The sequence below is a fragment of the Acinetobacter shaoyimingii genome (genome assembly GCF_011578045.1).
Lineage (GTDB): Bacteria > Pseudomonadota > Gammaproteobacteria > Pseudomonadales > Moraxellaceae > Acinetobacter > Acinetobacter shaoyimingii.
Map to the genome: position 1 here is coordinate 807,400 of NZ_CP049801.1, position 57,671 is coordinate 865,070.

The following is a 57,671-nucleotide window of genomic DNA, read 5'->3' on the forward strand; positions in this document are numbered from 1 at the left end:
CTGAACCATGGTAGCAATGAATGAGTACTTTTTGATTGTTGGTTTTTGCCCGTTGAATTTCTTGCATAATGGCTAATAAATCTTCACGATTGATTGCCCAAGTTTGGATGGGGATATGGACTAATTTTAAAGGCATATCTGATAAAACTTTTTGATCATGATCACGGCTTCGCAAATTGATCACGACTTGAATATTGTGTTTTTGGATTTCTGCTTTTAATTCTTCATTGGGTTGTTCACTGCGATACAGCATTGAACTCACTTGATAAAAATTATGTTGATCATTTAACTCAGTTCCCCAATGTGTCGGACGCTCGTGTTCGGCAACAGGTTTAGATTGCATGCAGCCACTGCATAACAGGGCAGTTGTTATGATTAAGAGCTTCGGGTTTATTTGAGTCATATAAATTCAATATTTATTTGATTTAGGAATAATCATATTGATAACGATTAGACCTTATTTTGTCTATGTATTTTATGTCATTGCAAGATAACGATTGAGCTCTTCAGGATCATGCGAGCATATAATTTCAATCTCAGGATGTTGATGTGAAAGTTGCTGTATTTGTTCAAGGGTTTTTATTCTGAGTTGATTGTCTTCTGCTAGAGTACTTTCGGTCAGTTTTAAAGCACGCATTTTTTTCTTTGGATTTAATTCGAGATGAGAGTAATAGGCATCTCCACAGAATAAGAGCCATCGATCTTGAAAAGCAATGGCAATACCACAATGCCCCGCAGTTGCTCCAGGTAAAGGAATCATCATAATTTCATCTTGAAATAGATTAAAACCAAGGACTTTTTGAAAATTAAACCAAGAATCTCCAAAGTGAGGCTCTAAAAAATTCCAATGACGATGCTCTTTAAACTGTTCTGGTTTATAACGATATTTATTTTTATAGGTCAGATGCTTAGTTGCTTCGTATTCTGTAGAAAGCACATGTACTGTGGCATCTGGAAAGTCAGAAATACCACCTGCATGATCAAATGCTAAATGCGTGAGTAAGATGTGTTTAACTTCAGAACCTTTAAATCCAAGTTTTTGAATTTGAGCCAGTGCACTTAGACTTAATTTTTGTTGAATTGTTCCAAGCTTGGTGAGTAATGTTCCAAGACGTTTTCTAGGATGCAAATAATCTTGTATACCAATGCCTGTATCGACCAATACCAGTCCCTGATCTGTTTCTAATAAAAGGCAATGACACACGAGTTCTGCAACCAGTCCTTTTTGTCCAAAGAATGGAGCCCAAAAAGGAGATAAACTACCGCAATGTAAATGATGGATGTTGTAGATCATGGAGGCTGATTCGAAACAGGGTTTGCGAACTTCATTTATAGCCTAAATCTACATAAATAATAGATTCCGACTGATTCAGTCGGTTATATACACAGCAAAATATGCATAAAAAAAGCCCATATGAATATGGGCTTTGAATTTTCAAGATGGCTCGTCAAAGGAATCTTGAAAATGCATTTTTATTTGAACATATTGGCCGAATAATATTTGAGTGAAATGGTGTTATATCTTTGATCACTATTTCAATCGTTTTGTTTTTACACATTGTTCTAACTTGGAACAACACCCTTCGCTTGTCTTGCGCCAAATTAAAAAGGAATCCTTTTTAATTTCTTTTTAGCCATAGCATAGCTATTACCCTTGCGCTCGGGCGAAGCAGTATTGCATTTTAAGGACTACGCGCTTCGCTTGTCTTGCGAAAAACTAAAGCAGCGCTTTAGTTTTTCTCAGGCTGTGGGGTGAGGCGTAAGTAAGGGGTAACGGCTTTATAACCTTTCGGAAAACGTTGTTTGATTTCATCTTCATCTTTTAATGCAGGAACAATCACGACATCATCACCTTGTTGCCAGTTGGCAGGCGTTGCTACTTTATGGTTATCTGTCAATTGGAGTGAATCAACTACACGTAAAATCTCATGGAAGTTACGACCTGTAGATGCAGGATAAGTAATGATGAGACGCACTTTTTTATTCGGATCAATGATTACCAATGAACGAACAGTCGTGGTTTCACTTGCATTGGGATGAATAAATCCATACAACTCAGACACCTTACGATCTTGGTCAGCAATAATCGGGAAGTTCACAGTGGTATTTTGCGTTTCGTTAATATCTTTAATCCAGCCATGATGTGATTCGACATCATCCACAGATAGCGCAATCGCTTTTACGCCACGTTTTTCGAACTCATCTTTCAATTTAGCGGTAAAACCAAGTTCAGTTGTACATACAGGCGTGTAGTCTGCTGGATGTGAAAAAAGAATGCCCCAACTGTCCCCAAGAAATTCATAAAAATTAATTGTGCCAGCACTAGATGCTTGTTCGAAATCGGGTGCTGTATCACCTAAACGTAATGTCATTTTTCAGTCCTCAAAATATAATTTTTTGTATTTTTCAAATCTAATATGAATGAATTTCTTTAGAATTAAAAATAGTGTTTTATTATTTCTTTATGAATATATTGGATATAGATTTATGCAGAAGAATAAAAAATGACTATTTTTCAGAATCATCTATCTATAGTCTGGTCAAATTTGCTACATTAAGTCGCCGTAGCTCATACGTCGGCAACCCATTGGTCAGAATTTTTTGAATGCTTTTGTTTAAAACCCTTGTACTTCAGATTTCTAGCACCATAATAACGTCTGAGAAAAATTTATTTTGATAAGCAAGTTTTAGAGAGTCTATACATGTTGGCAAGTCTGATCGGAGGAATCTTCGGTACTAAAAACGAGCGCGAATTGAAGCGTATGCGTAAAATTGTCGAGAAGATCAATGCGCTCGAGCCGACGATATCTGCACTAAGTGATGCAGACTTATCTGCAAAAACCGAAGAATTCAAACAACGCTATAAAAAAGGTGAGAGCCTAGATAAGTTGTTACCTGAAGCATTCGCAGTGTGTCGTGAAGCAGGTAAGCGAATTATGGGGATGCGTCACTACGACGTACAGTTAATCGGTGGTATTACCTTACATGAAGGTAAAATCGCTGAAATGCGCACAGGTGAAGGTAAAACCCTCATGGGTACTTTGGCGGTGTACCTCAACGCGATCAGTGAGCAGGGCGTTCACGTGATTACCGTGAATGATTATTTGGCACAGCGTGATGCTGAGTTAAACCGTCCATTATATGAATTCCTTGGTTTAAGCGTGGGCGTGATTTACTCCATGCAACATCCGCATGAAAAAGCAGAAGCTTATCGTGCAGACATTACCTACGGTACAAATAACGAATTTGGTTTTGATTATTTACGCGACAACATGGTGTTTTCTCTCCCTGAGAAAAAACAACGTGGCTTAGTGTATGCGATTATCGATGAGGTCGATTCGATCTTGATTGATGAAGCACGTACACCATTGATTATTTCTGGTCAGAGTGAAGATTCTTCACAGCTTTATGCAGCAATTAATGCCATTCCACCTAAGTTACATCCTCAAAAAGAAGAGAAAGTGGCTGATGGCGGACATTTCTGGATTGATGAAAAGCAACGTTCAGTTGAAATGACTGAAGTTGGCTATGAAAAGGTTGAAGCTGAACTCATCGAAATGGGCCTATTGGCTGAAGGGGAAAGTTTATATTCTTCTGCAAACTTGAATTTAGTTCATCATGTGACTGCAGCGATTCGTGCTCATTACTTGTATCAACGTAACGTGCATTACATCATCCATGACGGTGAAGTAGTGATTGTTGATGAAAACACAGGTCGTACGATGCCAGGTCGTCGTTGGTCAGAAGGTTTGCATCAGGCGGTTGAAGCGAAAGAAGGTTTGGAAATTCAACCTGAGAACCAAACCCTTGCAACAACAACATTCCAGAACTATTTCCGCTTATACAAAAAATTGTCGGGTATGACGGGTACAGCTGATACTGAAGCAGCTGAAATGAAAGAAATCTACGGTCTTGATGTTGTTATTATTCCGACACATCGACCAATGATTCGTATTGATCATAATGATTTAATTTATTTAAACCGTAATGGTAAATACACTGCGATTATTGAAGAAATCAAAAAAATTCACGAAGCTGGTGTTGCACCCATTTTGATTGGTACAGCAACCATTGAAGCTTCTGAAATTCTTTCTGATAAACTCCGTGATGCAGGTATTGCACACGAAGTTTTAAATGCAAAACAGCATGAACGTGAAGCGGATATTATTGCGCAAGCAGGTTCACCACGTGCTGTGACCATTGCCACCAACATGGCAGGTCGTGGGACCGATATCTTGTTGGGTGGTAACTGGAAAGCAAAATTAGCCAAAATTGAAAACCCAACCCCTGAAGATGAAGCACGATTAAAAGCAGAGTGGGAACAAAACAATCAGATGGTGCTTGATTCTGGTGGTTTGCATATCATTGGTTCTGAGCGTCATGAATCACGTCGTATTGATAACCAGCTTCGTGGTCGTTCTGGTCGTCAAGGTGACCCTGGTGTGTCTCGTTTCTTCTTATCGCTTGAAGATGATTTGATGCGTATCTTCGCAGGTGATCGTGTGGTTGCCATGATGCGTGCAATGGGACTACAAGAAGATGAAGCTATTGAGCACAAAATGGTGTCACGTTCGATTGAGAACGCGCAACGTAAAGTAGAAGCACGTAACTTCGATATTCGTAAAAACTTGCTGAAATACGATGATGTAAACAACGAACAGCGTAAAATTATCTATTCACAACGTGATGAAATTTTGGCTGCAGATACACTTCAAGAATATATTGAAACCATGTATCGTGACGTGATGAAGGGTGTTATTGGAAACTATATTCCACCAGAGTCAATTCATGATCAGTGGGATATTGAAGGTTTAGAAAATGCATTGCGTGTTGATTTAGGTGTTGATCTACCCGTTTCACAATGGTTGGAACAAGATCGTCGTTTAGATGAAGAGGCATTGGTTGAACGTATTACTGATGAAGTATTGGCACGTTATCACGCTCGTCGTGAACAAATGGGCCCCGAAAATGCAGCATCTTTAGAGCGTAACTTTATGCTCAGTTCTCTAGATCGTCATTGGAAAGACCATTTGGCTGCGATGGATTACTTGCGTCAAGGGATTCACTTACGTGGTTATGCGCAAAAAAATCCTGAACAAGAATACAAAAAAGAAGCGTTCAATTTATTTGTAAATATGTTGGCCGTGATTAAGTCAGATGTTGTAGCAGATTTATCATTGATTCGTTTACCAACTCCTGAAGAAATTGCAGAGATGGAAGCGCAACAACAAGCACAAGCTGAAGCAATGCAACTGTCTTTTGCCCATGATGATGTGGATGGTTTATCTGGTGAAGTCAGTGAAAATGCAGAGCAAGGTGATTTAAGCGGAGTGACATTTGCACCACCCGAAAGTCGTAATGCGCCATGTCCTTGTGGATCAGGTTTAAAATATAAGCAATGTCACGGTAAAATTTAAGTATTTTACAGTTGAAAAAAGCAGAACATTTTTGTTCTGCTTTTTTTATGCTTGAGCATGATGATCATTACAAGTTGTGAATAATGATTGCCTAAAAGGTCGGTAAGTGGTATTTAATTTCTGATGTTGTAATTTTTTTCGGAATGATGATGAAAAAACATGTAAAAATTTTGTTGCTAGCGGCAGTTGCCTTGCCTACTTTTGCTTTTGCAGCGCCAACGACAACCACTGTTGCAAACGTTCAAGCGGCAACAGGCGTAGCGACTGCTGGCGTTGAAGTGAAAAATGATACGACAACTGTGATTAGTCCACGTACGGGTATTCGTTATACTCTGGGGAATACTGGCGGGCGTCCAATCATCTTAAAAACATCAGCGATTGCTGCAGTAACACCGGCTACTGTTCATCGTATTGTTGCGACGAATCCTGCATTGTCTACGGCAAGTCAGGAAAAAGCAAAACAAGCACTTTTAGACAATAACTTGCTTGCGAAATCAAATTAAGATTTTTTGAGCGATTGCTGTTCGAATTATTTTGTAAAAGCCGATGTACAAGCATTGGCTTTATTTTTATTACATATAAATTAAATAATTCATCACAATTGAAGTCTTTATATACTCGATTTTTGTAGATTTTTCTACTAAGCTTATTTTTTCTAAATTTTGATTCTGGACATTTAAAAATGGCGGTGGGTGACGTAACAATGCCACAGATGCATGTGGTACAAGGTGTAAAAATTGGCTCGGCAGAAGCATATGTTCGTTATCCAAATCGACGTGATCTGGTTGTTTTTGAATTCGCTGAAGGCACGAATGTAGCAGGTGTATTTACCCAAAATGCATTCTGTGCAGCACCTGTACATATCTGTAAAGCTCATTTGGCAGAAAACAATCCGCGTTATTTAGTCATTAATACAGGGAATGCCAATGCAGGAACAGGTCCTACAGGCATGCAAAATGCCAAGACAACCTGCACAAGCTTAGCTGAATTGACACACGTCTCTGCAAGTGAAATTTTACCTTTTTCAACAGGCGTGATTGGTGAACAATTGCCAATGGATCGTCTGTTAAAAGGTTTACAGCCAGCTTTAGATACGCTCAATTCAAATGCATGGGTCGATGCTGCAAAAGGCATTATGACCACTGATACTTTGCCTAAAGGTGCATCTGAGCAGTTTGAACTTGACGGTGTGACGTACACCATGACGGGTATTTCAAAAGGTGCAGGCATGATTCGTCCAAATATGGCGACCATGCTGGGCTTTATTGCAACAGATGTGCCAATTTCACGTCCCTTGGTTCAACAGTTACTGAAAACCTCAGTAGAGCAGTCATTTAACCGCATTACCATTGATGGTGACACCTCCACCAATGACTCTTGTATATTTGCTGCGACAGGGCAAGCAGGCGGTGTTGAAATCGCATCAGAGGACGATTCGCGTTATGCAGTGGTCTTAGAGGTGCTTTCATGCGTGATGAAACGTCTTGCACAATTAATTGTTCGCGATGGTGAAGGTGCGACTAAGTTCATGACTGTGGCAGTAGAAGGTGGTGCAAATACCCAAGAATGCTGCGATATTGCTTATAGCATTGCGCATTCCCCATTGGTAAAAACGGCTTTCTTTGCATCTGATCCAAACTGGGGGCGTATTCTGGCAGCCATTGGTTATGCTGGCGTACCCAATTTAGATGTAGAAAAAATTCAAGTTTGGTTGGATAATGTACAGATCTGCAAAGATGGTGGGGCAGCTGCAGATTATACTGAAGAAGCGGGCGCTAAAGTCATGGCGCAATCTGAGATTACCATTCGTGTGGATTTGGGTCGAGGCCAAGCGAAAGATACTGTATATACCTGTGATCTTTCCTACGATTACGTCAAAATAAATGCCGATTATCGTTCTTAAGACATAAAGCCTCCTTCGTGAGGCTTTTTTTATACAAATATTTGAATGATTGGTAAAAAAGCATGAAGCCATTTTATCAATTCAGTTGTTCACTTTTTAAATCAAATGCTTATTGATTTAAACTTTAAGGATAAGAGTAACTCAGTATGAATGATGCAACCAATTTAATTGCCAACGAAGCAAAATCGATTGTGCAAGCACATTTGGATCATTTAGGTGAGCCTAAAGATGTTCGATTAACTGATGCAGAAAAGAAGCAGAAATTTGAACAAATCAAAGATGAGCTTGAAAAACGCAATGCGGTATTGGTCGCACATTATTATTGTGATCATGATGTTCAGGAGCTCGCAGAGCTCACAGGTGGCTGCGTTTCAGATTCTTTAGAAATGGCGCGATTTGGTCGGGATCATCCAGCAAAGACATTGGTGGTGGCTGGTGTAAAATTTATGGGAGAAACTGCCAAGATCTTATCGCCTGAAAAAACCATCTTAATGCCAACCTTAGAAGCAACATGTTCGCTTGACCTTGGATGTCCAGTCGACGAGTTTACAGCGTTCTGTGATGCGCATCCTGACCATACTGTGGTGGTATATGCCAATACATCTGCAGCAGTAAAAGCACGGGCAGATTGGGTAGTGACATCGAGCTGTGCAGTTGAGATTATTGAACATCTCGATAGTTTGGGTGAGAAAATTATTTGGGCACCTGATCAGCATCTAGGGCGTTATATTCAAAAGAAAACCGGTGCAGATATGTTGCTTTGGGATGGTTCGTGCATTGTGCATGAAGAATTCCGTGCACGTGGAATAGCCCAAATGAAAGCACTCTATCCAAATGCTGCTGTCTTGGTTCATCCCGAATCACCAGAATCAGTGATTGATATTGCAGATGCTGTTGGAAGTACCTCGCAACTGATTAAAGCTGCACAGACTTTAGAACAAGACACCATGATTGTTGCGACTGATCGAGGTATTTTCTACAAAATGCAACAAGCTGTGCCTAACAAGACTTTAATTGAAGCGCCAACAGCCGGAGAAGGGGCGACTTGTCGTTCTTGTGCACATTGTCCGTGGATGGCAATGAATGAATTAGACGGAATTTTGCATGTTTTACAAAATTCTGATCAAGAAGTATTCGTTGATCAAAAGCTTGCAGCACGTGCTAAATTACCACTTGATCGAATGTTGAACTTTAATGCTGCTTTAAAGCGTTAAAAAACTCTAAAACGCTTGATAAATATACACTTGAAGCGTTTTTTTGATTTTTTTTGAATATAGGTGTTGACGTTGTTCGGCGTCACGCCTAGAATGCACACCGTACCGAACGAGATGTTCGATACAAAAGCTGAGATGAATCGGAGCATAGCACAGCCTGGTAGTGCACCTGGTTTGGGACCAGGGGGTCGTAGGTTCGAATCCTACTGCTCCGACCAATTCTTCAAGGCAAAGATTTTCCAGTGGTGTAAGTATCATCGGTAATGCGCCTGTAGCTCAGTTGGATAGAGCATCCGCCTTCTAAGCGGATGGTCACAGGTTCGAATCCTGTCAGGCGCGCCATCGGTCGCTTGATATTGTAGAATCTAAAATGTTGTAATGGTGGTTGTAGCTCAGTTGGTAGAGCCCCGGATTGTGATTCCGGTTGTCGAGGGTTCGAGCCCCTTCATCCACCCCAATCTCTTTTAAGAGAAACGGAGCATAGCACAGCCTGGTAGTGCACCTGGTTTGGGACCAGGGGGTCGTAGGTTCGAATCCTACTGCTCCGACCATTTTAAGCATTAGCTTAAAAATAAAGATCCGCTTAAATGCGGTTTTTTTATGTCTAAAATTTAGTGTTTAGTATATTTTAAAAAAGATCCCGATATGGGATCTTTTTTTACATTTGATGGTCGTTAGAAGGGATTGAATCACTAGGGTGAGATGATAATAGAAACGCGACGATTTTCAGCTCGGCTTTCATCAGTGTCATGATTATCTATAGGTTGTACAGATCCCTTGCCAATCACTTGTATATCTTCTGTCTTAAATTCATTTTGAATGAAGACATCTGCAACACTTTGTGCTCTCTTTTCTGAAAGTTTAACGTTGTATTCTTCATTACCAATATTGTCGGTATGCCCAATCACTTTTAATTTGGTTAAATCATATTTTTTTAACTGATTTGATAGTTTGGTAATCAATAACTGACTTTGAGGTGGAATATCAGCATTATCGAAATCAAATAAGATTCGTTCAGGTAGGCCTAAGCTCCAACCTTCTTCAGTTAATACAAATCCTTCTTTTTTGAGTACCTTAACTTGTTTATGGCTCAATGAGCCCATACCTAAGCATCCGCTTAAGGCTACTGATATTATTGCAATAAATAATAATTTAATTTTATTGTTTAGCATCTCGTTACCTTAAATAATTAATGATGATAAATATACCAATGGTTTTTTAGATCTTTAGCTTTGTACATGGCCTGATCTGCTTGAGATATAACATCTTCAATGCTGTGAGCATTTCTGGCTAAAGCAATACCTAAACTAAAACTGAAATATATTTCTTGATCATTGTATGTAATCGGTTTATCACATGTTTTGATTAGATTTTCAGCAATGGTGATGAGGTAATCTGTTTGATGTACCGAATCTAAAATAATCGCGAACTCGTCACCACTTAAACGTGCAACAAAATCATTTTGTCGAATACTAGATTTTAAGCGATTTGCAGTTTCTTTGAGGACTTCATCACCAGCTAAATGTCCATATTTGTCATTAATGCCTTTAAAGTTATTATTATCAATAAAGATTAAGGCAATTTTTTCTCGACTAATAGGGTTATCAAATTTATTAAATAAAACTTGATTGAAATAATTGCGATTAGGTAATTTGGTTAAATCGTCATGTTGAACTTGATACGATAGGATATTGTTTTCGTTTTGTAGATGATTATGCCAAGACTGAATTTCTTCAAGAAGCTCATTAAAAACGTTATTTAAGTTGTGAAATTCTTTAATATCATTTTCAGGAAATCGAAGATTATATGCTTTTTGATTGCTGACCAATTGTGCAATGCTGATAATTGGGGATATCGATTTCATAATATGATGATAAGTTGAATTCACGGACCACCATAAAGCTAAGAGCATAAATAGCATGCCCAGAAGCAAACCAATAAAAATTTTAAAGATAAACACTAAGATTTTCTTAGAGCTACCATAAAGTACAACTTTACCGACGTTTAGACCATTATGTTCAACGGTCAGATTTACTGGATGATTTAAGAAAATTTTATCGAATAAATTTTGAAGCGTAGAGTAATATTCTAAATCTTTGACGCTCTCGGCAATCAGCTGACCACTGTTATCGTAGACTTGAATCATTTTTACTTCATGTTGCACAGTATATTCATTTAAAATTTCTGTCAGTGTAATTCTATCTTTGAAGACTAAAGCAGGCTGTACACGTTCTGCTACTGTTCGACTAATCAGTTGTAAATTTTGCTTAGCATATGACTCGACTGTAAGTACTGAAACCGAAGAAAACGTGATTGTGCAAATTAAGAAAGTAATGGCGAAAATAGTAAATTGCGATTTTCTGAAAATAGTTTGTAGTGAGTTGGAATTAAATAATGTGTTGATCATCATCTTACTCCGAATTTTTGGCCAAGAGTAAAACGCGAGGATCTACATGAATTTTGGACTTCGCTAAGCTGTCCAAATTCACCTTAAATAGTGTATTTCCTTTTTTGGAGGTATATAGACAGAAAATACTTCCAATTTCACATTCAGGATTATCCTTGCTAAAAGACAAAATTGATTTGTTATAGGATTGATTAATCAGTTTTTGTTCGCTTTCTGGTGTGGATTGAGTGAAAAATATTGCATCACAGGATCTTAAGGCCAATTGTTCTTCAGTAATACCTTTTACTTGTAATGAAATATTTTGAGTTTTTACACCTTGTAAAAAAGCATTCGTGATTTGCGTATTATTGTTATTGCCAACGATACATAAACTTGGTGAGGGGACATTCCACTTTGTATAACTCAAAATGGATAATGTCATCATATATATGTTATGTGATGAATTGGCAAAACACATACTACTAGTAATAAGCAGTAGTAATCCTATTGATATTCTTTTTATATTTATGAAGAGCGCCATATAGATGGGTATAACTCTAATTTAATTGCTAATACTTTATATTTTATTCTAATCAAAGAAAAAAAGATATATGTTGAGTATTTTGGTCAATTTTATATCAAAAAACACCTTTTTGATTAATAAATAAACGTTTGTGTAATAACTTCAAAAAAAGGGGTTGCAACGGTAGTGAAATGCTGTAGAATGCACATCCATCGGCAGCGATGTTAAATAAAACTTCTGATAAATCAATAACTTGATTGAATGATTTAAGGTTTCTGCGAGAGATTTTAAAGATTTAAAAAAGATGATTTGTTAAGGAAAATATTTAGTTGAACTGGTTGACTTTCTAGAGATAGAGAGTAATATAGCCGACCTAGCTTGCTACTGACGAAGTAACAAGAAGATCATTAAGAGATTATGAAGAACAACTTGTGTGGATTTTTACTGGTTGATTGATCGAAATTATTTTCATTGATTGATGGTAGAAATTACTCGAAGTTTATTTGAGAAATTAATGTCAGAAAATTGATGAGCCAAGATTGGCGCCCTTTAAGGCGCTACGAAGTATTAAACTGAAGAGTTTGATCATGGCTCAGATTGAACGCTGGCGGCAGGCTTAACACATGCAAGTCGAGCGGGGGAAGGTAGCTTGCTACCTAACCTAGCGGCGGACGGGTGAGTAATACTTAGGAATCTGCCTATTAGTGGGGGACAACATCTCGAAAGGGATGCTAATACCGCATACGCCCTACGGGGGAAAGCAGGGGATCTTCGGACCTTGCGCTAATAGATGAGCCTAAGTCGGATTAGCTAGTTGGTGGGGTAAAGGCCTACCAAGGCGACGATCTGTAGCGGGTCTGAGAGGATGATCCGCCACACTGGGACTGAGACACGGCCCAGACTCCTACGGGAGGCAGCAGTGGGGAATATTGGACAATGGGGGGAACCCTGATCCAGCCATGCCGCGTGTGTGAAGAAGGCCTTTTGGTTGTAAAGCACTTTAAGCGAGGAGGAGGCTACTTGGATTAATACTCTGAGATAGTGGACGTTACTCGCAGAATAAGCACCGGCTAACTCTGTGCCAGCAGCCGCGGTAATACAGAGGGTGCGAGCGTTAATCGGATTTACTGGGCGTAAAGCGTGCGTAGGTGGCCAATTAAGTCAAATGTGAAATCCCCGAGCTTAACTTGGGAATTGCATTCGATACTGGTTGGCTAGAGTATGGGAGAGGATGGTAGAATTCCAGGTGTAGCGGTGAAATGCGTAGAGATCTGGAGGAATACCGATGGCGAAGGCAGCCATCTGGCCTAATACTGACACTGAGGTACGAAAGCATGGGGAGCAAACAGGATTAGATACCCTGGTAGTCCATGCCGTAAACGATGTCTACTAGCCGTTGGGGCCTTTGAGGCTTTAGTGGCGCAGCTAACGCGATAAGTAGACCGCCTGGGGAGTACGGTCGCAAGACTAAAACTCAAATGAATTGACGGGGGCCCGCACAAGCGGTGGAGCATGTGGTTTAATTCGATGCAACGCGAAGAACCTTACCTGGTCTTGACATAGTAAGAACTTTCCAGAGATGGATTGGTGCCTTCGGGAGCTTACATACAGGTGCTGCATGGCTGTCGTCAGCTCGTGTCGTGAGATGTTGGGTTAAGTCCCGCAACGAGCGCAACCCTTTTCCTTATTTGCCAGCGGGTTAAGCCGGGAACTTTAAGGATACTGCCAGTGACAAACTGGAGGAAGGCGGGGACGACGTCAAGTCATCATGGCCCTTACGACCAGGGCTACACACGTGCTACAATGGTCGGTACAAAGGGTTGCTACCTAGCGATAGGATGCTAATCTCAAAAAGCCGATCGTAGTCCGGATTGGAGTCTGCAACTCGACTCCATGAAGTCGGAATCGCTAGTAATCGCGGATCAGAATGCCGCGGTGAATACGTTCCCGGGCCTTGTACACACCGCCCGTCACACCATGGGAGTTTGTTGCACCAGAAGTAGGTAGTCTAACCGTAAGGAGGACGCTTACCACGGTGTGGCCGATGACTGGGGTGAAGTCGTAACAAGGTAGCCGTAGGGGAACCTGCGGCTGGATCACCTCCTTAACGAAAGATTGACGATTGGTAAGAATCCACAACAAGTTGTTCTTCATGAAGATGTATCTGAGGGTCTGTAGCTCAGTTGGTTAGAGCACACGCTTGATAAGCGTGGGGTCACAAGTTCAAGTCTTGTCAGACCCACCATTCTGACTAACGCAGTATGAAAGTACTGAGGCGAACAGAGCGTAAAGATATATCGAATCTATAGATGATAAGCTGGGGACTTAGCTTAGTTGGTAGAGCGCCTGCTTTGCACGCAGGAGGTCAGGAGTTCGACTCTCCTAGTCTCCACCAGAGTTTCGAAATAACAAAGCAACGCTTTGTCGAAACGCAAGACAAGCAGCTACGCTGCGCGTAGTGTTTGATCATATAAGTACTGCTTTGCGCAGGCTTTAATCGAACGAAGTCGTAGATTATAGAATTTAATAAGAAGTTAGCGTAATATGCGCGTCTTGTTAACTTCTGTGATTTATCACAGTTGACCACGATCTGACGAAGACGTGGTGAATCATTAACAGAATATATTTGAGTTGAAATAATTTGTTCAAACTCATACAAAAGCGGAAACGAAGTAACGCAAGTTATGGAGTTGAAGTGATTGAATGAGAACTAGCGAAATTAACTGAATCAAGCGTTTTGGTATATGAATCTAATTGAAGCTGTATAGTGCTTAAGTGCACAGACGCCAACTGTATGATTGACTAAGAAATTGGTTGATCTGTTGCTTATCCTGCTTGTAGGGATGAACGACTGTTTGGGGTTGTATAGTCAAGTAATTAAGTGCATGTGGTGGATGCCTTGGCAGTCAGAGGCGATGAAAGACGTAATAGCCTGCGATAAGCTTCGGGGAGGCGGCAAATATCCTGTGATCCGAAGATTTCTGAATGGGGAAACCCACCGATCATAAGGTCGGTATCGTATGATGAATACATAGTCATACGAGGCGAACGAGGGGAAGTGAAACATCTCAGTACCCTTAGGAAAAGAAATCAATTGAGATTCCCTCAGTAGCGGCGAGCGAAAGGGGAAAAGCCCATTAAGTCATATCAGCTTTAGTGGAACGCTCTGGGAAGTGCGACCATAGTAGGTGATAGTCCTGTACACGAAAGGGCTGATATGATGATGTCGAGTAGGGCGAGGCACGTGAAACCTTGTCTGAATATGGGGGGACCATCCTCCAAGGCTAAATACTCCTGACTGACCGATAGTGAACCAGTACCGTGAGGGAAAGGCGAAAAGAACCCCTGTGAGGGGAGTGAAATAGATCCTGAAACCGCATGCATACAAGCAGTGGGAGCCGACTTGTTCGGTGACTGCGTACCTTTTGTATAATGGGTCAGCGACTTACATTCAGTAGCAAGGTTAACCGCATAGGGGAGCCGTAGAGAAATCGAGTCTTAATAGGGCGTTTAGTTGCTGGGTGTAGACCCGAAACCAGGCGATCTATCCATGAGCAGGTTGAAGGTTGGGTAACACTAACTGGAGGACCGAACCCACTGTCGTTGAAAAGCCAGGGGATGACTTGTGGATAGGGGTGAAAGGCTAATCAAGCCTGGTGATAGCTGGTTCTCCCCGAAAGCTATTTAGGTAGCGCCTCGGACGAATACCATTGGGGGTAGAGCACTGTTTCGGCTAGGGGGTCATCCCGACTTACCAAACCGATGCAAACTCCGAATACCAATGAGTACTATCCGGGAGACAGACTGCGGGTGCTAACGTCCGTAGTCAAGAGGAAAACAATCCAGACCGCCAGCTAAGGCCCCAAAATCATAGTTAAGTGGGAAACGATGTGGGAAGGCATAGACAGCTAGGAGGTTGGCTTAGAAGCAGCCACCCTTTAAAGAAAGCGTAATAGCTCACTAGTCGAGTCGGCCTGCGCGGAAGATGTAACGGGGCTAAAACTATGTGCCGAAGCTGCGGATTTGCAATTTATTGCAAGTGGTAGGGGAGCGTTCTGTAAGCCGATGAAGGTGGATTGAGAAGTCTGCTGGAGGTATCAGAAGTGCGAATGCTGACGTGAGTAACGACAAAACGAGTGAAAAACTCGTTCGCTGAAAGACCAAGGGTTCCAGTCCAACGTTAATCGGGGCTGGGTGAGTCGACCCCTAAGGCGAGGCCGAAAGGCGTAGTCGATGGGAAATTGGTTAATATTCCAATACTTCTGTGTAATGCGATGAGAGGACGGAGAAGGTTAAGTCAGCCTGGCGATGGTTGTCCAGGTGAAAGGTTGTAGGCATGTATCTTAGGCAAATCCGGGGTACTCTATGCTGAGAACTGATAGCAAGCTAATTTATTAGCGAAGTGGCTGATACCATACTTCCAGGAAAAGTCTCTAAGCTTCAGTTACACAGGAATCGTACCCGAAACCGACACAGGTGGTCAGGTCGAGTAGACCAAAGCGCTTGAGAGAACTCTGCTGAAGGAACTAGGCAAAATGGTACCGTAACTTCGGGAGAAGGTACGCTGTCGACGGTGATTCCCCTTGCGGGATGAGCTATTGACAGCCACAGAAACCAGGCCCCTGCAACTGTTTATTAAAAACATAGCACTCTGCAAACACGAAAGTGGACGTATAGGGTGTGATGCCTGCCCGGTGCTGGAAGGTTAATTGATGGGGTTAGCGTAAGCGAAGCTCTTGATCGAAGCCCCAGTAAACGGCGGCCGTAACTATAACGGTCCTAAGGTAGCGAAATTCCTTGTCGGGTAAGTTCCGACCTGCACGAATGGCATAATGATGGGGGCGCTGTCTCCAGCAGAGACTCAGTGAAATCGAATTCGCCGTGAAGATGCGGTGTACCCGCGGCTAGACGGAAAGACCCCGTGAACCTTTACTGCAGCTTGACATTGAACTTTGATCTTACTTGTGTAGGATAGGTGGGAGGCTTTGAAGTCGCGACGCTAGTTGCGATGGAGCCAATCTTGAAATACCACCCTGGTAATATTGAGGTTCTAACTCTGCTCCATAATCTGGAGCGAGGACCATGTCTGGTGGGTAGTTTGACTGGGGCGGTCTCCTCCTAAAGAGTAACGGAGGAGTACGAAGGTGCGCTCAGCGTGGTCGGAAATCACGCGTAGAGTATAAAGGCAAAAGCGCGCTTAACTGCGAGACCCACAAGTCGAGCAGGTACGAAAGTAGGTCTTAGTGATCCGGTGGTTCTGTATGGAAGGGCCATCGCTCAACGGATAAAAGGTACTCTGGGGATAACAGGCTGATACCGCCCAAGAGTTCATATCGACGGCGGTGTTTGGCACCTCGATGTCGGCTCATCTCATCCTGGGGCTGAAGCAGGTCCCAAGGGTATGGCTGTTCGCCATTTAAAGAGGTACGCGAGCTGGGTTTAGAACGTCGTGAGACAGTTCGGTCCCTATCTACCGTGGGCGTTGGAAATTTGAGAGGATCTGCTCCTAGTACGAGAGGACCAGAGTGGACGAACCTCTGGTGTACCGGTTGTGACGCCAGTCGCATCGCCGGGTAGCTATGTTCGGAAGGGATAACCGCTGAAAGCATCTAAGCGGGAAGCCTACCTCAAGATAAGATTTCCCAAGGACTATATGTCCTCTAAAGAGCCGTTGAAGACTACAACGTTGATAGGTTGGATGTGGAAGCATAGTGATATGTGAAGCTGACCAATACTAATTACTCGTGAGGCTTGACTATACAACACCCAAACAGTTGTTGTATAAAGCTCGATTGATTCGAAATCAAACTGATCAAACTTGATTTAGTTAAATAAACCGCTAAACTGAACGAATTAAACAAACTCAAGTATCTCTGTTAATCACTCATTTGGAAAAACACTTAGCATAAAGGTAAGACTAAGCGAGTATCCATAAACAGTTGTGCTGGCGACAATAGCAAGAGTGAACCACCTGATCCCTTCCCGAACTCAGAAGTGAAACCTCTTCGCGCTGATGGTAGTGTGGCGTTTGCCATGTGAGAGTAAGTCATCGCCAGCTCATTATTCGAAATCCCCCTCTACGAAAATGTAGAGGGGGATTTTTTTATGCGTGGGATTCTGTGCAGGAGTTAAACGCTCCTTAAGTAATAGTATTAAAGTCAGTTAGTACATTGGCGATATGAATATATAAATAAGATAATTCAGTATTATAAAAAGCATATAACTCGAAACTGGTTTGGGTGTAATCATTAATATTGAAGATAAATTAGAAGGTCATTTCATGGTTCAAAAAATGAACCATTCAACTTTAGTTATTTTCGATGTGATTCGAATAATATGAGCATTTCTGCAGTAGACATTCATGATCAAATCTACCATTTTAGATAAAACTGAATATTAATTCAGTTTTTTGAATATAAAAAACTCACAATTGGAGGTGAGCTAAAATGGCAGCGAATACAATGAATGTAAATGCTGTAGTGGATAAAGCCAAGTTTAAACCTTTCCACTTAACGGTAGTACTTTGGTGTTTATTTATTGTTTTATTTGACGGTTATGATTTGGCGATTAATGGAGTGACTTTACCGTTACTTATGCAAGAGTGGAATATGAGTGCAGTACAAGCGGGAATGCTTGCGAGTACAGCACTTGCCGGTATGATGTTTGGCGCAATGTTTTTTGGTATGTTGGCAGATAAAATTGGACGTAAAAATGTCATTCTAATCTGTGTATCATTATTTAGTGGTTTTACTTTTTTGGGTGGTTTTGCTTCAAACCCGACAGAATTTGGTTGTTTACGATTTATTGCAGGTCTAGGGATTGGTGGAGTATTACCTAATTTGGTGGCATTAACTTCTGAATATGCGCCTGAAAAGCTACGTAGTACTCTCGTTACAGGGATGTTTAGTGGTTATGCTATGGGCGGTATTATGGCTGCATTATTTGGTGCTTGGTTTACACCAAGTTTTGGTTGGGAAGTTATGTTTTGGATAGCAGGGATTCCACTATTATTTCTTCCTTTAATTTGGAAATTCTTGCCTGAATCACTGGCATTTCTAGTTAAGCAACAAAAAATACAAAAAGCACGCGAAATTGTTCAAAAATTATCACCTCAAGATATTGTTACCCCAGAAACGGTTTTAGTTTTTAATGAAAGTAAAGTTGCTCCAGCATCTTTATCAGCACTCTTTCAAGAGGGACGTGCAAGAGGAACACTTTTGTTCTGGCTAGCATTTTTTATGTGTTTACTGATGTTGTATGCATTAGGAAGTTGGTTACCAAAACTAATGATGGCGGCTGGGTATTCATTGGGCAGTAGTTTAATGTTTTTGTTGGCATTAAACATTGGTGCAGTTATAGGAACTGCTGGTGGTGGTATCCTTGCCGATCGTTTCCATATTAAACCTGTCATTATTTCGATGTTAAGTGTAGGTGTATTGGCACTTATTGGTCTTGGTTTTAATTCGCCACAGCCTGTAATTTATTTGTTGGTGTCTTTAGCTGGGGCGGCTTCCGTAGGTTGTAGTATTTTACTTTACAGCTATGTTGCACAATTTTATCCTTTGGCTGTACGTTCTACAGGTTTAGGTTGGGCTTCTGGTATTGGTCGGATGGGAGCGATTGTTGGACCGATCGTTATCGGATATTTACTGGGCTTAGAATTACCGCATAAAATGAATTTTATTGCAGTTGCAATTCCTGCAATTATTGGTGCTGCAGCAATATTATTGATTAAGCGTGATAATTCAATTCAGTTGCCTCAAGAAAATATCATTAAAACTAGAAAGGCTTTAATTGATTAGTCTTTGATACATATAAAAAAGCCTCTTAAAGAGGCTTTTTTATTCAAGAAAGAGAGTGTTAGATGAAAATTGTCTATAAACCCATAAAAGTTTTATATATTGATCAATGCACCGCAGAAATTTTATCTAAGAAAATTTTTGTCCGTTCATGGCGTTCTTCTGGTTTATTAAAGAAGTCTTGGGTTGGACAGTCTTCTAAAATTTTACCTTGATCCATAAAAATCACACGACTTGAGACTTTTCGTGCAAAGCCCATTTCATGGGTTACACACATCATGGTCATGCCTTCTTTAGCCAGTTGCGTCATAACATCTAGTACTTCTCCCACCATTTCAGGGTCAAGGGCAGAGGTTGGTTCATCAAATAACATACACACTGGATCCATACATAATCCACGTGCAATCGCGACACGTTGCTGTTGACCCCCCGATAATTGTCCTGGAAACTTATCTTTATGTGCAGTTAATCCAACTCGATCTAAATATTGCAGCGCTTTTTTCTTTGCTTCCTCTTTAGAACGGTTTAAAACTTTGATCTGACCTAAAGTTAAATTCTCCAAAACAGTCATATGTGGAAAAAGTTCAAAGTGTTGAAACACCATACCTACACGTGAACGGAATTGGTCTAAATTAGTTTTCGGATCTTTAAGCAGTGTACCATCGACAATAATATTGCCTTCTTGAAATGGCTCTAAAGCGTTAACCGTTTTAATCAGTGTTGATTTACCTGAACCAGAAGGTCCACACACAACAACCACTTCACCTTTTTCAATAGATGTCGTGCAATCTGTTAAAACCTGAAAATCTCCATACCATTTTGAGATATGTTGTATTTCTATCATTGGCATTTCGATTCTCCCTTAACGAATTATGGCTATTTTTTGATGTAAACGTTTCACTAAACGTGAAAGCGTAAAGGAAATAACAAAGTAAATAATGGCAACAACCAAATAGAAAACGGCTTTGGTTTCTGAACCGTAAGTATTGGCAAGGGTATTGGCATTGCCTAAGAAGTCAGGCGCACTAATCACATAAACCAAAGATACATCTTGGAAGAGCACGATAGATTGCGTCAAAATCACAGGTAACATATTCCTAAATGCTTGTGGCAGAACAACATTTGACATGGTTTGCCCATAGGTCATACCTAGTGCATATCCTGCATTGACTTGACCTCGTGATACAGATTGAATCCCTGAGCGTACAATTTCAGAGAAAAATGCTGCTTCAAATATGGCAAATGTGACGACACTTGAAAATAATGGTCCCCAATAGGTGTGATATTGGAAATCAAAAAATTTAGGCAATAAAAAGTAAAAAATAAAGATGACTTGAATCAGTGGTACACCACGGAAAAAATCGACATAAAATTTGGCAAATCCACTGGCAATTTTACTGTTGGATAAGCGCATCATCGCGATTGGGGTACCAATGAGTATTCCGCCAATGATGGATAGGATGGTCACGGTTAATGTGAATTTAAAACCTTGTAGAAGGGTGGTAATCACATCTTCATTTTGTAGAATACTAAAATCCATGATTACTTACCTCCTGAGCCGAGACCAGGAACGGCCATGCGTTTTTCAATCCAAGCCATTAAGTATTTAATGCAATAAGTAATGATTAAATACACTGGTGTAGACAGCACAAGGATGACAATATCCTGTGAAGTTTCTTCACGCATAGTTTTGGTATAAGCAAAGAAATTGAGCACACTTAAGGCAAATAAAATGGCTGAATTTTTAAAAACATTCATTGCTTCAGAGGTAATGGTCGGCCAGACAATACGATATGCGACGGGTAAAATCACATAGCGATAGCTTTGATTTTGAGAAAGCCCCAGTGCAAAAGCTGCATTTTTTTGACCTTGAGAAACCGTGGTAATACCTGCGCGTACTTGTTCAGCAATTCGCGCTGCGGTGTATAAACCTAATGCAAATACACCAATAATGGCAGGATTATCATTTAAGATATTTTGCCACCATCCGCCATGTACCATTTCGCCACTTCCAGTACTTAAACTCAATGGAAGTAATTCTGGAAATACAAAGGCCCAGAAAAATAATTGCACAATTAAAGGGATATTTCGAAAAAGTTCGACATAACATGTACCAATAAAGCTCAGAATTTTATTGGGGAGTGTTCTCATGATGCCAATTAAAGAGCCTAACAAGAAAGCAATAATAAAGGCGATAAGGGCAGTCCAGACCATTGTCCAAACACCTGAACCTAAAAGCTGTAACCAAGTTGGTGCATCAGCAACAGGTGAATAACTTTCCCCACCAATAACTTTGCAAACTGATTCTGCCCAAGCCGCTTTATCTAAACTATACTCATTGGATTCGGCACAAAAAGCTGTCCATTTAAGCAAGCCAACTGACATGTGTGCTCCTTGAAAATCATTTTATAATTAATTCGGTCAAAGCGAATCCTATGCTTTGACCGTTATTTGATTTTTATAAAGTGAATTATTTAATGCCTGCATCATTTGGACTTGCTTGAAGTTTCTTGTATGAAACACTCATTGGCATATTTAAGTTAATATTTTTTGGTGGAATAGGCGATAAGAACCATTTTTTGTATAGCGCTGCAATTTGACCATTTTTCCACATTTCATTAACGACTTTGTCCGCAATGGCTTTGTATGCAGCATCTCCTTTAGGCAACATAATGCCATATGGTTCAGAAGATAAAATAGGACCTACAATTTTAAAATCTTTTGGTTTTGAAGATTTAGCAACCAAGCCCGCTAAAATATTATCATCCATGACAAATGCAGCAGCACGACCTGACGCAACCATGGCAAATGAGTCAGAGTGATCTTTACCATAAACGTTGTTGACGTTAATTTTTTCGCCTTTTTCACCCATCTTAATGTATTTGTCAGATGTTGTTCCTTGAGTCGTCACAACGGCTTTACCATTTAGATCTGCTAAGCTTTTAATTGGGGAAGTTGCCTTAACCACCATACGCACTTCTGTGGCAAAGTAGTTGGTTGAAAAGTTCACTTGTTCTTGGCGTTGAATTGAGTTGGTTGTTGTACCGCACTCCATATCAATGTTTCCGGCTAACATTTCTGGAATACGTGTCGATGATGTCACGGCTTTATATTCGACTTTTAAGTTCGGTAACTTTAAGTCTTTCTTTAAAGTATTGGCAAAGTTATTACAAATATCAATGGCATAACCCATAGGTTTGCCACCCACAATATATGAAATCGGGTCAGAAGACTCACGATAACCGATAACTACTTTTCCAGATTTCTTAATTTTAGCAATTGTATCTGCAGCTTGAGTTTGAGTGATCGCACCTGTTGCAAACATTAAACCGATTGTTGAAATAAATAATTTTTTTGACACTGTGTTCATTGAAGAAATCTCCATTTCTAATTTTGATGTTTCATTTAATTTCTTAAATTACCAGTTGAATGGTTATTCAAAATTCATACCATGTTCCGTGAGTATGATTAATATTCATCCTACAATTATTTTTATACCTTCACTTGCAATAAGTAAAGAATAAAAAACGATATGTATTTTGCTTAAAAAAATTGAAAATGATAGAAACAGAAAATCTCTGTGATTTTGTTACTTTAAAAATCGATTTATTCAAAATGCGTATTACGCTTTATCGGAAATATCAGGTTATTTTTTGATGAATTATAAAATAAAATCTAATCTTAATTGTGTCAATTTATAGCGTAAATCTTTGATGTTAAGCCGACTTAATTAAAATAAAGTGATTGATTAAGAATAATTAAATTATATTTTTCCATCTAATTTTTATTGTTTAAAAACGCTACCTAAAAATCTGAAGTTGTGATATAAAAAATTAGGCATATTTCTTGCTACAAAATATAGAATAGAGGGATTTAATTCGTTATGAAGTTATCTGTAGGACTAAAAGTAGCAAATTCTTTGTCCTTAACCCCTCAATTACAACAAGCGATTCGATTATTGCAACTTTCAAGTCTTGAATTAGAACAAGAAGTACAGTTGCAACTTGAAACCAATCCTTTGCTTGAGAAAGTTGAAGATGACAACTTCGCTGAAAGTTTAGAGCAAATCCAAAATGAACAACTTAAAAATGAACAACAATCTTCAAAAGATTTAACCAATGAATTAAATGCCGACCATCTACCCAATGACTTACCTGTAGATACAGATTGGGACGATGTCTATACGCATCAATCTACCGCAATGGAAATGCCAGATTTTGAAGAACGTGAAGACAATCGTTTCGGCCATGTCTCTTTAAAACAACATGTCTTAGAACAGGTCAATTTGCTGAACTTTACGCCTGTAGATCGACTGATCGCACACTGTATTGTTGATGCTTTAGATGATAAGGGTTTTTTAGAGGCCGATTTAGAAGAGATTCAAACCTCAGTTCAACAGCTACTTGAACAAATGGATTATGATGAAGAAGTTGAGTTAGATGAAGTGGTGGTGGTGCTCAAACATATTCAACGTCTTGAGCCTACAGGTGTTGGAGCTAGAGGCTTAGTTGAATGTTTATTTATTCAAGTTGAACAGTTGCCAAATGACACGGAATATCGTCGAGAAGCATTAATTTTACTCAAGCATTATGAATTATTAATTGCGAATGATTTAAATCGTTTACTCAAACAAAGTGGTTTAAAACAGGACCAGCTCAAACCCACAGTCGAATTGCTCAAAACATTAAAAGCCTATCCAGGTTTGGAGTTTGAAGATAAAGAACAAGATTATCAAATACCTGATGTCGTAGTATCGAAAAAAAATGATACTTGGCATGTTCAACTCAACCCCGATATTTTGCCTAAACTTCGAGTGAATTCTTTTTATGCCAATATGATTCGTCGTGCTGATCCAAGTGATGATAATCAGTATCTGCGTAATCAAATGTTAGAGGCAAAAAACTTTATTAAGAGTGTGGATGAGCGCCATAAAACATTATTAAAAGTAGCCAGTTGTATTGTTGAGCATCAACGTGAGTTTCTTGAGGTTGGTGCAGAAGGCATGAAACCGATGGTGCTTCGTGATGTTGCTGATGAAGTCGAGCTGCATGAATCGACAGTTTCTCGAGTCACCACCAATAAATATTTGCTCACACCTCGTGGATTATTCGAATTGAAATATTTCTTTTCAAGTCATGTGGGCACAACCACAGGTGGCGAGGCATCATCCACTGCCATACGCGCGAAAATTAAAAAACTGATTTCAGAAGAAAATCCACGTAAGCCTTTATCCGACAATTCTTTAGCAAATATACTCAAAGAAGATGGTATTGATGTGGCACGAAGGACGGTCGCAAAATATCGAGAATCGTTACATATTCCTTCATCATCTGATCGAAAAGTCTTGATCTAAAAATTGAAGTGAGATTATTCTAGAGATTCATTATGACAACGTAATGAATCTCTTTTTTATTCTGCGAGGCAAAGCTTTAATGATCACATCAATGATATGACACAGGCTATTTTCGTGGAAAGCATTGTGGATGCAATCGTTTTGGCGCTGTCTTGCTCACTACTTCATGCAGGAGAGGGATAGAATCATGCAAATAACAATTCGCGGACATCATTTAAGTATTACCCCAGCAATTGAAGAAAATATTCGTTTTAAGTTTTCACAGATGACGAAGCACCTCGATCAGGTGAACAGTATGCAAGTGAAACTAAGCAAAGATCATCAAATCGATAAACGATCCAAAAAAGGAAGTGCCAATCATATTGCTGAAGCCATTGTGAGATTGCCAGGAATCGAATTTTTTGCACAAGCTACAGGGGACGATATGTATGCATCAATAAAAAAATTGACAGAAAAAATAAAAAAACAGCTTACACGCTACCGTAAAATGCAGATGAACTTTCAGCCACTTCCCATTTCGTAAACTTTATTAGGGAATTGCTGTAAAAAGAGGTTGAAAGACCTCTTTTTTTTATAGATAAATCGTATCAGTTAATGAATTAATTTACAGAGTTATAGTAAAATACACGGTTTTTACAATTTGATCGTCCAATAAGGGGTCTTTGCAATGAATAGTGAACAGCTCACTGAAATTTTAAAAGCTGCTTTCCCTACTGCTGATGTTGCGGTGAGTGGACAAGGTGGTAAGTTTGACCTCCGTATTGTAGATGATCAATTTGAGGGTAAACGTACGGTTGCCCGTCAACAATCTGTTTATGCTCCTCTCAATGACTATATTAAAAGTGGCGAAGTACACGCAGTGACGATTCGTGCGATGACAAAAGAAGAATGGCGCAAAGCTAGTCTTTTCGGAGCTTAAAGATCTATGGATAAATTTTTAATCACTGGCGGTGTAACGCTACAAGGTGAAGTACGCATTTCTGGTGCAAAAAATGCGGCTTTGCCATTACTCGCAGCCATGATTCTTGCAGATTCTCCTATTACATTGACCAATGTACCTAATCTCAAGGATGTAAATACACTGGTTAAACTGATTAGTGGTTTAGGTGTCACCATGACCTATGAGGGTGACAAAGTGACCGCTGATGTTTCAACTTTAGACAATCAATTCGCGCCTTACGAATTGGTGAAAACCATGCGTGCATCTATTTTGGTATTAGGTCCATTGGTTGCTCGTTATGGCAGTGCAAAAGTGTCTTTACCGGGTGGTTGTGCCATTGGTTCTCGTCCAGTCGATCAGCATTTAAAAGCGCTTGAGGCTTTAGGTGCACACATTGAAGTTGAAAATGGTTATGTACATGCCAAAGTTGACGGCCGCTTAAAAGGTGGTGAAGTTGTCTTTGATATGGTCACTGTTGGTGGTACCGAAAATATTTTGACTGCTGCTGTTTTAGCGGAAGGTGTGACCACTATTCGTAACGCAGCACGTGAACCAGAAATCACAGATCTTGCTAATATGCTTGTGAAAATGGGCGCAAAAATTGAAGGTATCGATACAGACACTCTGGTTGTGACTGGTGTTGAGAGCTTACATGGTTGTGAACATGCAGTTGTAGCAGATCGTATTGAAACAGGTTCATATTTGGCTGCTGCGGCGATTACTGGCGGTAAAATTAAGACTACACATACTGATCCAGCATTGATGGAATCTGTGCTTGAAAAGTTTGAAGAAATGGGCGCGGAAGTGACCCGTGGAGATGACTGGATCGAGCTGGATATGATGGGTAAACGTCCGAAAGCCGTAAGTTTCCGTACATTACCACACCCAGATTTCCCAACAGATATGCAAGCGCAATTGATGGCAGTCAATGCCATTGGTCGTGGTTTTGCAACCATTTCTGAAACGATTTTTGAAAACCGTTTTATGCATGTACCTGAATTGTCACGTATGGGGGCAAACATTCAGGTTGAAGGTAATGATGCAGTTGTTACTGGTGTAGAAAAACTTTCTGCTGCTCCAGTAATGGCTACAGATTTACGTGCTTCTTTTTCTTTAGTTTTAGCAGCATTGGCGGCTGAAGGCGAAACCTTGATTGATCGTATTTATCATATCGACCGTGGTTACGAAGATATTGAAGCAAAATTACAAGGTTTAGGTGCCCAAATTAAGCGAGTAAGTTCATGAGCGATATGAGAAACGATGATCCTAATTTTGATGTAATGGGAAATTTTGATCATGGTTTAACATTGGCATTAAGTAAAGGTCGTATCTTGAAAGAAACGTTGCCTTTACTTGAAACAGCTGGAATTAACTTACTGGAAGATCCAGATAAATCACGTAAGTTAATTTTCCCAACCACACATAAACATGTGCGTATTTTGATTTTACGTGCATCTGACGTACCGACTTATGTTGAAAATGGTGCGGCAGATATTGGTGTTGCGGGTAAAGATGTGCTGATGGAGCATGGTGCTCAAAATGTCTATGAACCATTGGACTTAAAAATTGCCAACTGTAAGTTAATGACAGCGGGTAAAGTAGGGATGGAACGTCCGAAAGGTCGTTTAAAAATTGCCACTAAATATGTGAACTTAACCCGTCAATACTATGCAAGCTTAGGTGAGCAAGTCGATGTTATTAAGCTTTACGGTTCTATGGAACTTGCACCACTTGTGGGTTTAGGTGATTACATTGTGGACGTTGTCGACACTGGTAATACACTCCGTGCCAATGGTCTTGAACCACTTGAAGAGATTTGCAAAGTGTCTTCACGTTTAATTGTGAACAAAGCCAGCTTTAAACGTAAGCAAACCTTGCTTAATCCAATTCTTGCGCAGCTTGAAAAAGCAGTGGAAGAAAGAGAAGCGAAGAAAGCCTAATTTGATTTAAGTTAGAAAAACCGTCCGAAAGGGCGGTTTTTTAATATGTGAAGATAAAAGCAATAATATGCAAATGTGAGCATTAAAACATGTATTAATTGATAATATGCAAATAAAATAATATAAATAAAAATTTGTGGTATTTATAACAATAAAAATTAGGATAAAGAGCGCTAACGCATATTAAGTGTATGATATTTAATTAATAATAACCATACTTTTGTTGGATAAATATTTTGTTGTGTAATATAGAATTGATTAAAAAAAACGCTAAATCATTATAAAAGAGCTTAATTTTTATAAATATTTGTATAAAAAAATTAAAGCAGTTTTTAAATAAAATTAAGGGGCACAAAATGCAGAGTTTAGTTAAAAAATATCAAATGGCAATGTTTACTGTATTACTTACCAGTGGTTTAGTTGCATGTGGTGGTGGGAGTGATGGTGGATCTGATAATACTGATGATTTACCAGAAAACTTACCAGAAGCAATTTCACCTGAACTTTCTGAAGATTTTATTCCATTTGAAAATACTGATTTACTCACCTCATTAAAAGATCTTTTTAATGGAACAGTATCAGGAAGTACGAATTACAATAGAGCTTTAGGACATATGATTGGAGAAGTTTTTGCGGATTATCCAATTGCTAGAACGGGACGTTTAGTTCAATTGTATAACATGGGGGATAAAATATTTACTTGGAAAAATATCACATGTTCAAGCCTAACAGAATCGACTGATTCACAAACGTTGACGGTCAATAAAAATTGTGTGATGTTGGATAAAACTTTTAAGAGTGGTTCGCAAATTACAAAAACTGTTACTGGTGATACAACTACGATCACCTTTACTGGTGTCAGATATGGTTCGAATGTGGATTTTAGCCTTAAAGATGAATACCTAGTTTCAGGCTCCATTCAAAAAATTGTACAGCAGATAGGATCAATAAAAATTGAGCAATATAAAATAGGGAATTTGACCTATCAGCGCGTTGTTGAAAATGGCAATGGAGGAGAGGGTGAAACATTTAGTACGAATAGTAAGGAGTATTTACAAGCTAAAAATTACGATTATCAGCTAAAAACGGAAGATAATGTTCGTACCTTAACTACGAATGGCACAATTATTGGTCAACCCTTAAATGCAACGTTTAGATATAAGTTTACATATCAAACTGATGTTTTGAATCCTTTTAAAATGAACAAATTGGGTTTGATTTATCATCATTTACCAAATGCTGGAGGGGTATTAAATATTGAAGATCAATACAATGTTGATAATACAATTATAGTCAAACAATTAACAGATCAATCACTTAATGCGAGTATCGAATTTAAAGGTGAAAAAGTGGGCGATTTATTATGGTCAACGATTATTGGCAGTAAAAATTAAAATTTAGTAAAAGAGACGTTCCTTACAATGATCTATACAAGAAACGTCTTTTTTATATCTGAAAGTTAATTTAACAATTTGTTGAATTTAAAATGAGATCTTTTGTCATATTTGTTTATTGACTAATGTTCTAGTTCATTCAATTTCATGCCCACAAAGCCTATGAAACAAGGTAAACTTAATCTTTCTATAAACAACCTTGTGGGTAAATTGATGCGACGTTTATCGACTCAAGAGCAGAACTTCAAGCAAGTTTTTAAAGACTTGTTGGCTTTTGAAACAGTGAGTGATCCTGAGCTTTTAAAAACAGTAGACCAAATTATTGCGGATGTGCGCCAACATGGTGATGCACATGTGCTTAAACTCACTCAACAGTTCGATCGACATCCAGCGCATCAATTTTCAGATCTAGAACTGACACAAGACGAGTTAAAAGCAGCATTTGAAGGTTTAACAACGGAAGTACGTGAAGCACTAGAGCTTGCAGCCAATCGTGTTCGCGAATTCCATCAAGCGCAAAAGCAAGATGGTTGGACCTATGTTGATGCTTTAGGCAATACCTTGGGTCAAAAAGTGACACCGCTTGACCGTGTCGGTATTTATGTACCAGGTGGTTTGGCGTCTTATCCATCTTCAGTGCTGATGAATGCTGTTCCTGCACATGTTGCTGGTGTGCCTGAAATTATCATGGTGGTACCAGCCCCAAATGGTGAGTTAAATCCATTGGTACTTGCAGCAGCGTATTTGGCAGGTGTGAGTCGTGTATTTACTATTGGTGGTGCGCAAGCAGTTGCGGCTTTAGCTTATGGTACAGAAACAATTCCTTCTGTCGATAAAATTACAGGACCGGGTAACCGTTTCGTGGCTGCGGCAAAACGTGCGGTATTTGGTCAAGTCGGTATTGACATGATTGCAGGTCCTTCTGAAATTTTAGTGTATGCAGAAGGTACAAATAATGCTGAATGGTTAGCTATGGATTTATTGTCACAAGCTGAGCATGACACAGTGGCACAAGCAGTCTTCATTACCCCAGATGAAACTTTATTGAATGAAGTTGAACAGTGGATTGAAAAGCATTTACAAGCTTTACCAAAAGCAGATATTGCGCGTACGTCAATTGAAAACCGTGGCGCATTGGTTTTGGTCAAAGACCGTGCTGAAGGTATCGAACTGATTAATCAAGTTGCGCCTGAGCATTTGATGTTGTGTCTAGATGAAGCTGAAGCAATGGCAGAAGATATTCGCCATGCAGGTGCCATCTTCATGGGACGTTATACGCCAGAAGCAATTGGTGATTACTGTGCAGGTCCAAACCATGTTTTACCAACATCAGGGACAGCACGTTTTTCATCACCACTTGGCGTATATGATTTCCAAAAACGTTCAAGCTTGATCATGTGTTCTGAGCAAGGCGTGAAAACTTTAGCGAAAACTGCAGATATTTTGGCACAACAAGAAAACTTGGATGCCCATGCACGCTCTGCACGTTATCGTTATCAAGATTGATTTCATTATAGAGTGCTAGTCTTAGAGGAATCTTCTGCTCAATAATGTAGAAGAAAAAGTTCAAAGACTAGATAACATTGATTTAGAAATGAGTTAGTCCTCTCTTGCGCCACATATGGTTTGGGGAGGTTAGGAAAGGGGAATGATAACCTCTCCCTAACCCTCTCCTAAAAGGAGAGGGAACTCCGAGAAAATAAAATGTCGATCACTACAGAACAAATGCGTTTTTGGAGCCCTGAAGTACGTGAGTTAGAACCGTACACACCAGGTGAACAACCCAAAATCCAAAATTTATTAAAATTGAATACCAATGAAAACCCGTATCCGCCGTCACCGAAAGTGGTTGCAGCCGTACAAGCGGTTTTAGAAAATAATGCCGATGTATTGCGTTTATATCCCGACCCAGATGCAACAGCATTAAAACAAGCCATTGCAAAACAGCAATCTGTTCCTGTAGAAAATGTCTTTGTCGGTAATGGTTCAGACGAAGTTTTAGCACATATCTTCAAAGCATTTTTTGTGCAAGATAAGCCCATTCTTTATCCTGATATTACCTACAGCTTCTATCCTGTTTATAGTCAATTTTTTGGTTTGGCATCAAAGACTAAAATTTTGCCACTCAACGATGATTTTGAAATTGTGGTGGATGATTATAAACAGCCAAATGGCGGGATTATTATTACCAATCCGAATGCACCAACCAGTATTGCATTAGGATTGTCTGCGATTGAAGAAGTGCTTCAAGCAAACCCTGATTCAGTTGTGGTGATTGATGAAGCATATGTCGATTTTGGCGCGGAATCTGCTGTTGCTTTGGTGGAAAAATATGAGAATCTCGTCGTTTGCCAAACCACGTCTAAATCACGTTCGCTTGCAGGTTTACGTGTTGGTTTTGCCATTGCGCAGCCACATTTGATTGCAGCACTTGAAGCGGTAAAAAATAGCTTTAACTCTTATCCAATGGATCGTTTTGCGATTGCTGCTGCGGTGGCTTCATTTGAAGATCAGGAATACTTTGAAGCACAAAATGCCAAAGTCATCGCCAGCCGTGAAAAACTGGTTGAGCAACTCGCTGAAATTGGTTTTAAAGTATTACCATCTAAAGCGAACTTTATCTTTGCATCATTGCCAAGTAAAGATGCCGGTGAATTGGCAAGTGAGTTACGTGAACGTGGCATTATTGTGCGTTATTTTAATAAGCCACGGATTAATCAATTCTTGCGTATTACCATTGGAACTGATGAGCAAAATCAGCGTTTAGTGGATACCTTAAAAAACGATATTTTAATTTAACTTAATCCCTCCTAGCCTCCCTTTTAAAAGGGAGGAAATCCCCCTCTTTAATAAAGAGGGGTTAGGGGAGATTCTCATAGAATGATGTGATTTCGGTTTTTCTTTATTCAGGCTGATACCAAGTATTTAATAAATCCAACATTGCAGACACTTTATCAAAGCATTCTTGATATTCGGCATCGGCATTGGAAGCAATAGTAATACCGCCTCCTGCCCAAATAGAAACATCATCCTGATATTTTTGAATACTTCGAATTAAAATATTCCAAGACCCAGTCCCATCGAAATTAAAGTAGCCCATTGAGCCACAATATGCGCCACGTGGTGAGCTTTCAAGTTCTTCAATAATTTGCATTGCACGAATTTTTGGAGCTCCCGTGATCGAACCACCTGGAAGCGCTGACAGTAGCATGTCAAAAGGGTGAACATCTGCTTTAAGCGTTGCTCTGACTTCACTCACCATATGATGAACTTGATTAAACGATTCAATTTCAAATAATTGCGGTGTTTTTACAGAACCTTTTTCAGCATAAACACTTAAATCATTACGTAATAAATCGACAATCATTAAGTTTTCAGCTTGATCTTTTTCAGAGTGTTTAAGCGTATTTTTGGATTGTTGATCGCGCAATGGATCTGCATAACGGGGCATTGTGCCTTTGATTGGGCGTGTAACGATTTCACGCTCATTTTTAAAATCAATGAAAAGCTCAGGTGAGCAACTGAGTAACTCAAACTCATCTAATTTCAAATATCCAGCATAAGGTGCATTGGTGAGTGACCAAAAATCTTCAGCCGTTTCAATCAAATTTCCTGTAGCTTTTGCTGTGAACGCTTGTGTGAGATTAATTTGATAGCAATCTCCAGCGACAATATATTCTTGAATTTTTTCAAAACTTTGTATGTATTCGCTTTTTTTCCATTGTGCATGGCACGGTGCTGTGAGTTTGAAATTTGACTGATCCGGTTGATTTATAATTTCTTCTAATAAATCAAATATTTCCTGTGCATTTGACTCTAAGCTGTGAAATATCCAGTGATTATTCTCGTTTCTTATAAAGCTTTTATAGCAACCCAAATATGCATTGGGTTGTTGACGAAATTGGGTCTTTACTTGTGCTTGGGTGGCAAAATTATAGTCAATAAATCCAATATATCCGCCATTGAAATAACCAAACTCATCTTGATTTGACATACTCTGAAACATTATAAAATCTGATAAAGATGAAATATCAATGTTCTTTTTGTATTTCAAATCTTTATCGCGATCAAAAACGTGATGCACATCTTGAATTTGAATACAATACTTTTCTGGCAAAAAACCGATGACAGGTTGACCGTTATTTTCTAAATAGACGCATCCAAATAATGAATTCAGTTGTTTTAGAATATCTGACTTTGATAAAAAACAAAGACTTAATTCTTTAGAAAAGAGAAAATTATTTGTTGATGTATTGTTACTAGAACTCATTTTTTAAATGTTACCATATTTGATGACCACATCACATTAACGCCGTTTATCGGGAATTGTTTAAAATTTAAAAACAAGTGTTGAAGATATGTTTTCATAAGGTTAATTTAACAATGCAAACCGGACTACTCAAGGATTGACGTAACAGTTGTTAAAATAACAAAAAACAGCTGCTACAGCGCAGAGTAGTTAACAAGGAATAGTAATAAAAAATACTCTTGGGAGAGTACACATGAAAATATTTACAAAACTGGCTTTGGTTTCTTCAATTGCAATCAGTGGAAACGCAATGGCTTTACAAGCTATGGATGATGAAACACTAAGTGCAACGACTGGTCAAGATGGTATCAGCATTGGTATTAAATTGGATGGTGGTGCAATTACAATTGGTCAAGTACTCATACATGATAATACCGGTTTAGCAGCTAAAGGTGCAGCAGGTGATGCTGGTTTTGGTGGTACAGATACAGCAGGTGCCATTGTTATTGGTAAAGGGGATGCAACGCCTGGCGTAAAAATTACTCAAACTGATCCAAATGCCAATTTAGTTGATCTAGTTATTGATAGTGATGCAGGTACTGGTCCAAATGGCGCTTTCTTAAACGTTGCAGCAAATATCACTGGTCTTAAAGCTGAAATCGGTTCGATTGGCGTGGGTAAATCTGGTGTGAAAACTGCAGGCTCAGTTGTTCGTGGCGCAGTTGATGGCAGTGTAAATGAAATTTTAACAGGCTTAACACTTGAGCTTGGTACTGTGGGTGCAAATATCCAGTTAGGTGCTACACCTCAAGGTGCAATGATTGTGCTTGATTCACAAATCGCAGGTGGTTTGAAACTTACTGACCTTGGTATTAAAGACAATGCAGCCGGTGGTTCTATCCATCTTGATGAAATCCAAGTGGTTAAAACTGGTCAAACATACTTAGATGCCAATGCAAAAATTGGTGTTTCAACCAAAGGAATCGAAATTCGCCCTGTAGCACAAGATATTAGTGCTTACATCAGTGGTGTGCGTTTAGGCGATAAAACTGCAGCATCTATTGGTGATGTAGAAATTAAAGGTCTAAATATGGGTGCATCTACGATCATTATCTCTGGTCACTAAGACGCTGTTCAAGAACGTGTGCTAGGCATACGTTCTTGATCTTATTTGAAGTGTGGCAAAACAATAAAATTAATACATGACATTGAAAGTATATAAAACGTTACGAAGAAAAAATTGAAAAATTAAACATAGGCATATGGACGCCAAATTTAAATAGCCAAGATTATGATAGAAATTACATTAGGTTCTGCAATTATTTATTACTTTGCAAGCCATGCTCTTGAAAATAAAAAAAAACCTCCTGAAGCGGTTTATTATTCGGAAGTATTAGATTCTAGAGACCCGTCTTTTGCACGTAACCACAGTGAAGTGGTGATGATCAAACCTGCATTGGAAAATCAGTTCAGAGGCATTGTTCGTCAGGCCTATGACTACAGTTGCGGTTCTGCGGCATTAACCACTGTTTTAAATGGATTTGTGGGGACACAACTCTCTGAATTACAAACGATGGAAGGTTTACTCAAATTTGGTGAATACAACCGAATTATAGAACGTCGTAGCTTTTCCCTTCTTGATATGAAGCGTTTCGTCACTGCTTTAGGTTATGAAAGCGGTGGATATAAAGGCGAATTCGAAGATCTTATCAAACAAAATCAACCCGCAATTGTCCCGATCAATTATGCGGGTTTTAAGCATTTTGTTGTTTATAAAGCTTATAAAGATGGTCGTGTCTATGTCGCCGACCCAGCATTGGGAAATATCAGTTTCGATCAATCTCGATTTCAAGAGATTTGGGAGAACAACACCATGTTTCTCATTAATGTTCCTCAAGAACAACAAAAAAATTTATTGGCATTACAAGAAGCTGATTTAAGACATGTAGATGATGCCACTATCAATCGCTATGCGATTGTGGAGGTTCAAAACTCTCCCGAATTTATGAACAAAATTGCTGATCGTGCATCGACAATGCGAAAAGTGATCGATACCGGTCCAAATTCACCGACATATAATCAACCCATCAATACCTTTATGCGACTTTACTATAAGAGAAAGTAAAACAAATAAAATGAATAAGCGAGCAGGAATATAAAATGAATAATCAATGGATGAAAAAAACTTTACTTGCATTAAGTATTCAAATGACTATGGGGATAGTTTATGCCGCAGAGCAAACAACTATCGCTGAAACAAATTCTTTAGATGAACTATCTGCAACAAAAACAAACCAAGAACTAAAAGCAGATCAACAAACCCAAGCAAAATCTCAAGTCACGGATACTGGCATAGATCAAAATGAAACGCCTTCTTTAGCTCCTAGAGAGGGAACGGCTGCATCTGCATTACAACAAAAAGAAGGAGATGCCAGTCAAAAAACCAATTTAGAAGAAGTGTTCACATCGAATGAACGCCAATATTCATTAATCAAAAAAGGTGAATTTTCAGCTTTCTATGATTTGGATTATACCTATTACCGCGATTCACAAATCAATGCTGCTATTGATGATCGTATCGTTAGTCAGTTGCGTATTGATGAAGATGCAAATCATACGATTACCAATACTTTTTCAGCTCAATATGGTTTAAGAGATAATTTAACCTTAAGTGCTTCAGTACCATTCGTCGCGAAGTCAGACAGCTTAAAAGATACTACCACCGCAGGTTTAGGTGATATTAGCTTTGGCGCACGTTGGGAACCATTTCCTTTAAAAGCAGGTCGTTTACCGCTGATTTTATTTGGTTCTGTTTCGACTAAAACGGGTGATAGTCCTTATGAAATTAATCCTGAAAAAGATCTTCAAACAGGGAAGGGATATTATTCAGTTGGCTTAGGTGCAAGTACGCGTAAATATATTGATCCTGTTGTACTTTTTGCCTCTGTGTCGGCAAGTTATGGTTTTAAAGAAACAGGGTTAAACCAAATTCGTGGTGGTGGTAATGCCAATGGTGAAGGTGGTGACGGTAAGTATCGTATTTTAGATACCTTTGATCCTGGAATTAGTGGTGGATTCTCTTTTGGTTTCGCCTACTCATTTAACTATGACGTATCGCTGACCATGTCATATCAACAGTCATTTAACACCAATGCCAAATATTCGTATACGACAGGTGAAAGTTTCAATGCGGCCTTACAAAGTAGTGCGATGTTCTCTGTCGCATTGGGTGTTCGTGTAAGTCCTGAAACAATTGTTAACGGTACCATCGGTATTGGTTTGACTGAAGATGCACCAGATATAACACTAGGTCTATCTTTCCCATTAGATATTTTAGGCTTTGGAAAGAAAAAACCAAGCTAACGGAGTGATGGTATGAAATACCTTCGTTTACACCCGTTAGTGATTGGTATGTTATTAACGGGGTTTTCTGTCCCTGCATTGGCACAATTGGGGCAAAATTTGTCGGTCGATGTTAGATCGTTGAGTATGGGTAATGCGGTTACAGCAGATCCACCTGGTATCAGTGCTGTACATTTCAACCCTGCGGCACTGACTAAACTCAAGGGCTTACATACAGATGTTCAAGGCTTGATTGCGAACTTTGATGTTGAACGTCAGTTCTCTGCGCCACCGGGCTATAACGTTTTTGGCTATTCAGATGATCCTTTAGTTTGTAATGATCCAGCCGATAATCCATCTGATATTTGTACCGATTATAAAGGTGTGGTAAATGGCGATGTTGAATATGCTAGCCTTTATGTACCTATTTTAAAGAAAATGGTCGATCTTGGTGAAGGTTGGCCTATTGCAGCGCCTACAGCTGGGATTTCCTATAATCCACCTGGTTCTAAACTGACTTATGCAACCTCTGTGTACGCACCATTGATGGCTGGATTTGGCTCTGAAGATGGAAATCCAGGTAACTTCATGGGGCAACAAATTGCCATTGAACGGATTACCTATTTATCCCCCACCATTGCATATGAAGTGAATGATCAACTTTCTATTGGTGCTTCTGTCGGTATGTCTTACCAAGCAATCGCCATGAATACCGGACTACGTTTTCCGAATGAGCTGATTGGTGCGGTGAGGATGATTGATGAAAAAATCTGTAAGCAATTTCGTGATAATTCAAACCTAATTACCGATCTCTTGCTTTTTGGTATTTGTAATGCACAAGAGGGAATGAACCCCTTTGGAAAATTTGGACAACTCGAAGTGGCAATGGAGCAATCCTTAAGTCCAAGTTATAACCTAGGGGTACTTTGGGAGCCAAATGAAGATTTCGGTTTTGGTTTGGTCTATCAAAGCGCTGCAAAAATGCGTTTAAAAGGCAAATATTTTATCAACAATGCATATGCGCCACGTGAGTTAATCAGAGGGTTGAATACTTCTACCACAGGGCAGGTTTTAGCAAAAATTTTAGGTTTTCCAGATTTTATTCCGCCAACAGAATCTGGTTTAGTTTCTATGGATCTCGAATATCCATCGCATGTGCAAGCTGGGATTAAATACAAAGTACTGCCAAATTTACAAGTCAATGTAGATGTCGGTTGGACAGATTATTCATCTTGGGACAAATTTAAGTTTGAATTTGATCGTCAGATTTCGGCTTTAAAAATCGCTAAGTTATTGTCAAATGAAGTGTCCGATACATCATTGTCTTTACCTTTAGGTTTCCAGTCAGCTTGGAACTGGGGAATTGGCGTTGAATATACATTTAACGATCGTTTGAAGTTCCGAGCGGGCTATGAGCCGAGAACCAGTGCAATTCCAGATGATAAGCGTAATACCATGGTCCCTATTAACAATGCTCAAATGTTTGGTTTGGGTGTGGGCTATCGCTTTGATGAAGACACAGATTTAGACCTTTCCGTTGCATTCTTACGTAGCCGAGACAATATTCCAGCGGGGACAAGTAGCCTTGCCAACAAAGATGGCGTCAATAACCTGCTTTTAAATCCATATGCAGGTTTGAATGTCGCAACCAATACGAAAATATTGATTCTTGGTCTTAACTATAGGACGAGATGGTGAGTGATATGAATCATAAAAAACATCAAGCTCTATTTCATCTTCACTCTATGCATGCTCAGTTTATGAGTTTTGATCTATCTAAGCATTTTAAAAACTTAGGATTCATTGGTTGTTTGACAGTAGTGTCTTGTCCGTTGTTCGCAGCAGACTTTTTTACCATTATTGGACCAGATGGACGTCCAATGGTGATTCAACGCAAAGACAGTAAAAAAAACGTTGAGAAATCAGTAAACCATAGATCTTCTGGACAAAAGCAGCTATCTCAGCCAATAGTGAACGATGAGATAAAACATACGGATTCATCTCAAACTCGACATCAACCTGATCAAGCTGTTGTACATTCGATACCTCAATCCGAAAATAATACGGTTCGTGTGGATGCTCAAGATCATGTAAGCGGACATCAAATCGATTCAAAGCATTTATCGACGATAACAATGCCTGCTACAACGTCTCATGTTGAACATCCTAATGTAGAAAAAAATCAGAATAATCAAGAGTCAAAAGGCATCGTCTCTGGTGTAACTCAATCGGTGAAAAATATTTTTAACCGAGACAAGTCACCAAAAAAAGAAGTTCAACCGACCAAGGTAACAGTGATAGACGGTGTCAAATATATTGATAACGAATATCTAGAAGATCGTGAATTTAACCTAGAAGGACGTAAACGGTTTTATATGACCCAAGATTTTGGTGGAGGGCGTAAATTCGAAACTGTAGAAAGAGAAAAAGGCATTACCAAGTCGGTGTTGAATAAGTTTATCAATGCTGGAAAAGCAGAAGAGAAAACACCAGTGGTTTTAGCATCTACCTACTATCGAATGCCAAAAGATGATGTTGTACAAAGTTTAGAACAGACTTGTTTTGCAGACAAAAAAATTAAAAAAGCGAAGGTGCTTGGTGCAAAAAAAGAAGAATTAGGGATTTGGCCTGTGAAGCCGATTAAAGAAAAATTTGCTTATGAAGTCGTGAAGTTGGATCAGCGTGTTCAAAATATCCAAGTGGTTTCCTATGCTTCTTCTCAAAACAATCCAAATTTTTATTGGCCATTTGTTGTCTTTCTAGATCAGCAGGGCTGTGTAATTGAAGGTGTGAGTGGTTTCAAAAATGAGAATAAAACGGAAACGAATTTTAGTCATTCTGCACTTGAAGGGGTTTTGATCAAGCCTCCACAGGCTGTTTATTTGTTTATGACCCCATTGGTTGAATCCATTGATGCCCAGAACGTCCAGCTCAGTAATCAAGGGCAAATCAAGCTTACTGTTTTACAATAATTTTTAGAGCATAAGATCATGAAAAAAAAGATATTACTCCCATTAAGTTTGTCGACTTTTGTGCTTGCTTTGTCAGGTTGTGGCGGTGGCGGAGAAAGTGCGACGATCAATGAAGATCCATATCAGGGTGTTGTAACCACGACCAATGGTTGTGATGTGGGAAACACCCAATGTCAAAATTTTATTATCGATTACCCGATTGAAGGGTTAAATTTCGACTGTAGTAGCGTCGTCAACAAGCATTTTGTGACCAAGATAGAAGGCAATGTTGCCACAGGTGCATGTTTAACAGGCGACAAAATTAGTTTTTATTTACAGGGCTCACAAAGCAGTCGGAAAGTAGAATTAGGTACGGTGGACTTAAAGCAAATCGTACCGACAAAAATTGAAAATAAAGCTGCGTTGATTAGTCTTGCTGATATCGCCAAAGGTATGACAGGCAAAGAAATTAGTAACCAAACCATGTCGGATGATACTTACAAGACGTTGGTACGTATCATTCGTGTTTTTCAAGCGATTGGTGTAAAGCAAAATGAATATGTCGCGGGAGATGTTCAACCGATCAGTATCACCACCAACTTTAAAAATGAGCTAAGCAAACTCGATGCAAATGTTGTTGTGGCAGATTTCTTAGATGGAACCTATGAAAGCGACTTAAGTCCTTGGTTAAATATTTCTGAAGTAAATGAAACAGTCGCAGTTCAAGTGGCAAAACAATTGGGTAATTTGAGCAATGTAAACATTTATTCTACATCGTTCTTGACCCTTGAAACTTTAGTTGGAAATCTGAATGGCTTTAGTGGAAGTAGTCAAACTGAAGATTCAATTGGTAATTTAATTGCGCTGACTACTCGTCAAGGGTATACCGTTGGCTATGCATTACAGTGGACGGGTAAAGTTGACTTGAGCAATGGTCAAACAGGATCTTTGATTTCAAGAATGAAATTGGTGACGCAAGTGCCCCCGAAAAAATTAAATACTTATTCACAAACTGGTGTTGGTGGAACGCATTTAACTGACATTAAAGATTGGATTAATCCGTTCACTCAGAAAATTGCTACGCCATTGGTGCTCAGAACCAATCCTGAAAATAATGATGTGATGCAGATTTACCAAGGTAAATTCATCAATCAAAATGTTATTCCCGGCAATTTTGATGTGTATAAAAGTTTATCTGGTGAAACGCAGGCACCATCAGACAGTAGTACTTACGGCAAATGGCGTCAAAGCGATTCAGGTAAACAATTTGATGGCACAATCGATCTGTTTAAATCAAATCCAGCCACGTATTTAAATCGTGATGTATTTTTAACAGCGAACAATACCAAAGCTGGCGAAGTTTATATTTTTCCACTCTACGCAGATTTAAAATTTAACTTTAGTGATAGTTCTATTGAACCCGTCCAAATGAGTATCGTGATTGATGAAAATGGGGATATTAGAACCAATCGATCAGCAACATCGTTAACATCGAATAAATGCTTAACTGTGAATAACGTTATGATGGACAGTGATAATGTTCAGCAATATCGTATTGGCACAACTGGGGCAGTCAATTCGAGTAGTAATGATAAGTCGATAACATTGCGTATGATTTTAGCAAACCCAATTTTTGAAAAACTTGATGGTGTATTAGTTGGTCTAAATTATACAGATCAAGTGTTTTCAAATGAGCAAGTAGGTTTTGCATCAGATGGTGTTCGTCTAAATTTAATGAATTTAATTGTAGACAAAAATACCGCTCGAGGCATTAATATTTCGGGCTGGGACAATAACCAGACCAAAGTTGCTCAGTGGGGGAATGTTTACGCTTCATATCAAAGTGTATTTAATCAAGAAAATAAAAATGCGGTTTTGTCTCAGCAACAAATTGATTTGGCAAAACGTACAAGCGGTACGATTGAGGTGAGTTTACCTGATTGTTATGAAGTCAAAACCAAGTAATCTTTGAGAAGCGAAAATTTACAATCAAAAATCCATCTTCATGATGGATTTTTTATCGAATAGATTTAAATGTTTGAGTTAGGGATTAACCCGTTTGATCTAAGCGAGAGCCTAAGGTTTCGAGATGCGTAGGATATTGGTTTGTTTTACGATCTTCAAAATAATGGCGCAATGTACGTTCTACACTTGGGAAGGCCAGTTGTCCCCATGGGATTTCATGTTCTTCAAATAACCGACTTTCAATCGTTTCTTCGCCTGCACCGAACTGACCTTCAATCAGTTTAGACTTGAATAAAACATAAATTTGACCAATACGTGGAATATTGTACATACAGTAAAGCTGTTCAATTTCGATTTCTGCCTCAGCTTCTTCTCGTGTTTCGCGAGCAGCCCCTTGTTCCATCGTCTCAAAAAGCTCCATGTAGCCAGCTGGCAATGTCCACAATCCGTAGCGTGGTTCAATTGCCCGTCTACACAGTAAAACTTTGTCTTCCCAGATCACCAATGAGCCACAAATAACTTTTGGATTCACATAATGAATGGTTCTACATTGCGTACACACTTGGCGAACTTGATGATCACCTAAAGGAATTTCAGCTTGTGTCGGGTGTCCGCAGGCAGTACAAAAAGACATAATCTTCTTTGAAAATTGTAGATAGCTCAGCATAACTGAAAAAAATTAGTTTCGCATCATTTATAGCCTTCACTACAAATTTTCATATATGATGTTGTGAGAATAAAAAACACTAGAGCTTCACTAAGACTCGTTTAAATGGCTGTACTTTTTTAGACATTTTGACTGTATCAGCGCAGTGCTCAGAACCAAGATATAAAATTAGACGATGATTTCGAGAAACTAAGTATGCAAGATCAACTATTAACACAGCTTTTGCGTCAACGGTTACGTTTTTCAAAGCGTATTCAATCTGCAGATGCTGCAGTGTTAATTGCCATTACAGATGAGGCTGATCCTAAAATTTTACTGACTAGACGTTCTTTATATATGAACAATCATGCTGGGGAAGTGTCTTTTCCGGGCGGTAAACGTGATTTAAATGATACCAGTAATATTGTGGTCGCTTTACGCGAAGCATGGGAAGAAACAGCTTTAAATCCATTTGATGTGACACTATTGGGCGATCTGCCCATGGAAAAATCACGTACAGGTATTTTAGTCAAACCGATCGTGGGCTTAATTCCACCACATGTGAGTTTAATCCCACAACCGACTGAAATTGATCGTATTTTCTTTGCATCTTTACGTCAGATGATGGAAGCCAAACCTTCACCTTATGAAGTCAGATTACCTAAGCAATCGATCTATTTTCCAAGTTTTCGAATTGAAAATGAAGTGGTTTGGGGGTTAACTGCCCGTATTTTAATTTCATTGTTCCGTTATGGATTAAATTATAAAAAACAGTGGCCATTTCTACTCAATTCACCTGCTTTTCAATCTAAATTTATTGATTAATTTCATCATTCAAAGATTAGTTTTGATATTGAAAAATGAGTGATTGAAGAGACCAGTAGTGATCTAATTATATTGCTGTAACCTGCTGAAATATAATTTTAATTTATATTTTCTGGCAATTCTCAGCTATGATTTCAATATATGAAATGAGAATATTATTTTCAATGTCAAAAATGTGATTAAGGCTTTAATTTTAAGATATACCTTAGAAATTCATGGAGGGAAATTTATATGATGTATTCGTTTCAAGGACATTCGCCGAAAGCGCTTCAGTTACCATTTGATGGTTGGGTTGCAGATACTGCAACCGTCATTGGTCAAGTCGAATTTGGACAACAGGTCAGTGTTTGGTTTGGGGCCGTGATTCGTGGAGATAATTCAAAAATTCGAATTGGCAATTATAGCAATGTTCAAGAAAATGCAGTGTTACATACAGATCCGGGCATTGATTTGATCGTTGGGGATTATGTGACGATTGGTCATCAAGCGATGCTGCATGGTTGCACAATTGGTGACAATAGTCTGATTGGTATCAACGCCGTGATTCTAAACAATGCAGTCATTGGTAAGAACTGTATTATTGGGGCAAATGCTTTGATTCCAGAAGGTAAAGTCATACCCGACAATTCTTTGGTGATGGGATCACCAGGGAAAGTCGTGAAAACTTTGGATGATCAAGCAGAAGTCATGTTAAAAATGAGTGCGATGCATTATGCAGCACATTATAAAAATTTTATGCAGTTGGAAAAATTTGAGTTTTAAGCTTTTGTGGCTTGAAAACTTGTCCTGTGATGTTTGCTAAACAATAGACGTATAAATAACAGCAAATCATCACAGAGAATGGCTCGCTTGAACAAATCGAGTGGAGTATCATAAGCACATTTTTGATACCACATAGGCTTATGCATGAAGTTGCTTGCATTGGAAACTGCGAATGAGCAGTGCTCTGTATCGTTGGTCGATGAAAATCATACAATGTATTTTCGTCTTGATGAGCGAGCGAAAGCGCAGACGCAAACGATTTTACCTATGATTGAAGAAGGCTTAATCCAAACGCAATGGGCGGTTTCCGATTTGAGTGCTATTGCGTTTAGTCGTGGACCTGGTGCTTTTAGTGGCGTTCGTATTAATGCTGCTGTGACTCAGGCTTTGGCTTGGTCGAATGATTTACCTGTGATTCCTGTTTCTACCTTACAGGCTTTGGCGCAAGCAGCACATCGTGAAGCGAATTTGACACAAGTCACAGCTGTGCTTGATGCACGCATGAAAGAAGTTTATATCGCAAGCTTTGAACTCAATGCACAGGGGATTATGCAACTGGTCGATGAAGAAAAATTGTTGGATTATGAACAAGCTGCAAAATATCAAAAATATACACTTATTGGTTCAGGCGCCGCATTATTAGACGAAAAAGCGGTTCAATATGTCGGTATTACTGCTTCAGCAATTGATATTGCATCTATTGCTCGCGTACAGGCATTGGCTGAAGATTGGGTAAGTGCTGAACTTGCTTTACCTGTTTATTTGCGTGATGACGCTTGGAAAAAAATTCCAGAACAAGGCAAAGTATAATTAGGAATTTCTATGGATCTTTTACTGCTGTTAAAAGCAGCAATTATGGGTATTGTTGAAGGTATTACAGAATTTTTACCGATCTCCAGTACAGGTCATTTAATTCTGGCTTCCGAGTTAATGGATTTTTGGACCAAAGATAAAAGTGACCTTTTTGTTGTTGCTATTCAAATGGGGGCAATTGCTGCCGTCATTTATGAGTACTGGTCAAAACTCTGGGGTGCTGCCACAGGGTTAGTCTCTGGAGAAGCAAAAGGTCGTCATTTAGGTGTGAGTCTGATTCTTGCATCTATTCCAATTATGCTGGTCGGACTGACTTTTGGTGAAACCGTTAAGGCACTTTTATTTAACGATATTTCAGTTGCGATAGGTTTAATTATCGGTGGTATCGTGATTTGGTGGGTCGAAAAAAATCCACCAAAAGTCAATGCTGAAGAAGTTGAAAATATTTCGATCAAAGAAGCCATTTATATTGGTTTAATTCAGGTGTTGGCTTTAATTCCGGGGACCTCACGTTCTGGTGCAACCATCATTGGTGCCATGATGTTGGGTGTATCGCGTAAAGCGGCAACTGAGTTTTCGTTCTTTTTAGGTATTCCTGTAATCGTTGGTGCTGGTGTACTTGATCTATTGAAAAACTATCACATTTACCAAACTGGCCAAGACTGGACGGTATTTTTTGTCGGTTTAATTGTTTCCTTCGTATCCGCACTGATTTTAATCCGTGTCTTAGTGGCTTATGTCGCTAAAAGAGACTTTATGGTCTTTGCATGGTATCGAATTATTTCTGGTTTAATTATTTTATTATTTGCTTTAACAGGTTGGCGTTTATGGTAAGCGAAATTCGCTTATTTACAGAACTCACTTTTCATGAGAAAGCACAGCAGTATTCTGCTGTGCTTTCTTCTCGTGGAGTTGTTGTTTTTATTGAGCAGGTTGAAAAACTCAATGCACGTTTTTTACGCCTTAATCCAGAACTTGCACTGTGTGTAGATGAAGAAGGACTTTGGCTCTGTGCCAATGGCATGAAAATGCAACCTGATTGGATTGCGGAAGTAGGGCGATTAAAACGTGCAAGTTTAAAGTCTGAAATGATTGCACGCGCTTGTAATTTAGGAGAAAAACCAAAACTGATTGATGCCACAGCAGGACTGGGACATGATAGTTTACTCATGGCGCATTTAGGCGCTGAAGTTACATTGGTTGAGCGACATCCAATTTTATTTACACTGTTGGAAGACTCGAAAGCAAAATCTAAGAATGATTCTTTTTTAGCCAGTGTGGTTGCTCGAATTGATTTGGTTTTTTCAGATTCAAATGTTTATTTGCAAAGTCAAATTGATCAAAAACAAATGGTTGATGTCGTTTATTTAGATCCAATGTTTCCACAACGTGATCAAAATCAACAGGCCATAAAAAAGCAAGCACAAGTCAAAAAGCAAATGCAGTTATTGCATTTATTGCTTCCTGAAGATGGTGAAATGGATTTGGGCGATCAGCTGTTAAATTTGGCAAAACGGATGGCAAAACGGGTTGTGGTTAAGCGTCCGCGTTTGGCAGTATTTTTGGATGAACAGAAACCTGACCATCAATGGCAGGGAGATGCATGTCGATTCGATGCTTATTTTCAAAATGACCTTTGTAACTAATTAGTAATTGGTGCATTATTCGTCAAAAAATTGAGATATAGTTGAAAATAACATTGATAAAATTTTAACCGAGCATACACTAGCAATGCTGACAGAAGCATCTTCAAAATAGAACTTTTATGATAGATCTGAAACCCTCAATCAACTTTTGGCATGACCTAAAAAGTAATCAACGCGCAGGGGTTTGGTTATTTTTGGGTTCAAGAAAGTCATTACAAATCGTAAGACCCTCCATCTTACAGTTGATTTTTTGGGGGCTTTTGGGCGCTTCAGCCAATAGTTTATTCAGTTGGTTGGTCGCAGGTGATGGCGGTGAGTTTAATAAACAAGGCTTAGTGAGCTATGCCTTGTGGCCTTTTATTGCCCTGATTGTCGGTATTTTTCTTTCTCAGCGGACCAATAATCCACGTCTCATGTTAGTGCCTGCCTTATTGTGGTTGGTACTCGACACGCATATCGCCTTAATCCAAAGTTTAATCCAATATATGGGTGCTTTGGATTTGTTGCCGAATTTTACCTATGACTATTTGCCTGCCATTTTTATGGTGTTGTTTGTTTGGCAAAGTTTGGCTGTGGTTTGGGTTTTTGCACGTGAGTTGAAATGGCCTTGGTGGGAACGCGCGCTGATTATGCTCGCGACCTTATTTACATTGATCGTTTGGCAAATGTCAGTCAAAGATCAACCCATATGGAAGGTAGATGAAGTTCCACCCACCATTTCAGAACAAGCATTCTATTCACAAAGTCGTTTATTAAATCATGCTTTAGAGCAGATTCAATTCGGTGAATATTCAGATACGCATTGGTACTTTATGGGCGTCGCTGGGGTGAGCTATCAAGATGTCTTTAAACTTGAAATTGAACGGATTAAAGAACAATTTGATACTCGCTTTGGTACATTTGGTCGCTCAATTGAGCTGATTAATAACCCATCGACGATGGTAGAAAAACCATTGGCATCAAAAACCAGTATGCAAATGGCACTACAACGCATTGGTTCGCAAATGAACCGTGAAAGTGATGTTCTGTTTTTATATATGACATCACATGGTTTGCCAAATCAGTTCGAGCTGGAAAATGATCCGATCAATTTAGACGATATTGATCCTAAATGGCTGCGTAATACCCTTGATAAATCAGGTATTCGCTGGAAAGTCATCGTTATTTCAGCATGTTATTCAGGAAGCTTTATTCCTGCTTTGCAGTCACCAGATACTTTAATCATTACTGCTTCAGCAGCGGATCGTTCTTCATTCGGATGTTCGAGTGAGTCGGATTATACTTATTTTGGTCGGGCGTTCTTTGACCAAGCGATGCGTGAAAATAGCAGTTTAAGAGCATCATTTGAAGATGCTGCAATGACCGTTGCGAAGTGGGAAGATGCACAAGGTTTTGAGCCTTCTGAACCGCAATGGGTGATTGGTAAAAATATTGAACTCATGCTGCCGCAACTTGAGCAACGATTATTCCCACAAGTGGATGCTGCTAAAAATGAGCCTGCTCATACAGAACTATCATCTAAAGTATTGGCGACACAATAGGCTGGTGTGAAATAGCCTCATACATGCGGATGATCAGAACGTTTTTAAATGTCATACAGGGGAATCACATGGAATTGGTACAGAAAAATAAATGTTTCGATGGTGAACAGCAGGTTTATCAAATTGAATCGAAATACTTAAAAGGAAAAACCAAGTTTTCAGTGTTTATGCCAACTCAGGCACTACAAGGTCAATCCTGTGCAGCTTTGTATTATTTGGCTGGTTTAACTTGTACTGAAGAAACCTTTGTGATTAAAGCACATGCTCAGCGTTTAGCCGCACAATTGGGCATTATTCTAATTGCACCAGATACATCGCCTCGTGGTGAAAATGTTGCTCAAGGTGATTCTTGGGATATTGGTCAAGGTGCAGGATTTTATATCAATGCTACACAAGCCCCTTGGTCTGAACATTTTCAAATGGAAAGTTATATAATCAATGAACTTTATCCATTATTAAATGAGGCATTGCCTATTCAGGCAGATTCCATTGGAATCTTTGGGCATTCGATGGGTGGTCATGGTGCTTTAACACTGGCTTGGAAATATCCACAGTTTTTTAAATCTGTGTCCGCATTTGCGCCCATTTGTGCACCGAGTCTTTGTCCTTGGGGTGAAAAGGCTTTTACTGCGTATTTAGGTGCAGATCAAAGTACATGGGCAGATCACGACGCTACTCAGTTGGTCTTAAAAAAAGGTGCTTTATTTAAAGAAGTCCTGATCGATCAAGGCTTAGCAGATCAATTTTATAGCCAGTTAAATCCTGAAAAATTTCAACAAGCTTGTCAAAGTGTAGATCAACATTTAACGCTTAGACAACATGACGGATATGATCATGGTTATTTCTTTATCCAAAGTTTTATCGATGATCACTTGCAATTCCATGCTCTGCAGTTACAGGATTAATTTAAAGCTGTATCAAGCTGTTTGAATGTACAAATCATGATTAAAGACGATCCACAATGTGAATTTGAGCTTAATTTCATATTCATATTGTGATCTTGGTCAACTCGTTTTATTATAGTGGAAAATATCTATATACTTTAAATTTTAACTAACTGGTTGAAACATAAACCAAAAATGAGAATAATAAATGCAAGATTCTACTTCACAATCTTCAGAATTTGACGAAACTAATCAAGGTATATGGCCACCAAAATTGAATGAGCCAGTTCAACCTGCTTTTTTAGGCCAAACTTTTCGTTTTAAATTTCACGGGAAAGCAGCTGAATATTTCGGTATTTGGATCGTGAATATCCTACTGACCATCGCGACTTTAAGTTTATACGCGCCGTGGGCAAAAGTAAGACGACTACGCTATTTTTATAACAATACTGAATTCTTCAATCGCTTCTTTGATTTTACAGGTATCCCTACCAAAATTTTAATTGGTCGTCTCATTGCACTGGGTATATGGGGCATATTCGCATTGGCTTCTTATATGGAGCTTGCCGTTGCTGCATTTGGTGGTCTCTTTATTTATTTGGCCTTACCTTGGTTACTCAGAGCGACCATTCGATTTACCTCAAGAAATAGTAAATTTGCCAACAGTCGTTTTTATTTTGAAGGAACCACTAAAACTGCATATATTGAGTTTTTTAAAGGCTTAGGCATTGTTATTTTTTCATTAGGGATTTTTGCTCCAGTTGTGGTATGGCTATATAAACGCTATGTCATTAACCATCTGTATGCAGGTCAGTTGAAGTTTAGCTTGAATAATAGTTGGTCAGACTATATGAGTGCAGTCTATATCCCAATTATGATGTTTATGGGTGTTCTCATTGGTTGTGGTATTTTAATGGCTGTTGTAGGTTTTAATGGCTTAAGTTTTGCCACCAATTACATGTTGGTTCTATTCTTTGCAGCATATTTTATTGGCATCTTTTTTATTGGTCCTTTAATTCAAGCAAGAATTTTTATAACCACTTGGAATAATACACGTTTAAGCATTAGCCAATTTCATACAGATTGTAACCAATGGAAATATGCATGGATTGTGCTTAGTAACTGGATTCTAAGAATTTTGTCTTTAGGTCTCTTGTCCGCTTGGGCTGCAATAAGACTGACAAAATATCAGGTGGAATCTTTAAGTTTAGTGCTCAATGATGATCCAGATGCCATGATGAATCTTGTTCAACGTGACCATAGTGCGATTGCAGAAGAAATTAGTGATATTTTTGATTTAGATATTTCACTTTAAGTGTGGGGATAGAATCCAATGCAATCTGTATCTATAGTTTTCTATGATGGTGTGTTGTCAAAGCCACATCCAGCCACACTTTATCCATCAGGTAGCGATGGTATAAGAGTTCAATACGATGATAATGGCGTGAAGGAACATCTCTTTAGCCGAGATCAAATGACGTTGATTGGTGCAATTGGTCAGCGTAACCCTGCCATTGAACTGAATAATGATGCGCGTATTGAATTTCAAAGTTTAGATATTCCAGATTGGTTGCCTGTTGAAAATAAAAGTTTCAATAAGCGAATTTGGACATTAGAGCGTTCACCATCTCTGATTTTATTTAGTGTTGTATTTGTATTGGCACTTGCTTTTGCTGTGGTCAAATGGGGCATCCCAATGACTGCGAACGTGGTTGCGTTTAAACTTCCTGAAAATACCCTGAATCGTTTAGGCAATCAGGCAGAAACCTATGTCAATGATTATACAAAGCCAAGTAAATTGCCGAAAGCGGTGCAAGAAAAAATTCAAGCGGAGTACTTATCTAAAGTTTCCAAAGATAAACCTGCAAAGCTGAAATTTAGAGAAGGTGATCGGATCGGAGCAAATGCGCTCGCATTACCAAACAATACAATTATTGTGACGGATGAGCTGATTAATCTTGCACATAGTGATCAAGAAATAATTGGTGTATTGGCGCATGAACAAGGGCATTTGTTACATCGACATAGTTTACAACAAGCACTGTCGAGTTTAGGTTTTAGTGTACTGTATGTTGCCATTACAGGGGATAGTTCTGATCTGCTTACCACGCTGCCTTTGGCAATTGTTGGGGCAAATTATTCCCGAAAATTTGAAAAAGAATCTGATCTTTATGCGCTTAATTTGATGCATGAACAAAAAATTGAAACCTCCCATTTTGCCAATCTTTTACAACGTATGAGTGAAGAAGTTGGAGAAGAGGATCAAAAAGGTATGAAGATTTTTGACGTGTTTTCAAGTCATCCAGCGACTAAAGAGCGAATTGAGATGGTTCGTAAGTTTGAAGAACAACATCAGAAAAATAATCTTGAGAACAAACATTGATTTGATCTTTTGACAAAATTAAAAATGCCCACAAAGTTGGGCATTTTTAATATATAGATTTAAATTTTAAATCTGGAATTGGTCTAAGCTTGATGTGTCCATTGCACGTCAAATTCTTGTTGAGCCATACGATTTAAATGATCGATCACCACTTTTTCTAGAAATGTAAAATCTTCACGCTCAGTATCTAAATGGACATCTAAAGCATCTACTTGAGCACTCAGAATTACGGTTGCATCAGGCATAAATATACTGAATTGCTGCTCGGTTTCAGCAACCTCAAATTTGTGTTTCCAATGATTCAAAAGTCGTTTTGCAATACGTTTGGCTTGGTCTGTATGAATCGTTGTTACTGATTTCATTGTTGTACTCATAAAGTTAAATAGATACCACTACTATAACAAAGAGAATGATTCTCATCTGTAACAAAAATAGAATGCTGCTTTGCGAAAGTAGCATCGGTCAATTCATTGACTGTTATCGTTAAAACCTAGGTGAACGAAAATAAAACGGACGCTTAAATTTGTTATAATCATTTATTCATATCATCATTCTGAGCCAGGTTCATCATGTCCAAGCCATTTTTAATTGCACCTTCAATTTTATCTGCAGATTTTGCTCGTTTAGGCGAGGAAGTTGAAAATGTTATCGAAGCTGGAGCAGATGTTGTGCATTTTGACGTGATGGACAATCACTATGTACCCAACCTAACTTTTGGTGCAGGGGTATGTAAAGCTCTGAAAAATTATGGAATTAAAGCACCAATTGACGTACATCTAATGGTGTCACCTGTAGATCGTATGATCGGTGACTTCTTGGACGCAGGTGCAGATATTATTACCTTCCATCCAGAAGCAACAGATCATATTGATCGTTCATTACAGTTGATTAAAGCTGGTGGTGCAAAAGCAGGTTTAGTATTTAATCCAGCTACACCATTGCATTATCTTGACTATGTTTTAGATAAAGTGGATCAAGTACTTTTGATGAGTGTGAACCCTGGTTTTGGTGGTCAAAAATTTATTCCAATGACTTTAGAAAAATTACGCCAAGCACGTAAGATCATTGATGCTTCAGGACGTGATATCCGTTTGGAAGTTGATGGTGGTGTAACGCCTGCCAATATTCGTGAAATTGCTGAAGCGGGTGCAGATATGTTTGTTGCCGGATCTGCGATTTTTGGTAAGCCAGATTATAAAGCTGTAATTGATGAAATGCGTTCTGAATTAGCTAAAGTTGGTTCAATTCAGGTATAAGAAATCTGAATATTTGTACGCAAGATTGTGGATAACTTTGTTTATAACCATGTCGATATCTGTGTTGATAACAGTATGGATAACTCGATTATTTTATAAACGATTGTGCATCAATGGTTTAATATTTAGACCTAAAATGTATAAAAAGAACTCAATTGAGTTCTTTTTATATTTGTTAGATGCCTTTAATTATAGGGTGACTGAGTCGTCATTTCAGTTAAAATGTGATGAATATAAAATAACCAAATAGATATAAATAACTTATTAATCAATAACTGTGATTGAATTGGTTTAAATTTAAAAGTTGTGCACAATTTATCCAACTATGTTATAAATCTTAAAAGTTAAAATATTCACATGAATGAATTAAGTTAAAGACTCATTACACAGGATTTTTTGTTTTGTTGAAACACTTCTTCAAACGACTTTGGTTTGTTGGTCTCATGGTTTTTGCTATGGGATGGAGCAGTGTGGTTTTGGCATCGGGTCAGTTGATGCATCAGCAAATGAATATCCCAACCCACCAACAGAACAAAACGCACTCTCTAGAAATAACCTCTGCGGCCCATTGTCATCAGCTTCAGCATGACACTCAGTCTCATCATGTAGCGCAAAAACAGCATGAACAGCCACAGCATACAAAGGGATTTGATGCAAAAAATCATGATGCAGATAAACAGCAACATGATTTGTTCTGCTTAAATATGGATGATCAGACCGCAGATCATGTTCAATGTCATGACTGTGCGCAAGTTCATTGTCAAACTTCAAATAGTATTTATGCTCAAGATCATCAGTTTGAAGTCGTTGTAATGCAATCTCAAGAATATGTCTCACAAGATTATGATACCGATCAAGCGCAACATTTAACTGGTTATTGGCAGCAAATACTCAGACCACCCAAAGCTTAATCCTTCTCGAAAATTTATTTCAATGCATCTTTCAAGATGCCATTTTTCAAGATTAGGATGAAGTCATGTCTACATTTTTATTTCGGTCATTATGCCGAACTATATTGTTTCTTGCATCGCTGTGCTCAGTCACTTGGGTACAGGCGGCAGTCAAAGAATATCATTTAGATATTGCTGAAAAGAGCATTAATGTTACAGGGAGAGCAGTTAAAAAAATCACAGTAAATGGGCAATTTCCTGCGCCATTACTTGAATTTTACGAAGGTGATGATGCAGTCATTCATGTGCATAATTCACTAAAAAAACAAGACTCTTCGATTCATTGGCACGGTATTTTATTGCCTGGCATTATGGATGGTGTGCCAGGGTTTAACGGTTTTAATGCGATTAAACCGAATGGCGACTTTGTCTATAAATTTAAAGTACGTCAAAGTGGAACCTACTGGTATCACGCGCATTCCAAAGGTCAAGAACAAGACGGTTTATATGGTGCTTTGGTGATTTATCCAAAAAATCATCAGTCAAGCACTACATTTGAAAAAACTGACCGTGATTATGTGGTGATGTTCTCTGATTTTCACGAATCTTCCAGTAAGCACATTCAAATCAATCTCAAAAAAGATGCGGAATATTATCAAAACCAACGTCAAACGGTATTTGATGTATTGAAGCAAGCCAAAACCACAGGGTTAAAAGAGACACTTCAAGACCGCCGCATGTGGAATCAAATGCGTATGTCCAAAACAGATTTGTCCGATGTAACGGGTTACACCTTTTTGGTGAATGGCAAAACGACTATACAAAATTGGACAGGTCTGTTTAAGCCAAATGAACGTATTCGCTTACGATTCATTAATGCAGCAGCCATGTCATTTTTTGATGTGCGGATTCCCAACTTAAAAATGACCGTGGTCAGTGCCGATGGTCAAGCTGTACAGCCTGTAGCAGTTGATGAATTTCGTATTGGTGCAGCAGAAACCTATGATGTGATTGTAGAACCGAAGGCAGACCATTATCAGATTCAGGCAGAATCGATTGACCGTAGTGGTTTTGCTTTGGCAACGTTGCAGAATGAAAATCAGCCGATAATGCAACATGCTGTTCAAGTTCCAAAACATCGCCCACGTGCTTTATTGACTATGGAAGATATGGGACATAGCGTGAAAGATGATTCAAGTAAGGATCATTTGGAAATGAGTCATTCGAACATAGATCATGCATCCATGAATCAATCTATTCAACCACAACAAATCAATCACACTGCTATGGCAAATCATTCGATGGATCATGCATCACCGAATCATCAAAAAATGAACCATGCAGAGATGAATCATTTATCAATGAACCTTCCTGTTTTTGGTTCAGAGACAACATCAGCACAAGATCATCATGCACATTTAAGACAGGGAACAGAACAACAAAATCATCTAGAAAAATCTGTTTATGGATGGGCAAATACATCAACGCCAAAAGGCTTAAAAGCATTGAAATATGCAGATTTAAAAGCCTTAAAGCCACAGTCTGATGTGCGTTCACCTGAGCGTGAATTGGAAATACGTTTGGGCGGTAATATGCAACGTTATATTTGGACCATGAATGGTGAAAAATTCAGTGATGCCAAACCGCTAACGGTGAAATATGGCGAACGGATTCGTCTGAAATTTATCAATGACAGCATGATGGCGCATCCGATGCATTTACATGGCATGTTCATGCAACTGGAAAATGGTCAAGTTGCCAGTCAAATGCCAAATAAACATACGCTCATTGTGCCACCTGGTAAGACGGTGACGGCATTATTGACCGCAGATGAACTGGGCGAGTGGGCGATTCATTGTCATTTGTTGTATCACATGAGCTCAGGCATGATGAATAAACTGATTGTGGCAAAAGTGGATGATCAAAATGTTGAAGCACCTGCAACGTCTCAAATGAAACAGGGAGGTGCACATGTACATCATTAATTCGCTCGCACAACTCCCCCAATTAGCACTCAAAAGATCATTTCTGGCAGGAGTGGTCAGTTTGTCTATGTGTTCGTATTTACAAGCTGAAGAAATGGAACATATGGATCATGCTCAACATATGAATCATCAAAATCAAGAAAATAGCCTAAGTAAAAAATATGAAATGCAATCGCAAGATGTACATGATCACAGTCAAAATCATGGGCAAATGCAGCATCAACATTCATCCATCGCATCAAAGCCAATAACATCAAATCTTCAATCTCAATCGAATCAAGCATCTCATGTGAATCATCAAAAAGAGCATGGTGGACAAATGTACCAACGCTCTGTTTTTGAGAATAAATGGATGTTGAATCATGACGGCCAAGGACAATTCTCTTCTGAGCTCGAGTCTTGGATGGGTTCAGACGAAAATAAAATCTACTTAAAAGCTCATGCCAATAAAGCTGAATCGACACCTGAAAATTATGATGTTTCGGCAATGTATAGTCGAAATGTTGCTGATTTTTGGGATGTTCAAGCAGGGCTGCGATATCGTTATGATCAGACGCATTCGACAGAGAAAAATCAAGTCGATGCGGTTTTTGGGATTCAAGGTTTAGCGCCGTATTATTTTGAAACCGATGCTTATCTATATATCGGGCAAGATGACCAAATTTCTTTCAGTTTAGAGCTTGAACGAGATGTGTTGCTCACGCAGAAATTGATTTTAAAACCTTATTTGGACATGACGATCATTGTTAAAGATGAATCTGACTTTGCCAAAAAAACAGGATTTAACCAAACCCAGTTTGGAGTGGAAACACGTTATGAGATCAATAAACGTGTTATGCCATTTTTGGATATTGCTTATGTCTATGATAGAGGTGAAAAGCCACGAATTGGTGAGACTTATCTACAGAAACAAGCAGATTGGTTGTATGGTGCAGGTTTAAGGTTAAGATTTTAGAAACATTCTTTTAAAATATTGAGCATATCATTGTATTTTTCAATTTATTCAGCAAGGCACTATGATCATTCATGGTGCTTTTTTTATTTTATGAACAAAGTGAAATCATGAATCTGGTGAAGATCTGTAAAATATGTTCAAAAATGATGCATAAATAACTATAATAAAACCAATAGAGGGGGAACGACCTCCCTTGGTGCATCAGCAAATGGATTAAATTTTTGTTTGAATCCTTCTGTCCCTCAGCATGATGCAGCAAGAAAAAACGTCAGGACGACCTGACTCAAACCTAGTTTTCAAGATCAATCTTAATTTGAAAATATTGGAGGAGTCATCATGGCTTGGATCGTTCTATTTTTTGCAGGAATTTTTGAAATCGTTTGGGCATATTCGATGAAATTGTCTGAGGGATTTACCAAACTCACCCCGAGCGTTATTACCATTTTCTTTATGATCCTGAGTTTTGGTTTATTGGCACATGCCATGAAAACTTTACCCTTAGGCACAGCATATACAGTGTGGACTGGCATTGGTGCTATTGGCTCATTCTTGGTTGGTATTTTTGTTTTAGGTGAGCCAGCCAGTGCGATGCGCATGCTTGCTGCTGTGCTGATTGTGTCTGGTTTAATTCTGATGAAATTGTCATCATCTTGATGTATTGAAATGAAGTTCAAGTATTTAGATGCTTGAACTTTTTTGGTTTTTAAATCGCATATTTAAAATTTTTATTTAGATGGTTTGGTTGTAAGGTTTTGATATGGCTTGGATGTTATTGGTGTTGGCTGGGTTTTTTGAAGTGGTTTGGGCTTATTTTATGAAAGTCTCAGAAGGCTTTACTCAGTTGCTTCCGAGTATTTTAACCATTGTGTTTATGCTTGCTAGTTTTGCTCTTTTATCGTATGCCATGAAAACTTTACCTTTAGGCACAGCATATACAGTGTGGACTGGCATTGGGGCAGTTGGTTCATTCTTGGTTGGAATCATGATTTTGGGTGAACCTGCTTCAGTAATGCGGATGCTTGCAGCTGTACTCATTATCTCTGGACTCATTTTGATGAAACTGTCATCTTGATGAAGTAAAAGAATATGGACTTTGGGTGATGCAACTTTTTCATAAACAGATCACAACACCAGTTGGATGTTTAACCCTTGTAGCACATGATGCAGCTTTGGTGGCTGTACTTTGGGAAAATGATGATCCAAAACGTGTGCGTATTTCTTCAAGTATCGAACGATTAGACCATCCTGTTTTATTGGAAGCTGAAAACCAATTAAATGAATATTTTGCAGGTATAAGAAAGCAATTTGATGTGCCACTGGATTTCATTGGGACTGATTTTCAAAAACAGGTTTGGTATGCACTATTGAGTATCCCTTTTGGCGAAACCCGAACTTATCTAGAAATTGCAATGCAGATTGGTAATGTTAAAGCAGTGAGGGCGGTAGGCGCTGCCAATGGTAAAAACCCGATTTCGATTATTGTACCGTGCCATCGTGTCATTGGTGCAAATGGAAAATTGGTCGGTTTTGCAGGCGGTTTGGAGAATAAACAAATATTATTGGATATAGAATCTGATTGATTTTATTCAAGTAAATTTTACGATGTTAATTGTGTCTAAGTCATTGTAATTATATGATTATGTTTTGAATAAAAAATGAATATTACAATGAGTCAAAGTTTAAATATTGCGGGGACTATAACCTCACAA

The 57,671-nt window shown here is 38.9% G+C and carries 49 protein-coding genes, 6 tRNA genes and 3 rRNA genes (2 of these 58 only partly in view); 45 read left to right on the plus strand and 13 right to left on the minus strand.

Annotated features, from left to right (window positions below):
- The 3 genes from G8E00_RS03705 to G8E00_RS03715 all read right to left on the minus strand — a co-directional run.
- Positions 1 to 403: the 5' portion of a dual specificity protein phosphatase family protein gene (locus G8E00_RS03705; protein ID WP_166222034.1), read on the minus strand. The gene continues 182 nt to the left of window position 1, outside the view; only the first 403 of its 585 coding nucleotides appear in the window; its start codon is at positions 401 to 403; its stop codon lies off the left edge, out of view.
- A 72-nt stretch (positions 404 to 475) separates the two neighbouring features.
- Positions 476 to 1,294, minus strand: coding sequence for an MBL fold metallo-hydrolase (locus tag G8E00_RS03710; RefSeq protein WP_166222037.1), 819 nt, complete (start codon positions 1,292 to 1,294; stop codon positions 476 to 478).
- Positions 1,295 to 1,730: 436 nt separating this feature from the next.
- Positions 1,731 to 2,372, minus strand: a complete 642-nt coding sequence (locus tag G8E00_RS03715) for a peroxiredoxin (protein ID WP_166222039.1) — start codon at positions 2,370 to 2,372, stop codon at positions 1,731 to 1,733.
- Positions 2,373 to 2,702: 330 nt separating this feature from the next.
- On the opposite strand from G8E00_RS03715, the gene secA reads away from it, so the two are divergent.
- The 8 genes from secA (at position 2,703) to G8E00_RS03755 (ending at position 9,085) form a co-directional block, all read left to right on the plus strand.
- Complete coding sequence (secA, locus tag G8E00_RS03720; protein WP_166012634.1) at positions 2,703 to 5,417, plus strand: preprotein translocase subunit SecA; 2,715 nt, start codon at positions 2,703 to 2,705, stop codon at positions 5,415 to 5,417.
- A gap of 149 nt (positions 5,418 to 5,566) precedes the next feature.
- A complete protein-coding gene (locus tag G8E00_RS03725; protein ID WP_166012633.1) occupies positions 5,567 to 5,920 on the plus strand; it encodes a hypothetical protein in 354 nt (117 codons plus the stop codon).
- 179 nt (positions 5,921 to 6,099) lie between these two features.
- A complete protein-coding gene (argJ, locus tag G8E00_RS03730; RefSeq protein ID WP_166222042.1) occupies positions 6,100 to 7,320 on the plus strand; it encodes a bifunctional glutamate N-acetyltransferase/amino-acid acetyltransferase ArgJ in 1,221 nt (406 codons plus the stop codon).
- 146 nt (positions 7,321 to 7,466) lie between these two features.
- Complete coding sequence (gene nadA, locus G8E00_RS03735) at positions 7,467 to 8,534, plus strand: quinolinate synthase NadA (RefSeq protein ID WP_166222045.1); 1,068 nt, start codon at positions 7,467 to 7,469, stop codon at positions 8,532 to 8,534.
- A gap of 141 nt (positions 8,535 to 8,675) precedes the next feature.
- Positions 8,676 to 8,752 (plus strand) — tRNA-Pro (locus G8E00_RS03740).
- A gap of 47 nt (positions 8,753 to 8,799) precedes the next feature.
- Positions 8,800 to 8,876, plus strand: a tRNA-Arg gene (locus tag G8E00_RS03745).
- 39 nt (positions 8,877 to 8,915) lie between these two features.
- Positions 8,916 to 8,991 (plus strand) — tRNA-His (locus tag G8E00_RS03750).
- Between the two features lie 17 nt (positions 8,992 to 9,008).
- Positions 9,009 to 9,085 (plus strand) — tRNA-Pro (locus G8E00_RS03755).
- 141 nt (positions 9,086 to 9,226) lie between these two features.
- On the opposite strand, the gene G8E00_RS03760 is transcribed toward G8E00_RS03755, so the two are convergent.
- The 3 genes from G8E00_RS03760 to G8E00_RS03770 are packed head-to-tail and all read right to left on the minus strand — an operon-like array spanning position 9,227 to position 11,365.
- Positions 9,227 to 9,706, minus strand: coding sequence for an OmpA family protein (locus G8E00_RS03760; RefSeq protein WP_166012630.1), 480 nt, complete (start codon positions 9,704 to 9,706; stop codon positions 9,227 to 9,229).
- A 17-nt stretch (positions 9,707 to 9,723) separates the two neighbouring features.
- Complete coding sequence (locus G8E00_RS03765; protein WP_166012629.1) at positions 9,724 to 10,941, minus strand: sensor domain-containing diguanylate cyclase; 1,218 nt, start codon at positions 10,939 to 10,941, stop codon at positions 9,724 to 9,726.
- A gap of 4 nt (positions 10,942 to 10,945) precedes the next feature.
- Positions 10,946 to 11,365 carry a YfiR family protein gene (locus tag G8E00_RS03770; protein WP_227591283.1) on the minus strand — a complete coding sequence of 140 codons (420 nt, stop codon included), beginning with the start codon at positions 11,363 to 11,365 and terminating at the stop codon, positions 10,946 to 10,948.
- A 647-nt stretch (positions 11,366 to 12,012) separates the two neighbouring features.
- On the opposite strand from G8E00_RS03770, the gene G8E00_RS03775 reads away from it, so the two are divergent.
- The 6 genes from G8E00_RS03775 (at position 12,013) to G8E00_RS03800 (ending at position 19,245) form a co-directional block, all read left to right on the plus strand.
- Positions 12,013 to 13,550: ribosomal RNA gene (locus G8E00_RS03775) — 16S ribosomal RNA — on the plus strand.
- 61 nt (positions 13,551 to 13,611) lie between these two features.
- A tRNA-Ile gene (locus G8E00_RS03780) sits at positions 13,612 to 13,688 on the plus strand.
- Positions 13,689 to 13,762: 74 nt separating this feature from the next.
- Positions 13,763 to 13,838 (plus strand) — tRNA-Ala (locus G8E00_RS03785).
- Between the two features lie 472 nt (positions 13,839 to 14,310).
- Positions 14,311 to 17,202 (plus strand): 23S ribosomal RNA (locus G8E00_RS03790).
- A gap of 184 nt (positions 17,203 to 17,386) precedes the next feature.
- A 5S ribosomal RNA gene (gene rrf / locus G8E00_RS03795) occupies positions 17,387 to 17,501 on the plus strand.
- Together the 16S, 23S and 5S rRNA genes with 2 tRNA genes alongside form the textbook arrangement of a ribosomal RNA operon.
- Before the next feature lie 388 nt (positions 17,502 to 17,889).
- Entirely contained in the window at positions 17,890 to 19,245 is a 1,356-nt protein-coding gene (locus tag G8E00_RS03800; protein ID WP_166222047.1) for an MFS transporter, read from the plus strand.
- Between the two features lie 103 nt (positions 19,246 to 19,348).
- Here G8E00_RS03800 and G8E00_RS03805 read toward each other — a convergent pair whose 3' ends face one another.
- From G8E00_RS03805 to G8E00_RS03820, 4 genes are all read right to left on the minus strand, one after another.
- Complete coding sequence (locus G8E00_RS03805; RefSeq protein ID WP_166012747.1) at positions 19,349 to 20,092, minus strand: amino acid ABC transporter ATP-binding protein; 744 nt, start codon at positions 20,090 to 20,092, stop codon at positions 19,349 to 19,351.
- A gap of 12 nt (positions 20,093 to 20,104) precedes the next feature.
- Positions 20,105 to 20,782 carry an amino acid ABC transporter permease gene (locus G8E00_RS03810; RefSeq protein ID WP_166012748.1) on the minus strand — a complete coding sequence of 226 codons (678 nt, stop codon included), beginning with the start codon at positions 20,780 to 20,782 and terminating at the stop codon, positions 20,105 to 20,107.
- A 2-nt stretch (positions 20,783 to 20,784) separates the two neighbouring features.
- Positions 20,785 to 21,627, minus strand: coding sequence for an amino acid ABC transporter permease (locus G8E00_RS03815; RefSeq protein WP_166222050.1), 843 nt, complete (start codon positions 21,625 to 21,627; stop codon positions 20,785 to 20,787).
- Positions 21,628 to 21,712: 85 nt separating this feature from the next.
- On the minus strand, positions 21,713 to 22,567 hold the full coding sequence (locus G8E00_RS03820; protein ID WP_406741461.1) for an amino acid ABC transporter substrate-binding protein: 855 nt from the start codon (positions 22,565 to 22,567) through the stop codon (positions 21,713 to 21,715).
- 558 nt (positions 22,568 to 23,125) lie between these two features.
- Between G8E00_RS03820 and G8E00_RS03825 the strand changes: the two genes are divergently transcribed.
- From G8E00_RS03825 to hisC, 8 genes are all read left to right on the plus strand, one after another.
- Positions 23,126 to 24,595: an RNA polymerase factor sigma-54 gene (locus G8E00_RS03825; protein ID WP_166222055.1), complete on the plus strand. Its 1,470-nt coding sequence runs from the start codon at positions 23,126 to 23,128 to the stop codon at positions 24,593 to 24,595.
- A gap of 187 nt (positions 24,596 to 24,782) precedes the next feature.
- Entirely contained in the window at positions 24,783 to 25,118 is a 336-nt protein-coding gene (hpf, locus tag G8E00_RS03830; RefSeq protein ID WP_166012752.1) for a ribosome hibernation-promoting factor, HPF/YfiA family, read from the plus strand.
- A 144-nt stretch (positions 25,119 to 25,262) separates the two neighbouring features.
- A complete protein-coding gene (ibaG, locus tag G8E00_RS03835; protein ID WP_166222057.1) occupies positions 25,263 to 25,514 on the plus strand; it encodes a BolA family iron metabolism protein IbaG in 252 nt (83 codons plus the stop codon).
- Positions 25,515 to 25,520: 6 nt separating this feature from the next.
- The gene (gene murA / locus G8E00_RS03840; protein WP_166012754.1) at positions 25,521 to 26,780 is read left to right on the plus strand and encodes a UDP-N-acetylglucosamine 1-carboxyvinyltransferase; all 1,260 of its coding nucleotides are present in this window, start codon (positions 25,521 to 25,523) and stop codon (positions 26,778 to 26,780) included.
- Positions 26,777 to 27,475, plus strand: a complete 699-nt coding sequence (hisG, locus tag G8E00_RS03845; protein ID WP_166222059.1) for an ATP phosphoribosyltransferase — start codon at positions 26,777 to 26,779, stop codon at positions 27,473 to 27,475. Before murA ends, hisG begins: the two co-directional genes overlap by 4 nt.
- 356 nt (positions 27,476 to 27,831) lie before the next feature.
- Complete coding sequence (locus G8E00_RS03850) at positions 27,832 to 28,869, plus strand: hypothetical protein (protein ID WP_166222061.1); 1,038 nt, start codon at positions 27,832 to 27,834, stop codon at positions 28,867 to 28,869.
- A 201-nt stretch (positions 28,870 to 29,070) separates the two neighbouring features.
- Positions 29,071 to 30,375, plus strand: coding sequence for a histidinol dehydrogenase (gene hisD, locus G8E00_RS03855; protein ID WP_166226395.1), 1,305 nt, complete (start codon positions 29,071 to 29,073; stop codon positions 30,373 to 30,375).
- 198 nt (positions 30,376 to 30,573) lie between these two features.
- Positions 30,574 to 31,668 (plus strand): histidinol-phosphate transaminase, encoded by a 1,095-nt coding sequence (gene hisC / locus G8E00_RS03860; RefSeq protein WP_166222063.1) that lies wholly within the window; start codon positions 30,574 to 30,576, stop codon positions 31,666 to 31,668.
- A 103-nt stretch (positions 31,669 to 31,771) separates the two neighbouring features.
- Here the strand turns inward: hisC and G8E00_RS03865 are convergent, their stop codons facing one another.
- A complete protein-coding gene (locus tag G8E00_RS03865) occupies positions 31,772 to 33,139 on the minus strand; it encodes an anthranilate synthase component I family protein (protein ID WP_166222065.1) in 1,368 nt (455 codons plus the stop codon).
- Positions 33,140 to 33,371: 232 nt separating this feature from the next.
- Between G8E00_RS03865 and filA the strand changes: the two genes are divergently transcribed.
- From filA to filF, 6 genes are all read left to right on the plus strand, one after another.
- Positions 33,372 to 34,244, plus strand: coding sequence for a putative pilus system protein FilA (filA, locus tag G8E00_RS03870; protein WP_166012758.1), 873 nt, complete (start codon positions 33,372 to 33,374; stop codon positions 34,242 to 34,244).
- A gap of 165 nt (positions 34,245 to 34,409) precedes the next feature.
- On the plus strand, positions 34,410 to 35,243 hold the full coding sequence (filB, locus tag G8E00_RS03875; protein WP_166222067.1) for a putative pilus system C39 family peptidase FilB: 834 nt from the start codon (positions 34,410 to 34,412) through the stop codon (positions 35,241 to 35,243).
- Between the two features lie 35 nt (positions 35,244 to 35,278).
- Positions 35,279 to 36,481, plus strand: coding sequence for a putative pilus system protein FilC (filC, locus tag G8E00_RS03880; RefSeq protein WP_166222069.1), 1,203 nt, complete (start codon positions 35,279 to 35,281; stop codon positions 36,479 to 36,481).
- A 12-nt stretch (positions 36,482 to 36,493) separates the two neighbouring features.
- Entirely contained in the window at positions 36,494 to 38,158 is a 1,665-nt protein-coding gene (filD, locus tag G8E00_RS03885; protein ID WP_166012761.1) for a putative pilus system OmpP1/FadL family transporter FilD, read from the plus strand.
- A gap of 5 nt (positions 38,159 to 38,163) precedes the next feature.
- The gene (filE, locus tag G8E00_RS03890) at positions 38,164 to 39,432 is read left to right on the plus strand and encodes a putative pilus assembly protein FilE (protein WP_166222071.1); all 1,269 of its coding nucleotides are present in this window, start codon (positions 38,164 to 38,166) and stop codon (positions 39,430 to 39,432) included.
- An 18-nt stretch (positions 39,433 to 39,450) separates the two neighbouring features.
- The gene (gene filF, locus G8E00_RS03895) at positions 39,451 to 41,376 is read left to right on the plus strand and encodes a putative pilus system protein FilF (protein WP_166222073.1); all 1,926 of its coding nucleotides are present in this window, start codon (positions 39,451 to 39,453) and stop codon (positions 41,374 to 41,376) included.
- An 85-nt stretch (positions 41,377 to 41,461) separates the two neighbouring features.
- Here the strand turns inward: filF and G8E00_RS03900 are convergent, their stop codons facing one another.
- Positions 41,462 to 42,010, minus strand: coding sequence for an NUDIX hydrolase (locus G8E00_RS03900; protein WP_166012764.1), 549 nt, complete (start codon positions 42,008 to 42,010; stop codon positions 41,462 to 41,464).
- A 228-nt stretch (positions 42,011 to 42,238) separates the two neighbouring features.
- Here G8E00_RS03900 and G8E00_RS03905 point away from each other — a divergent pair, with 228 nt between their 5' ends.
- The 9 genes from G8E00_RS03905 to G8E00_RS03945 all read left to right on the plus strand — a co-directional run bounded on the left by G8E00_RS03905 (position 42,239) and on the right by G8E00_RS03945 (position 50,876).
- Positions 42,239 to 42,847, plus strand: a complete 609-nt coding sequence (locus G8E00_RS03905; protein WP_166222075.1) for an NUDIX hydrolase — start codon at positions 42,239 to 42,241, stop codon at positions 42,845 to 42,847.
- Positions 42,848 to 43,078: 231 nt separating this feature from the next.
- The gene (locus tag G8E00_RS03910) at positions 43,079 to 43,609 is read left to right on the plus strand and encodes a gamma carbonic anhydrase family protein (RefSeq protein ID WP_166222077.1); all 531 of its coding nucleotides are present in this window, start codon (positions 43,079 to 43,081) and stop codon (positions 43,607 to 43,609) included.
- 144 nt (positions 43,610 to 43,753) lie between these two features.
- The gene (tsaB, locus tag G8E00_RS03915; RefSeq protein WP_166222079.1) at positions 43,754 to 44,419 is read left to right on the plus strand and encodes a tRNA (adenosine(37)-N6)-threonylcarbamoyltransferase complex dimerization subunit type 1 TsaB; all 666 of its coding nucleotides are present in this window, start codon (positions 43,754 to 43,756) and stop codon (positions 44,417 to 44,419) included.
- Positions 44,420 to 44,431: 12 nt separating this feature from the next.
- Positions 44,432 to 45,256: an undecaprenyl-diphosphate phosphatase gene (locus tag G8E00_RS03920; RefSeq protein WP_166222081.1), complete on the plus strand. Its 825-nt coding sequence runs from the start codon at positions 44,432 to 44,434 to the stop codon at positions 45,254 to 45,256.
- Entirely contained in the window at positions 45,250 to 46,068 is an 819-nt protein-coding gene (locus tag G8E00_RS03925) for a class I SAM-dependent methyltransferase (protein WP_166222083.1), read from the plus strand. Before G8E00_RS03920 ends, G8E00_RS03925 begins: the two co-directional genes overlap by 7 nt.
- Positions 46,069 to 46,187: 119 nt before the next feature.
- A complete protein-coding gene (locus G8E00_RS03930; protein ID WP_166222085.1) occupies positions 46,188 to 47,609 on the plus strand; it encodes a C13 family peptidase in 1,422 nt (473 codons plus the stop codon).
- Between the two features lie 68 nt (positions 47,610 to 47,677).
- Positions 47,678 to 48,514 carry an S-formylglutathione hydrolase gene (gene fghA / locus G8E00_RS03935; protein WP_166222087.1) on the plus strand — a complete coding sequence of 279 codons (837 nt, stop codon included), beginning with the start codon at positions 47,678 to 47,680 and terminating at the stop codon, positions 48,512 to 48,514.
- A 187-nt stretch (positions 48,515 to 48,701) separates the two neighbouring features.
- On the plus strand, positions 48,702 to 49,808 hold the full coding sequence (locus G8E00_RS03940; RefSeq protein WP_166012772.1) for a YjgN family protein: 1,107 nt from the start codon (positions 48,702 to 48,704) through the stop codon (positions 49,806 to 49,808).
- 18 nt (positions 49,809 to 49,826) lie between these two features.
- A complete protein-coding gene (locus G8E00_RS03945; RefSeq protein WP_166222089.1) occupies positions 49,827 to 50,876 on the plus strand; it encodes a M48 family metallopeptidase in 1,050 nt (349 codons plus the stop codon).
- 83 nt (positions 50,877 to 50,959) lie between these two features.
- On the opposite strand, the gene G8E00_RS03950 is transcribed toward G8E00_RS03945, so the two are convergent.
- Positions 50,960 to 51,238 (minus strand): DUF2218 domain-containing protein, encoded by a 279-nt coding sequence (locus G8E00_RS03950; RefSeq protein WP_166222091.1) that lies wholly within the window; start codon positions 51,236 to 51,238, stop codon positions 50,960 to 50,962.
- A 207-nt stretch (positions 51,239 to 51,445) separates the two neighbouring features.
- On the opposite strand from G8E00_RS03950, the gene rpe reads away from it, so the two are divergent.
- From rpe to G8E00_RS03990, 8 genes are all read left to right on the plus strand, one after another.
- Entirely contained in the window at positions 51,446 to 52,132 is a 687-nt protein-coding gene (rpe, locus tag G8E00_RS03955) for a ribulose-phosphate 3-epimerase (RefSeq protein WP_166222093.1), read from the plus strand.
- 455 nt (positions 52,133 to 52,587) lie between these two features.
- Positions 52,588 to 53,043 (plus strand): hypothetical protein, encoded by a 456-nt coding sequence (locus G8E00_RS03960; protein WP_166222095.1) that lies wholly within the window; start codon positions 52,588 to 52,590, stop codon positions 53,041 to 53,043.
- 65 nt (positions 53,044 to 53,108) lie between these two features.
- Positions 53,109 to 55,007 (plus strand): copper resistance system multicopper oxidase, encoded by a 1,899-nt coding sequence (locus G8E00_RS03965; RefSeq protein WP_166222097.1) that lies wholly within the window; start codon positions 53,109 to 53,111, stop codon positions 55,005 to 55,007.
- Entirely contained in the window at positions 54,994 to 55,962 is a 969-nt protein-coding gene (locus G8E00_RS03970) for a copper resistance protein B (protein ID WP_166222100.1), read from the plus strand. The genes G8E00_RS03965 and G8E00_RS03970 overlap by 14 nt, the downstream gene beginning before the upstream one ends.
- A 336-nt stretch (positions 55,963 to 56,298) precedes the next feature.
- Positions 56,299 to 56,616 (plus strand): quaternary ammonium compound efflux SMR transporter SugE, encoded by a 318-nt coding sequence (gene sugE, locus G8E00_RS03975; protein ID WP_166222102.1) that lies wholly within the window; start codon positions 56,299 to 56,301, stop codon positions 56,614 to 56,616.
- 103 nt (positions 56,617 to 56,719) lie between these two features.
- Positions 56,720 to 57,034, plus strand: coding sequence for a quaternary ammonium compound efflux SMR transporter SugE (sugE, locus tag G8E00_RS03980; protein ID WP_166012780.1), 315 nt, complete (start codon positions 56,720 to 56,722; stop codon positions 57,032 to 57,034).
- A 28-nt stretch (positions 57,035 to 57,062) separates the two neighbouring features.
- A complete protein-coding gene (locus tag G8E00_RS03985) occupies positions 57,063 to 57,542 on the plus strand; it encodes a methylated-DNA--[protein]-cysteine S-methyltransferase (protein ID WP_166222104.1) in 480 nt (159 codons plus the stop codon).
- Between the two features lie 87 nt (positions 57,543 to 57,629).
- Positions 57,630 to 57,671: the beginning of a nuclease-related domain-containing protein gene (locus G8E00_RS03990; protein ID WP_406741449.1), read on the plus strand. It continues 642 nt past the right edge of the window; 42 of the gene's 684 nt are visible here — the first part of the coding sequence; it begins with the start codon at positions 57,630 to 57,632; the stop codon falls past the right edge of the window.

Coding starts and splice junctions, on each gene's coding strand:
- G8E00_RS03815 (WP_166222050.1), bottom strand. CDS start 21,627: ATGTCAGTTGGCTTGCTTAAATGGACAGCTTTTTGTGCCGAATCCAAT.
- argJ (WP_166222042.1), top strand. CDS start 6,100: ATGGCGGTGGGTGACGTAACAATGCCACAGATGCATGTGGTACAAGGT.
- G8E00_RS03715 (WP_166222039.1), bottom strand. CDS start 2,372: ATGACATTACGTTTAGGTGATACAGCACCCGATTTCGAACAAGCATCT.
- G8E00_RS03760 (WP_166012630.1), bottom strand. CDS start 9,706: ATGCTAAACAATAAAATTAAATTATTATTTATTGCAATAATATCAGTA.
- filE (WP_166222071.1), top strand. CDS start 38,164: ATGAATCATAAAAAACATCAAGCTCTATTTCATCTTCACTCTATGCAT.
- G8E00_RS03710 (WP_166222037.1), bottom strand. CDS start 1,294: ATGATCTACAACATCCATCATTTACATTGCGGTAGTTTATCTCCTTTT.
- filD (WP_166012761.1), top strand. CDS start 36,494: ATGAAATACCTTCGTTTACACCCGTTAGTGATTGGTATGTTATTAACG.
- G8E00_RS03930 (WP_166222085.1), top strand. CDS start 46,188: ATGATAGATCTGAAACCCTCAATCAACTTTTGGCATGACCTAAAAAGT.
- filB (WP_166222067.1), top strand. CDS start 34,410: ATGATAGAAATTACATTAGGTTCTGCAATTATTTATTACTTTGCAAGC.
- rpe (WP_166222093.1), top strand. CDS start 51,446: ATGTCCAAGCCATTTTTAATTGCACCTTCAATTTTATCTGCAGATTTT.
- G8E00_RS03960 (WP_166222095.1), top strand. CDS start 52,588: ATGGGATGGAGCAGTGTGGTTTTGGCATCGGGTCAGTTGATGCATCAG.
- hpf (WP_166012752.1), top strand. CDS start 24,783: ATGCAAATAACAATTCGCGGACATCATTTAAGTATTACCCCAGCAATT.
- G8E00_RS03810 (WP_166012748.1), bottom strand. CDS start 20,782: ATGGATTTTAGTATTCTACAAAATGAAGATGTGATTACCACCCTTCTA.
- nadA (WP_166222045.1), top strand. CDS start 7,467: ATGAATGATGCAACCAATTTAATTGCCAACGAAGCAAAATCGATTGTG.
- filA (WP_166012758.1), top strand. CDS start 33,372: ATGAAAATATTTACAAAACTGGCTTTGGTTTCTTCAATTGCAATCAGT.
- sugE (WP_166012780.1), top strand. CDS start 56,720: ATGGCTTGGATGTTATTGGTGTTGGCTGGGTTTTTTGAAGTGGTTTGG.
- hisG (WP_166222059.1), top strand. CDS start 26,777: ATGAGCGATATGAGAAACGATGATCCTAATTTTGATGTAATGGGAAAT.
- G8E00_RS03820 (WP_406741461.1), bottom strand. CDS start 22,567: ATGTTTGCAACAGGTGCGATCACTCAAACTCAAGCTGCAGATACAATT.
- filC (WP_166222069.1), top strand. CDS start 35,279: ATGAATAATCAATGGATGAAAAAAACTTTACTTGCATTAAGTATTCAA.
- G8E00_RS03920 (WP_166222081.1), top strand. CDS start 44,432: ATGGATCTTTTACTGCTGTTAAAAGCAGCAATTATGGGTATTGTTGAA.
- G8E00_RS03925 (WP_166222083.1), top strand. CDS start 45,250: ATGGTAAGCGAAATTCGCTTATTTACAGAACTCACTTTTCATGAGAAA.
- G8E00_RS03940 (WP_166012772.1), top strand. CDS start 48,702: ATGCAAGATTCTACTTCACAATCTTCAGAATTTGACGAAACTAATCAA.
- ibaG (WP_166222057.1), top strand. CDS start 25,263: ATGAATAGTGAACAGCTCACTGAAATTTTAAAAGCTGCTTTCCCTACT.
- G8E00_RS03965 (WP_166222097.1), top strand. CDS start 53,109: ATGTCTACATTTTTATTTCGGTCATTATGCCGAACTATATTGTTTCTT.
- G8E00_RS03800 (WP_166222047.1), top strand. CDS start 17,890: ATGGCAGCGAATACAATGAATGTAAATGCTGTAGTGGATAAAGCCAAG.
- G8E00_RS03910 (WP_166222077.1), top strand. CDS start 43,079: ATGATGTATTCGTTTCAAGGACATTCGCCGAAAGCGCTTCAGTTACCA.
- tsaB (WP_166222079.1), top strand. CDS start 43,754: ATGAAGTTGCTTGCATTGGAAACTGCGAATGAGCAGTGCTCTGTATCG.
- G8E00_RS03985 (WP_166222104.1), top strand. CDS start 57,063: ATGCAACTTTTTCATAAACAGATCACAACACCAGTTGGATGTTTAACC.
- fghA (WP_166222087.1), top strand. CDS start 47,678: ATGGAATTGGTACAGAAAAATAAATGTTTCGATGGTGAACAGCAGGTT.
- G8E00_RS03725 (WP_166012633.1), top strand. CDS start 5,567: ATGAAAAAACATGTAAAAATTTTGTTGCTAGCGGCAGTTGCCTTGCCT.
- G8E00_RS03945 (WP_166222089.1), top strand. CDS start 49,827: ATGCAATCTGTATCTATAGTTTTCTATGATGGTGTGTTGTCAAAGCCA.
- murA (WP_166012754.1), top strand. CDS start 25,521: ATGGATAAATTTTTAATCACTGGCGGTGTAACGCTACAAGGTGAAGTA.
- G8E00_RS03970 (WP_166222100.1), top strand. CDS start 54,994: ATGTACATCATTAATTCGCTCGCACAACTCCCCCAATTAGCACTCAAA.
- G8E00_RS03865 (WP_166222065.1), bottom strand. CDS start 33,139: ATGAGTTCTAGTAACAATACATCAACAAATAATTTTCTCTTTTCTAAA.
- secA (WP_166012634.1), top strand. CDS start 2,703: ATGTTGGCAAGTCTGATCGGAGGAATCTTCGGTACTAAAAACGAGCGC.
- G8E00_RS03765 (WP_166012629.1), bottom strand. CDS start 10,941: ATGATCAACACATTATTTAATTCCAACTCACTACAAACTATTTTCAGA.
- sugE (WP_166222102.1), top strand. CDS start 56,299: ATGGCTTGGATCGTTCTATTTTTTGCAGGAATTTTTGAAATCGTTTGG.
- G8E00_RS03805 (WP_166012747.1), bottom strand. CDS start 20,092: ATGCCAATGATAGAAATACAACATATCTCAAAATGGTATGGAGATTTT.
- G8E00_RS03825 (WP_166222055.1), top strand. CDS start 23,126: ATGAAGTTATCTGTAGGACTAAAAGTAGCAAATTCTTTGTCCTTAACC.
- G8E00_RS03770 (WP_227591283.1), bottom strand. CDS start 11,365: ATGATGACATTATCCATTTTGAGTTATACAAAGTGGAATGTCCCCTCA.
- G8E00_RS03900 (WP_166012764.1), bottom strand. CDS start 42,010: ATGTCTTTTTGTACTGCCTGCGGACACCCGACACAAGCTGAAATTCCT.
- G8E00_RS03850 (WP_166222061.1), top strand. CDS start 27,832: ATGCAGAGTTTAGTTAAAAAATATCAAATGGCAATGTTTACTGTATTA.
- hisC (WP_166222063.1), top strand. CDS start 30,574: ATGTCGATCACTACAGAACAAATGCGTTTTTGGAGCCCTGAAGTACGT.
- filF (WP_166222073.1), top strand. CDS start 39,451: ATGAAAAAAAAGATATTACTCCCATTAAGTTTGTCGACTTTTGTGCTT.
- G8E00_RS03950 (WP_166222091.1), bottom strand. CDS start 51,238: ATGAAATCAGTAACAACGATTCATACAGACCAAGCCAAACGTATTGCA.
- G8E00_RS03905 (WP_166222075.1), top strand. CDS start 42,239: ATGCAAGATCAACTATTAACACAGCTTTTGCGTCAACGGTTACGTTTT.